We start from the raw sequence: 57,671 nt of genomic DNA on the forward strand, positions 1-57,671 counted from the left end.
CGCAGTACCTTGCCGGTCCCAATCCAAGTGCCGTTCAACGGCTTCAGAAATCCGCTCTCATCCGCGGAAGCAGGAGCCGCGACACAGAGTGCGGCGAGGATTGCAAGAAGGCATGCTTGGCGGCGCATCATCTCAATCTCCTGGGCGGAATTGATAGGGAACGCTGTTGCGGCCCCGGCGGTTCCGCGGCCGTCAAAGCCAGTGTATGCGCTTCATGATGTAGAGGGTAACGGCGGAGGTTACAGCGACAAGGGCGACTATGATGATGAAAGCCCAGGTGTCGTTGACGCCTGGAATGCCGCCGACATTCATGCCGAAAAGGCCGGCGACGACGCTTGGCGGCAGGAGGAGGGCGGCAAGTGCTGCAAGCCGGTTGGAATTGCGTGCGATCCGTTCGCTGATCACGGTCGAGAGGTCGTCGTGCAGAATGCTTGTCCGGTCGCGGATCGCATCCAGATATTCGATGCAGCGCATCAGCTTGTCGATGACCTCACGCATTCGCAGCTTGTCGCGTTCGGCAAGCCAGGGCGCATCGTCATGTTCGATACGATTGAGCGCATCGCGCTGCGGCGCGAGATAGCGGCGAAGCTGCACGGCTTGCCTGCGGAGCAGCTTCAGGCGCTCGCGAACTTCGGCTGCTTCGCCATGGAAGATCAGCTCATCCAGTTCGTCCACTTCCTCGTCCATCCCGTCAAGGACCGGTTCCAGGTCTCTCACGAGCTTGTCGCTGACAAGGGCGAGCAATTCGCCGGTGCGCTTCGGACCCTTGCCCTTTTCGAGCACGAGCCGGATGTCGCGAAGCGCTGTGATGTAATGCCCGCTGTCACGAAGTGTCACAACGCGGTTTTCGTCGACCCAGGCGTGAAGCGGCACGAGATCCAGTTCCGCCGCTGCTCCTTCCGCGTCCTCGGGAGGCGAAGCGCAGACCCCGCGCAGGATGATCAGCAAACCGTCGTCGACGGGCTCCACGCGCGGGCGGGATTCATCCTCCAGCAAGGCGTCAGCAACGAGAGGATCGAAACCGCCATTGTCGGCTACCCATGCCGCTGCCGCGTCATGATCGCGCTCGAGATGAACCCAAAGGATCCCGTCTGCAGGCTTCCACTTCCGCAAGCCTGTACTGCTGATTTCACGGCAGCCGCCATTGCCGTCAAGAAGCAGGGCAAAGCGAATTCCGGGTTCGACCCCATAACTCAACTGAACTTTCTGGCCTGCTGCCTCCATCTGCCCTCATCCCCCACGAGTGCAAAAAGCAATCGAAATGATAACGCTGCTTTCCAAAAACCTAACATTACGGTCAATCAGGCGAAACAGGGGTTTTCGACGAATGATTGATGGTGGCTCAAGACGTAGCTCTGGGGTGATTTATTCGGCGGCAGCGGCGAGACATCCATCGATGATCCCGCGGATCTCGGCGCGGCAGGAGCCGCAGTTGGTGCCGGCGTTCAGGGCCTTGCCGACTGCCTCGACGCTGTGGCAGCCACCGCGGATGGCGATGACGATCTGATTGACGCCGACGCTGAAGCAGGAGCAGACCGTTGCACCCGCATCGACGGTATCGGCACCGGGCCTGCCGGCGACGAGAGCGAAGCGTTTGCGCAGATTGCCATGCGACGCGGATAGCTGTGCAATCGCCCAGTTTCGGGCGACGGCGACAGGTTGGCTGGCGACAAACAGCGCTGCAAGCAGCCGCTCACCGTCGAAGAAGGCAAGGCGTAGGTCGCCGGAGGCCCGGTCAGCGTAGCCGAGCGGCTCCAGCCGGTCGGGTATGTCAAACGTTGTGCGACACCAGCCGACCCAATCATCCGGCGTCGCATTGAATGCAAGCTCGATGCGCCATCCGCCGTCGGTCTTGGCAAGCGCCCAGTAGGCGCTATCCAGATGACGCGGTTTTGCCGCCGAGACCGCAAAGCAATAATGTGCTGGCTTGAAGGGGCGGGCGCGGACGGCGACATTTTTCGAAGCCGGCTGGCCGGAAATGGGGTCGGTGACAGGCGCAACGACGCTATCGATGCGTGCTCTTGCGGCAAAATTGTCGTTCCAGTGCATCGGCACGAACAGGCTGCCGCGTGCCTGCCTCTCCGTCACCAGGGCTCGAACGATCACCTCACCATACGGGCTTTCGATCTCGACCAGGCCGGCATCGCCAACGCCGATCTCCATGGCGTCGCGGGGATGGATCTCGGCAAAGGGCTCGGCGATGTGCTGCGACAGGCGCGCGCTCTTGCCGGTGCGGGTCATCGTATGCCAGTGGTCGCGAATGCGGCCGGTATTCAGTGTCAACGGAAACTGGCTGTTGGTTCGATCACTCGCCGGCGCTTCGACGGCCACGAAGCGGGCCTTGCGATCGGCGTGGTAGAAGCCGCCCTTGGCGAAGAAGCGTGTCGTCTGGCGTATTGATCCTGCCGCCTGCGGCCACTGGAACGGCACCAAGGCGTCATACTCTTCTTCACCGATCGCCTCGTGCACGCCGATGTCGAAGTCGCGATTGCCATTGTTCTCAAAGCCGGAGAGCCCGGCATGTTCGGCGAAGATGTCTACGGCAGTCTGAAAGGAAAATGCTGCAGAAAAACCCATGCGGCGACCGACTTCGGCCATTTGCCACCAATCGGGTCTGGCTTCACCGGGTACGGAAAGAAATTGCCGCTGCCGGGAGATCCGTCGCTCGGAATTGGTGACGGTGCCGTCCTTCTCGCCCCAGCCAAGCGAGGGTAGCAACACATGCCCATGCCGTGTCGTATCGGTCTCTCTCAGTATGTCGGAGACGACGACGAAGGGGCAGGCCTCGATCGCGGCCTTGACTGCGTCGGCATCCGGCATCGAGACCACAGGATTGGTGGCCATGATCCATATTGCCTTGATGCGCCCGTCACCGACTGCGCGAAACATGTCGACAGCTTTCAGCCCCGGCCTGGCGGCAATCCCCGGCGCCTGCCAGAAGCGCTGCACGCGGTCGCGGTCTCCAGCACTCTCGATCGCCATGTGGGCGGCGAGCATGTTGGCGAGGCCGCCGACTTCGCGGCCGCCCATGGCATTCGGTTGTCCCGTCAACGAGAAGGGTCCCATGCCGGGCCGACCGACGCGGCCGGTGGCGAGGTGACAATTGATGATGGCGTTGACCTTGTCCGTGCCGGACGAGGATTGGTTGACGCCCTGGCTGTAGCAGGTGACGACTTTCTCGGTCGCGGCAAACAGCCGGTAGAATTCGCGAAGCTGCATCGCCGGCAGGCCAGTGAGGTCAAGCACCTCGTTGAACGACGCGGCGCATGCGGTGGCAAAAGCCTCGGCAAAGCCATTGGTATGTTCGGCCACATAATTCTGGTCGACGGCATTGCTTGCGATCAGATGCGCGAAGAGGCCGAGGAAGAGCGCGACGTCGCCGTCTGGCCGGATTGCCAGATGCAGGTCGGCTATGTCGCAGCTCATCGTCCGGCGCGGGTCGATGACGACGATCTTCATGGATGGTCGCGCCGCTTTGGCTGCGGCCAGCCGCTGGTAGATGACCGGGTGGCACCAGGCGAGATTGGAGCCGGTCAAGATCACCAGATCGGCAAGCTCGATATCTTCATAAGTGCCTGGCACGGTATCAGCGCCAAAGGCGCGGCGATGACCGGCAACGGAGGATGACATGCAGAGCCGGGAATTCGTGTCGATATTGGCCGAGCCGATGAAGCCCTTCATCAGCTTGTTGGCGACGTAATAATCTTCCGTCAGCAGTTGGCCGGACACATAGAAGGCAACGGAATCCGGGCCATGCTCGGCAATCGCCTCGCCGAAGCGTTTCGCGACGAGATCGAGTGCCTGGTTCCAACTCGCCCGCTCGCCTTCGATCTCCGGATGGAGGAGACGACCGTCGAGGTCGATGGTCTCGGCGAGCGCTGATCCCTTTGAACACAGCCGGCCGAAATTGGCCGGATGATCGGGATCGCCCTTGACGGAGACCTTGCCGTCACCGCCGACGCTGGCGACAACTCCGCAGCCAACGCCGCAATAAGGGCAGGTAGTTTTGGTCTCAACGGGCATGGTCGCGCCGCTCACTCCGCCGCCATCATCAGGCTGTCGAGCGCGATCGACAGCACGCCATTTTCGTTGCGCACCGGAATGGTCCTGACCGCGCCCTTGTCCGCACCAAGCGCTTCGCCGGTTTCGAGCGAAATCACCCAATTGTGCAGCGGACAGGTGACGGCCGCACCATGGACGATCCCCTGGCTCAGCGGGCCGCCCTTGTGCGGGCAGTGATCCTCGATGGCGAAGATCTGGTTTTCGGCGGTGCGGAAGACGGCGATCTTGCCCTGCGGGGTTTTCACGCACCGCGCGCCACGCAAGGGAATATCCGAGATGTTGCCGATTTCGATCCAGTTCATGTCCATCTCCTCACTCGGCCGCCTGATGGAAGCCGACCGTCGCCATCGGCCGGAATTCGTGCTTGTCCTTGCCTGAGACGCGCTCGGACCAGGGGTCGACCTGCGCAAATTTCTGGCTGAAGACGAAGCGCTGGTAATAGGCTTCGCGCTTTTCCTGGTCAGTCATGATCTGGCGACGGATCTCGTCAAGGCCGATGCGCTTGGCCCATTTATAGATGCGTTCGAGATAGCGGCCCTGTTCGCGGTACATCTGCGTCAACGCCACGATATGCTCCAGTGCCTCGTCTTCCGTCTTGACGAGGCCGAGCACTTCCGTGCCCTTGATGTCGAGGCCGGCGGCGCCGGCAAAATGGATCTCGAAGCCGCTGTCGACGCAGATGACGCCGATGTCCTTGCAGGTTGCCTCGGCGCAGTTTCTCGGACACCCTGATACCGCCAGCTTGAGCTTTGCCGGTGTCCAGGAGCCCCACATGAATTTCTCGATGCGGATGCCGAGGCCGGTGGAATCCTGCGTGCCGAAACGGCACCAGTCGGAACCGACGCAGGTCTTCACCGTACGCAGGCCCTTGGCATAGGCCTGGCCGGAGATGAAGCCGGCCTTGCCGAGGTCGGCCCAGACGGCCGGCAGGTCCTCCTTATGAATGCCGAGCAGATCGATGCGCTGGCCGCCGGTCACCTTCACCATCGGGATCTCGAACTTGTCGACGACATCGGCGATGGCGCGCAGCTCGCCGGAATTGGTGACGCCACCCCACATGCGCGGCACGACCGAATAGGTGCCGTCTTTCTGGATGTTGGCGTGGACGCGTTCGTTGATGAAGCGCGACTGGTAGTCGTCGGCATACTCGTCCGGCCAATCGCAGACGAGATAATAGTTCAGTGCCGGCCGGCACTTGGCGCAGCCGCAGGATGTCTTCCATTCCAGCTCCTGCATCACGGCCGGTATGGTCTTCAGCTTCTTGGCCTTGATCAGGCGGCGCACGTCGTCATGGCCAAGCTCGGTGCAGGTGCACATCGGCTGCACAGCCTTTGGATTATAGGCATCGCCAAGCGTAATCGACATCAGTTGCTCGACGAGACCGGTGCACGAGCCGCAGGATGCGGAGGCCTTGGTATGGGCTCTGACGTCATCGAGCGAGGTCAGGCCCTTGGCCGATATGGTCGAGGTGATCTTGCCCTTGCAGACGCCGTTGCAGCCGCAGATTTCCGCGTCATCCGGCAAGGCTGCAACGGCCGCCATAGGGTCCAGCGGCGACCCTCCCTGATAGGCCTGCCCGAAGATCAGCGTCTCGCGCATCTCGGAGATGTCGGTCGCCTTCTTCTTCAGGTCGTTGAACCAGGCGCCATCCGCCGTTTCTCCGTAGAGTACGGTGCCGATGATGCGGTTGTCCTTGAGTATCAGTCGCTTGTAGACGCCGGCTGCCGCATCGCGCAGGACGATCTCTTCGCGGTCGTCGCCATCGGCGAAGTCGCCGAGCGAAAACAGGTCGATGCCCGTGACCTTCAACTTGGTTGGCGTATCCGAATGCACGAAGCTGGCGGAGGTATCGGCGGCAAGCCGCGCGGCTGCAACGCGCGCCATCTCGTAAAGCGGCGCGACAAGGCCATAGACCTGCCCGCCGACTTCGGCGCATTCGCCCAGCGCAAGGATATCGCCGTCAGAAGTGCCCATACCGGCATCGACGACGATGCCTCGGTTGACAGCAAGGCCGGCTTCCTTCGCAAGCCCGGCGCTTGGGCGGATACCGACAGCCATGACCACCAGCGTTGCTGGTATGATCGTACCGTCGGAGAGTTCCAGACCCTCGACCTTGCCGTTCCCGACGATGGCTTTGGTATTGGCCTTGGTGATGACCTTGATGCCGCGCTCCTCGATCGCCTTCTGCAGGAGATAGCCGGCGGCGGGGTCGAGCTGACGCTCGAGAAGGGTCGCATTGACGTGCAGCACGGTGACATCCATGCCGCGCAGGTTGAGGCCCGCCGCCGCCTCGAGGCCGAGCAGGCCACCACCGATGACCACCGCCTTGGCGCGCGATTGCGCCGCAAGCAACATGGCATTGACATCATCCAGATCGCGATAACTCAGGACGCCAGGTAAGTTTGCTCCGGGAACGGGGATGATGAAGGGAACGGAGCCGGTGGCGATGACCAGCTTGTCGTAGCTCTCGGTGACGCCGTGATCCGAGGTTACGGTCTTGGCGGCGCGATCGATGGCGACGATCTTGTGGCCCTTGTAGAGGGTGATGTTGTTCTTGATGTACCAGCCGTCGCCATGAATGACGATTTCCTCATAGCTCTTTTCGCCCGACAGTACCGGCGAGAGCATGATGCGGTCGTAGTTGACGCGCGGCTCGGCATTGAAGATCGTGACCTGATAGAGGTCGGGCGCCTTTTCGAGAAGGTGCTCCAGCATGCGACCGGGCGCCATGCCATTGCCGATGATGACGAGTTTCTGGGTCATGGAGATCACTCCGCGGCTTCGACGAAGCGGTGGCGTTCGTAGAGGAACTTCAGCACGGCTTCGCGGCATTTGAGGTACGTTCGGTCGGAGGCGAGCTCGAGGCGACTTCGCGGCCGGGGCATCGGTACCTCAAGGACGTCGCCGATATGAGCGGCAGGACCGTTGGTCATCATCACGATGCGGTCGGAGAGCAGCACGGCCTCGTCGACATCATGGGTGATCATGACCATCGTGCTGCCGAGGCGGGCATGGATTTCCATGACGGCATCCTGCAGATGGGCGCGAGTGAGCGCGTCGAGCGCGCCGAAGGGCTCGTCGAGCAGCAGGATCTTCGGCTCCATGGCAAGCGCGCGAGCGATGCCGACGCGCTGCTTCATGCCGCCGGAGATTTCCGAGGGGCGCTTGTCCTTGGCATGGGCCATCTGCACGAGATCGAGATTGCGCATCACCCATTCATGTCGCTCGGCCTTCGTCTTCTTGCCACGAAACACTTTCGAGACGGCGAGATTGACGTTCTCGTAGACGGTGAGCCATGGCAGCAGGCTATGGTTCTGGAAGACCACGGCGCGCTCGGGGCCTGGCTCATTGACCTCGCGGTTTTCCAGAAGCACTGCACCGGCGGAGACCCGAGTGAGGCCGGCGATGAGATTGAGCAGGGTGGATTTGCCACAGCCGGAATGGCCGATGATCGAGACGAATTCGCCCTTGTCGATGGTGAGTTCGATGCCTTTCAGCACCTCGGCCCGCTGGCCGCCACGATCGAAATGCTTGTCGATATGATCGAGCTTCAGATAAGCGCTCATCCTGTTCTCCTCAATTGCTGGTCATGCCGCGAGTGACGATGGCGCCAAGCCCAGCGACCAGTCGGTCGAGGACAAAGCCGGTGACGCCGATATAGGCGAGAGCCACGATGATGTCGGGCAGGCGCGAGGAGTTCCACGCGTCCCAGATGAAGAAGCCGATACCGACACCGCCGGTCAGCATTTCGGCGGCGACGATGGCAAGCCACGACAGCCCAGCGCCGATGCGCAGGCCGGTGAAGATGTAAGGCGCGGCGGCAGGCACCATGATGCGGAAGAAGAATTCGATCTGGTTCAGCCGCAGTACTCTTGCGACATTGCGATAATCCTGCGGAATGTTACGTACGCCAACCGCCGTGTTGATGATCACGGGCCAGATCGAGGTGATGAAGATCACGAAGATCGCCGACGGGTTGGAATTCTGGAAGGCGGCAAGCGACAGCGGCAGCCAGGCGAGTGGCGGCACGGTGCGCAGCACCTGGAAGATCGGATCAAGCCCGCGCATCGCCCAGATGGATTGCCCAATGAGTGCGCCGATCAGCACGCCGGTGACAGCGGCAAGGCCGAAACCATAGGCGACGCGCTGCAGCGAGACGAGCACACGCCAGGCAAGCCCGATATCTTGCGGCCCGTTGTTGAAGAACGGATTGACGATGAGGTCGTAACTCTCCTGCCAGACCACTGAGGGCGGCGGCAGGCTGGCGCCCGGCTGCTCACAGAGCAATTGCCAGACGCCGAGCATGATCGTGAGAACCACCAGCGGCGGCACCACGGCCCGCAGGATCGCGAAAGCGATCTGACGGATGTCGATGCGGCGGGCAGGGCGGGCCGAGAGGGTGACAACCTGGCTCTTGGGCACAGTTGGTGCTGCCGGATTGGGTGTCTGTTTGCGAGCGAGTGCAGACATCACGACGCCACCTTGATCGAGAGGCTTTCGAGGTAGGCGGAAGGGTTTCCCGGGTCGAAGACCTTGCCGTCGAAGAATGTTTCCTTGCCGCGCGAAGTCGAGGCGGGAATGTCCGATGCGGCGACGCCGAGATCCTTGGCGGCATCGCGCCAGATATCCTGACGGTTTACCTGCCCGACCAGGGTCTTGACGTCCGTGTTGGGAGCGAATTTGCCCCAGCGCATGTTCTCGGTGATGAACCATGCGTCATGGCTCTGATAGGGATAGGAAACGCCGCCCTTCCAGAATTTCATGTAGAGATCGGTGCCCTTGGCGATATGGCCGCTGCCGTAATTGATATCGCCCTTCAGGCGGCCGAGCACATCCTTGGGCGGCACGTTAAACCATTGGCGCTTGCCGAGGATGGTCGCCATTTCCTCCTTGTTGTCCATGCTGTCGCACCATTGCTGGGCTTCCATGACGGCCATCAGCAGTGCCTTGGCGGCATTGGGGTTCTTCTCGATCCAGTCGGCACGCATGCCCAGCGCCTTTTCCGGATGGCCTTTCCAGATCTCACCGGTCGTACAGGCCGTAAAACCGATGCCCTGATTGACGAGCTGCTCGTTCCAGGGCTCGCCGACACAGAAGACATCCATGTTGCCGACCTTCATGTTCGCCACCATCTGCGGCGGCGGCACGACGATTGTGGATACGTCCTTGTCAGGGTCGATGCCGCCGGCGGCGAGCCAGTAGCGGATCCAGAGGTCGTGCGTGCCGCCCGGGAAGGTCATCGCTGCCTTGATTTCCTTGCCGGCCGCGCGCTTGGCGTCGAAGGCAGCCTTCAGCTTGGAGGCATCCAGCTCGACACCGGTGTCGGCATATTCCTTGGCAACCGAAATGCCCTGGCTGTCGTAGTTGAGGCGAGCCAGGATCGCCATCGGCACCGGCTGGTTGTTCTGGGTCACCTTGCCGGTATGCATCAGGTAGGGGAGAGGCGAGAGGATATGCGCGCCATCGATGCCATTGGCGGCGCCGCCGAGCACGAGATTGTCGCGAGTTGCGCCCCAGGATGCCTGCTTGGCGACATCGACGTCGGCAAGGCCATGCTTTTCGAACAGACCCTTTTCCTTGGCTATGACCAGCGGGGCTGCGTCCGTCAGAGCGATGTAGCCGAGCTTTACCCCCGATACTTCCGGGCCGGCGCTCGCTGCAAAGGCGCCGGAGGGGAAGGCCGCCCTCACAGCGCTGATCAGGGCTGCGGTAGCGGACGTCTTCAAAAGGTTTCGGCGGGTAACGCCACCGGACAGGATCTTCTTCACTTGCAGTTCCCCTTGTTTTGCTCGTGACGGGTGAAATTCGGACATAAAAAAACGCCGCTCGGTCGATGCGGCCCGGAACAGGAAGAGAGTCCCCGGGGCAAGAACCTTGCGACGTCAATGTCTTTGCGAGCGCGTTTTCCGCGCATTGCGTGCTTCGATCGCCATTGACCGAAGCGAATTTAACCAAGCAAACCGTGTGCCAGTTTTTTGATGTGGAGGCTACGGCATTGTAATGTCTTTGTTATTTTGCAGTTTCATGCGGCTGCGCATTGCGTGGGCAGTCAGCGCGGTTGCAAATATTTTGAGCGAATAGGCGACGCCGGGCTTTGCGGGTTGCGTCGATTTTGTGCAACGCAGCGTATTGAGGCGTCAGATTTCGTCGCTGGAAGCTGGCCCGGCGGTCTTCGCCTTGACTGCGAAGCCGGCAACATAACCTGCCATATCTGCTGGGTCGAAGACGTGGCCGTCCATGAATCGATCGCCGTCCTTGTCACCTTCGATGCGTATATCGGCATCATCAGGCGATGCCTCGTTTCCTAGCGCCAGCCGATAGAGATCGGAGCGGTAGGCGGAGGCTGCCATCTTCATATTCTGCTCGGAGAGAGCGGTCTGGCCCCAGCGCACCATCTGGCTGAGAATCCAAAGAGCCTGGCTCGGGCGCGGATAATTGGCAAAGCCGCCATGGAAGCTGAAATATCGATCGATCACGCGGCGGTGACCCTTGGCATCGAGGTTGAATTCCCCCGCCAGCACATGGCGGATGATCTCGACGGGGGCGGCGATATAGCGCTGATCGGCCAGCGCCTCGGCAAGGGCGGTATGGTTTTCCGCATGATCGCACCAGCGTGCGGCGGCATCCAGTGCCACGATCAGGCGTGACACGGTCTCGGGGTGGCTTTCGGCCCATTCTGGACGCATGCCGATCACCTTTTCCGGTCCGGAAGGCCAGATATCCTGCTTGGCGGCGACGATGCGGCCGACGCCACGCTCGGATGCGACCATGTTCCATGGTGCGCCGACGCAGAAGCCGTCGATGGCACCTGCCGCTAGCGCGTCTGACGTCAGTGGCGGCGGCACGACGACGAGCTTCACGTCCCGATCCGGATCGATGCCGCCAGCTGCCAGCCAATAGCGGAATTCGTAATTATGCGACGAGAACGGATAGGTCATGCCGAGCGTCGGCGGCTGCTCGCCACGCTCCTTCATCGCTCCCACGACCTTGGCCAAGGCGTTTGAATTCTCCAACGCACTTGCGTGGTCGGAAAGGCCGGCCTCGTTGCTCATGCGGTCGAACAACCGTGTCGACAGGGTGATGGCGCTACCGCCGCAGCCGAGCGAGAACGGTGTAATCGTCGGCGACGGGTTCGACCCCAGCCCCAACATCGCGGCGACCGGCATCGGCGAGAGCATATGGGCGATGTCGAATTGCCGGAAGGCGAGACGGTCACGGACATTCGCCCAGGACACATCCTTGACGAGATCGAGCGTGATGCCTTCCTTGCGCGCAAAGCCGAATTCCGCCGCGGCGATCAGTACGGATGCGTCGACCAGCGGAATAAAGCCGGCGCGCAGCGTGCGCGGGCCTTCGCCATTGGTACGCAAAGGTGCGGCCAGTTTGCTACCGCCTGCCACGCGATCCCCAGTGGAATTGCCTGCTTGCGCTCTCATGTTCACTCCGATGTCTCCCCTTTAGGGGTAGCGGACGAGATGGGGCGACGGTCGGTCACATCAGTAACCCCGCTGCGGTCACCACGCTTTGTGCGATGTCGGACATCTTCTTCTTTTCGTTCATGGCCGTTTGCCGCAGCAGGGCGAAGGCTTGTTCTTCCGACAGCCCGCGCATCTTCATCAAAATGCCCTTGGCACGCTCGACGACTTTGCGCTCCTCAAGGGCCGACTTGGCATCCGCGAGCTCGCGCTGCAGCCGGCTGAAGGCGTTGAAGCGGCTGACAGCCATGTCGAGGATCGGCTTCACTCGCTCTTTTCTGAGGCCATCAACGATATAGGCGGAGACACCGGCATCGACCGCCGCCTCGATCGAGGCCGTGTCGGAGCGGTCGACGAACATGGCGATCGGGCGCCCCACAGTCCGCGTCAGCTGGAAAAGATGCTCCATCATGTCGCGGTTGGGGTTTTCGAGATCGATGATGATGACGTCCGGTCGCAGCGTATCGATGGTGCGTGCCACGCCATGGACTTCATGGATGACGGTCACGCGCTCGTGCCCAGCCTCCCGCAGGCCCTCTTCGATGATCGAGGCGCGGATGGCGTTCTCATCGATCACAAGAATGGTCAGATCGAGACGGCTCATTGCGCCTTTATGACGCAATGCAGCAAAACGGGCAAGTCATGCGCTAAAATATTAGGCGGAAAAGAATTTGCCTAAATATTATGCGATATGACTGTTCGAGAGCATCCATCCTTCAGCGCTGCCAATAGGCGGCAATGCTGAAGGTGCCGGCATCTCTGGCCATCTCGCCTTTCATGAAGGAGCGGATGGTGCGGGCTTGCTGCTGCTCGCAGGCAGCCCAGACGAAGGTTTCGGGATCGGCTGATGGCACGCTGTCTTTCAGGATGCGCTCGAGCGTATCCGTCGTTCCCGCATCGGCACCGTTGCGGTGAAGCCAGGTGATGTTCATCGGCGCACTGGAGGTCAAAGGCTGCTCCTCAAGCCTGTCGGCGACCTCCAGGAAAATACGCAGATCGGTCTCGGCGGGCACAGCGGCTGCGATGCGGGCGATGGCGGGCAGGGCCGTTTCGTCGCCGGCCAGAATGAGCTTGCGCGCCGCAGGAACGCCGCCGCCGCCGGGGCCGATAAGAGCCGCGCGGTCGCCGGGCTGGGCCTTCAACGCCCATGTTGCGCCGGGGACGTCATCGCCTTCATGGACAACGAAATCGATGTTCATCTGGCCGCGAACAAGATCGATGCTGCGGATCGTATAGGCACGAATGGTCAGCGCGTCATCGCCCTTGGGCCAATGGATGCGGCCGTCCGGCTCCGTGTGCGGCCAGACCGGCTCGCGGCCCTTCGGCGGAATGAGAAGGCGGGCATGCATGCCACCCTCGGAGAAATGCTTGACGTCATCGGTCGCGACCACGACACGGCGCATATGCGGGGTAACGTTATAGGCGTTGACGACGGTAATCTCGCGAAGGTTCGGAATGACTGATGGTTGCGGCCCATCGGCCCAGGTGAGATCGAGCGTATTGCCGGCCGACAGCTCAAAAAGGTTCTCGGCCACCATGCTGCGCACGGTGAAAAGCATTGCAGCCGTCGGGCAACGCAATTTGATGTCGAGGCGGTTGTCGGAAATGGCGATGTCGGCGCTGCCGATGACGGTCTCCATGCGGGCGCCGGATGGGCTCCGTGTGACTTTGACGTGCTCGGCAAAACGCCCGCAGAACTGCTCCAGCAACTGCCCGGCATCCTGATGTAGTGTGGCGACGCCGGACGCTGTGAAGTCCCTTGCATGCATCATTGCTTTGTCTCCTTGCGGGTCAGGAACCAGATGAGATACGGGCCGCCGATCAGGGCCGCAAAAAGGCCAACCGGCACCTCGTAGGGAAAAATCACCATTCGCGACAACCAGTCGGCGATGGTCAGTAGCATCGCACCGAGCACTACGCTGGCGATCAGCTGATGGAGGGTGCTGCGAAACCCGATCAGACGGGCGAGATGCGGCGCGATCAGTCCCGTCAGGCTCAGGGGACCGACGAGATAAGAGGGAATGGCGGTCAAGAGGGCGGCCAGCACCGCCAGAACGAACCGGCTTATCGCAACCGATAGGCCGACCGAGCGGGAGACCCCGCCGCCCATCGGCAGAATGTCGAACCATCGCCGCAATAGTGGCAGCAGCAGAATGAGGATGGCGGCCGAAACGACCCCTGTCCAGGCTTCAAAAGACCCGGCGCGATTGGTGGAGCCCGACAGCCAGGTCAGCAACAGATAGCCGCGCAGGTCGCCAAGGGCGAGAACGACGGTAACGATTGCCATCGATAGCGCGCCGATCGCAATTCCCGACAGCAGCAGCCGTTCCGGCCCGAAGCCGCCACGCGCGCTGATCGTCAGCATCACCAGGAAGGCAACGAGTGCGCCGAGCGTCATGGCCGTGATCATGATCGCGGGCGAGGGGAAGGCGAACAGGAACAGGGCCACCGTCAGCCCCGCGCCGCCGCCGGCGCTGACGCCGAGCACTTCGGGGCTGGCGAGCGGATTGCCCGTAAGACGCTGCATGATGAAGCCGGCGGCCGCGAGCATCGCGCCGGCGGCACCGGCGACTACGGTCCTTGGCAGGCGGAACGGCAGAAGCTCCGAGAATTGGTTGCCAATTGCCACATGCCAGCCATCCATGCCGCGACCGACCGACAGCGCCCACAGGATCAGGGCAATGAAAGCGATGGCGAGGAGAGCCAGCGTTTGATGCGGCTTGGCTAGATTTTGCCTTACGCGTGGCGTGCTTTGGGCGTGAGGTGCGCTGACGGAACGCAGCCGTGGCAAAAGCAGCAACAGCAGCGGGCCGCCGAGGAGCGCCGTTGCCGCACCGGTCGGCGCAAGATCGGAAAAGCCGGGCGAGAGCAATTGCACTGCGCAATCCGTGAGGAACAGCAGGCCGGCCCCGGCAAGCGGTGCGGCGATCAGCAACTGCCCCGTGCGGCGTGCGCCGCAAAACCGGGCGAGATGTGGTGCGGCAAGCCCGAGAAAGCCGATGATCCCGACCTCAGCCGTCACCGAGGCCGAGAGCCAGACTGCAAGCGCCAGAATGGCGAAGCGCGTGCTGTGGAGGCCGAGCCCGAGGCTCTTCGCGCTGGTGTCGTCTAGGCTCATGATAGCAAGCGGACGGATCAGCACGGCAGCGGCGATGAAGCCTATGGCGAGGCGCGGGGCAAGTGTGATGATGCCATCCCAGCTTTGCTGGTTCAGGGCGCCGGCACCCCAGATGAAGATCGACATGGCATATTCGCCGCGCGCAAGAATGATGGTCACGCTGAGTGCCGAGGCGACCAATGTCACCATCATGCCGCAAAGCGCTACTGTCACCGGATCAAGACCACGGCGCCAGCTCAGCGCCAGCACGATCAGGACAGCCGCTAGTCCGCCGGCAAACGCCGCGATCTCGCGTGGCAAGCCGACCAGAAGCGGGAAAAAGCCGATGGTGATTGTCATCGCCAGTTGCGCGCCGGCGGCGATCCCGAGTGTCGATGCGTCGGCGATGGGGTTACGCAGAACCCTCTGCAGCAGTGCGCCGGAAAGGCCGAGAGCCGCGCCCGCGATGAGCGCGATGGCCGAGCGCGGCAACAGGCTGTCGACAAGCAGGATGCGATTGAGAACCGCGGCACCGGTCAAATCCGGAGTGAGCTGTGGACGCAGGGCGACCAGCAGAGTGAAGGCGAGGATGCAGGCAAGGCCAAGGACGAGGCTGTTTAGGCCCAGCGGTCTGCGTCTGACGATGCCTGGCCGCTCAACCGTTCCATGCATGGGAGAGCCCTCCTGCAAGGAGATCAGCAAAACGTCCGGCTGCCGACAGAGCGCCGTAAGGGTTGATCGAGCCGAGCAGAAGGACGCGACCGGCCTGGACCGATGGTAGCGCCTTCCAGAAGGCGCTTTGCTGCAACTCGGCAAAAGCATCCGCCGGATGCGGCGGGATCAGCACGATCCATGCTTCCGGCATGGCGGCCAGACGCTCGATCCCGACCGGGGCGGTGGCCGAATAGCTGGTGAGGTCAGGCCAGGCATTGGTGAGGCCGGTGCGGGTGAGAACTTCGCCGAACATGCTGTCGGAGCCGAAGACGCGGAAGTGCCTGGCATCACCGAGGTTGATCAGCAGGATCGGCCGACGGTCGCCTTTGCTGAACCGGTCGCGATAGGTTTCGAGCTTTGCTCGCATTGTATCGACCAGTGCAAGGCCGGCGGCCAGTCCAAGCCGGTCGCCCAGCCCAAGCGTCATCTGCTCGGAGAGCTGGTAGGGGCTGCTGCCCGGCTTATAGACGGCATAGCTTTCGACCGGCGCAATCAGGCGCATGCGATCATCGGCCCAGGCGTAAAAATTGGAGTTGAAGATCAGGTCGGGCTTGGTGGCGTAGAGGACTTCGAAATTCGGGGTGCCGCGCAGGCCAAGATCGGCGACGCCGGGAGGTACCTGAGGCGTGACCGCGACGTCCCTGAACTGCAGAAGCTCGGTCCCGGCGACGACGTTGGCATTAATGGCGAACAGGGTTTCGAGGATCGCCCAATCGAGCGTTGCGACGCGCGGGCTCGTTGCTGCCTGCGCCGGCGCAAAACCGGCAACCGCGCCGGCCGCAGCCGTAGCCAGGAATTGCCGGCGTGATAGGGTATGTTCGCGTCGCGCAGTCATGGAAGATAGCTGATGGTTTCGCAACGCGGCAGGCCGGAAAGCACGTCCATATCGACGGGGAAAATTCGCTGTAGCTGTCCAGCCGTCTTCATCACGACGCCTTCGGTTTCAAACGGGTAAGGGGATTGCCATTCGGCAATCCCAGGCTCTTTGCCATGATCGAGAACAAAAGTATACTTTTAATCTCAACTTACCACTTCTTGGTGAGCTTGAAGGTGACCGTGCGTGCTTCGCCATAGCCGCAGACATTCTCCCCCGCGCAGCCCGAGACATAGTCCTTGTCGAACAGGTTGGCGACGTTGAGCGAAGCGCCCCAGCCCTTCTTCTCGTAGCGGATGCCAGCGTCGAAGAGCGTTGCGGAAGGTACGCGCAGCGTGTTGGCCTGGTCCGCCCAGGATTTGCCCTGGTAGCGTACGCCGGCGCCAATGCTGAGACCATCAAGCGCTTCACTGGTGAAGGCGTAGTCGAGCCAGAGTGAGGCGGTGGAGTTCGGCACGAGGTAGGGTGAATTCCCGATGATGGCGGTATTCAGATCCTTGATGACTTCCAGATCCGTATAGGAATAGGAGCCCAGCACCTTCCAGTTGTCGTCGAGATTGACCTTGCCTTCGAATTCGACGCCGCGCGAACGGACCTCGCCGATCTGGCGCTGCAGGAAGGTCGTCGGATCGGTGAGCGCCATGTTCTTGCGGTCGATCTGGAAGATGGAGGCGGTGAACAGGCCGTCGATAAAGTCAGGCTGGTACTTGACGCCGGCTTCGTATTGCTCGCCCTTTTCAGGTGTCAGGCCGCCGCCGGTGACGCTGGTGCCGATCAGCGGATTGAAGAAGGTGCCGGCGCTGATATAGGGCGTGATGCCGTTGGAGAACTCGTAGGCAAGGCCTGCACGGCCGCTCGGCGCATTTTCGTTCGACTTGTAGCTTGTGCCGACCTTGGAGTCGGAATTGGTATCAACGAAGTCGTAACGGCCGTTGAGCGTTACCAGCCAGCCGTCGCCGAAGCGCATCTGGTCCTGGGTATAGATGCCGAGCTGCTGCTGCGTCATGACCTGATTGAGGTAGACGAAGTTGGTTCCCTGCGGCGTGCCATAGACCGGGTTGGTGGCACTGATCGGATTGGAGCCGCAGCAGGACTGGATCTGATCGAGGCGGTAGATCGAGTAATCGGTGCCGATCAGGAAGTCATGGCTGATCGGGCCGGTATCGAACTTGTTCTCCGCGCGGGTATCGACCGAGAAGGTGTCCACCTTTGAGCGCTCGAAGAAGCCGATGCGGTTCAGCATGTAATTCGGGTCGTTATAGCCTGGGCTGAGCGGATTGCCATCTACGTAGCCGTTCAGATACGGGCCTTCCTCGCGCTTGTAGAGGTGGCCGTAGCGCGCATTCTGCGACACGGTCCAGCCGCCGTCGAAGTCATGCGAGAACTCGTAGCCGAGCATCTGCTGGGCGTATTTCAGGTTGTCGATGCTGCGTTCGCCATAGAAGGCATCGCGCTTGATCTTGCCGAAAGGTGCGTCGACCACGGTGCCGACATAGGGGAAGAAGCCGTTGCCGCTGTGGATCTCATCGAGGCCGCTCAGCATGCCGAAAACGGTGAGCTTGGTGGATTCGTCGGGAGAGATTGTCACCTGCGGCATGATGAAGCCACGCAGGTCGTGCGTGCCGTCGCTATAGGTATCGCCGCCGGCGATCTTGCCGGTCAGGCGGTAGCGAAAGACGCCATCGGCCGAGAGCTTGTCGGAGAAATCGAAGCCGACGAAAGCGTTGCCGAGATTGTTGATGCCGATCTCGGTGGAATATTGCGGCGTGTCCGTCGGCTCCTTGCGGACCATGTTGACGAGGCCGCCCGGATTGGCACCACCATAAAGCACGGAGGCAGGCCCCTTCAGGACCTCGACGCGCTCGAGCATGTAAGGATCGATCTGGAAGCCGCCGAAGCCGTAGCTGTAGAGCGTCAGGCCATTCATGAAGACGCCGCTCTGCGTCGCGTCGAAGCCGCGAATATAGAACCAGTCGGTATCGCCGTCATTGCCGAAAGGCTGCGTAGTGACGCCCGGCGTATAGCGCAGTGCTTCATCGACCTTGTTGGTAATGCCGCGATCCTGCATTTCCTGCTGGCCGATGACGGAGACGGATTGCGGGACTTCGGTGATCGGCGTGTCGGATTTCGAACCGGAGGTCGTTTTCTTGGCGACGTAGCCCTTGACCGGAGCAGTGCCGCTATCTTCACCCTTCTGCTGCGAGCCGCCGCCGCCTTGAATGACCAGCGGCTGCAATTCCGTGGCCTTTTCCTGTGCCGCTACCTGCGAACCCGCCAGCAATGCGGTAATGGCTACGCCCGTCGCCAATATCCACGCCCGTGATACGTCTTGCTTCAATCCCAGCATTTCCGTCATCTGTCCCGATTTTACGCCTGCTCGACCAGGGCGGCCGATCCCTCAATAAGATGAGTAGTTAACTCATATTTAACGGCGGCGCTTGTCCGTTACTGGGAAAATTGTACGTTTTTGGGCAATTCTCCGCGGTGCATGCAATTGCTCGCGAACTGTGGTTTTCAGGCAAGCATGCTGCGTTTCCAGTTGGCCGGAGCCGCGCCGACATTCTTGCGGAAAACGCGGGTGAAATGCGCCTGATCGGCAAAGCCGGTTTCGACGGCAACCGTCGTCAGCGGCATCTCGCTCTTCAACAACAGGTGCTTGGCCCGCTCGATCCTCGCCTGCGTCTGCCATTGATGCGGCGGCAGGCCGGTCGACGCCTTGAAGGCGTGGCTGAAGTGCGATTGCGACAGGCCGGTGAGCGAGGCCAGTTCTTCGAGCCGAATGTTGCGAACGCAATTCTCCTCGATGTAATCGACGGCGCGGCGGAGCTGCCAGGCGGCGAGCGCGCTGCGCCGACGCGGCTGCGGCGCGTGCAATTGCAGCACATCGATCAGCAGCGAGAGCGTCAGGCCATCGCCATAGAGATCGTGGAGCGGCTCGGGGTTCTCGCATTCGGCGGCGATCAGCTCGGCGAGCGCGATCAGGCGCGGATCGGTGAAGTGCAGGCGCGGATGATCGATCCGTGCGGGATCGATGTCTTCCATCAGCCTTTGGCCGATGATCGCGGCGTCGAAATGGATGTCGAGATGGCGCACGAATTCGATGCCGGTGAGATCGGCCCAGAGCTCCATGCCGCCAGGGATGTAGGAGATCTTGCCGTGATCATAATCTTGCGGGCGGGCCTGTGCGCGTGGCGATAGCCGGACGTTTGTCGCTCCGGAGCCGCGTTGATCGAGCAGGATGAACAGCCGAGGGTCTTGCGCAACGTAGTACCCACCGGCCTGCGCCGCGCAATTGACGTTCCATATATCGGCGACGATGCCGTTCCATTGGCGGCGATGAACGCCACCAATGACGGAAAAGCCGCCGATCTTGTTTTGCATTCTGGGCTGAAACGTCATTTGCAGCTTCCGATGTTGCTCCGCGTGATAATCCTTCAGATTAAACTCAAGTTATTATAGCAGAGCTGTGCCGCTGGCAATCCGGCGATTGCGGGCTTTATAGTTCCCGACTTTGGATGGCAAGATGGCTTGTTTAAGGGTCGCAGGCTGTGCGGATGAACTGATGTCGCGGCTGAAAAACTGGACCTGATGCGACGGAAATCTCCCGCCATCATGCAATGAGGCAACAACGTCCGCTTGAAATTTGCCTCGTCTTCCGCCACCTGTTCGGCGCGACATTTGTTATTCCCAGGAGACTAGACGCATATGACAGCCACCACCGCAGAACATACCGCCGAGAGCCACGTCTTTGAGGCTGACGTTGCCCGCCTTCTGCACATGATGGTTCACTCGGTTTATTCGGATAAGGACGTCTTCCTGCGCGAGCTGATCTCGAATGCGGCCGATGCCTGCGAGAAGCTGCGCTATGAAGCGATCGCCGCACCGGCGCTGCTGGCCAAGGACCCCGAAAGCCGCATCCTGTTGACGCTCGACGCCGATGCCAACAAGCTCATCGTCGAGGATAACGGCATCGGGATGAGCCGCGAGGAAATGATCGAAGCGCTCGGTACGATCGCCCGCTCGGGCACGCGCGCCTTCATGGAACGCATCGAGGCCCAGAAGCAGGGCGAGGGCGCCCAGCTCATCGGCCAGTTCGGTGTCGGCTTCTATTCCTGCTTCATGGTTGCCGACCGGGTCGATGTCGTCTCCCGTCGCGCCGGCGCCGAGGAAGCCTGGATCTGGTCGTCGGACGGCAAGGGCGGCTACAGCGTCGCACCGATCGATGCGGCCGAGGCGCCCGCCCGTGGTACGCGCATCACGCTGCATTTGATGGATGACGCCAAGAACTATGCATCGCGCTGGAGCGTCGAGCGCATCGTCAAGGAGCAATCCGGCCATGTGCCGGTGCCGATCAAGATCGCCGAAAAGCCGGGTGACGAAGCCACGCAGCTGACCGACGGCACGGCACTCTGGACCAAGTCGAAGAATGACATCACCAGCGAAGAATATACCGATTTCTACCGCGGCATGTCCGGCCAATATGACGAGCCGGCCCTGACAGTACATTTCCGCGCCGAAGGCCGCCACGAATATTCGGCGCTTGCCTTCGTGCCCGGCTCGCAGCCGTTCGATCTCTTCGATCCGGATCGCAAGGGCCGCATGAAGCTTTATGTGAAGCGGGTCTTCATTACCGACGAGGCGGAATTGCTGCCGCGCTATCTGCGTTTCGTGCGCGGCCTTGTCGATACGAATGACCTGCCGCTCAACGTTTCGCGCGAGATGATCCAGGAAAGCGCGATCCTGTCGGCAATCCGCAAGGGCGTCACCAACCGCATCATCACGGCGATCGAGAAGCTGGCCGAAAGCGACCAGGATGCTTTCCTGAAGCTCTGGGAAAACTTTGGCAGCCTGATCAAGGAAGGCATCCACGAGGACTTCGAGCGGCGCTCGCAATTGCTGGCGCTGTCACGCTTCCGTACGACGGCCTCCGGCGAGGGCTATCGTTCGCTTGCCGATTACGTCAAGGATGGCAAGGAAGGTCAAGAGGCGGTCTATTATCTTGTTGGCGGCAGCCTGGAACAGCTGAAAGCTTCGCCGCAGCTCGAAGGGTTCCGCGCCCGTGGCATCGAAGTGCTGCTGCTGTCGGATTCCGTCGACAGCTTCTGGGTGATGAATGCGCCTGAATTTGAGGGCAAGAGCTTCAAGTCGATCACCCAGGGTTCCGCCGATCTCGCGCAGTTCAAGAAGCTGGAGGAGGACAAGGCGGAAAGCACGAGCGCTCCTGCCGAAGTGCAGGCCTTCATCGATTTCGCCAAGGAAAAGCTTGCCGACGAGGTGTCCGATGTGCGCGCATCCGATCGCCTGATCGAAAGCGCCGTCTGCCTCGTCGCTTCCGAGCAGGGTTACGACCGCCAGCTCGAAAAAATCCTGCAGGGCGCCGGCCGCTTGCAGTCTGGTGCCAAGCCGATCCTGGAAGTCAACATGGATCACCCTGTCGTCAAGGCGATCGCCGCCAAGATCGATGCACCGTCGCTGCGCGACGATGCGGCATTCCTGCTCCTCGACCAGGCGCGTGTGCTCGATGGCGACAAGCCGGCCGATCCGCGCGCTTTTGCCGAGCGTCTGGTACGGGTGATGGAAAAGGCTCTTCAGTAGTCAATGCGGTTGGCACGGTTCGAAAGAGCCGTGCCGGCCTGTCCATGAAATGATCAGGCCGTTAGATCAGCTCGCCGTAATAAAATCTTGTCTCAAATTATCATCTTTTGTTGCGAGATGAGAATTCTTCTTCTATAGAAGGCCCCAATTGGCCTGGTTATGTCCGGCCACGTAAGCGTTAACGTCACTCAACGCGTATGATCGGACGGCTTTGCGGCTTCGATCTGCGCGGCTGTGTCCTGCAGATCGAGGTTCGAGAGCCTCGAAAGGGTACAGATGGATAACCCCCAAACATCAAATCCGAATAGCTCGGCTCCGAAGATCGAGCGAGTGCGTCATGAGTTGAAGCGGCGCTCCCTGACCATTTCCAATATTGAGAACATCACGCCGGGCATGCTGCGCATCGAGCTTGCCGGCGAAGACCTTGCCGATTTTGTCAGCCTGGCGCCTGACGATCACATCAAGATCTTCGTCGCCGGCGCGGGCGAGGAGATGGAACGGCGCGACTACACGCCTCGGCGCTACGATAATAACGCTCGCACGCTCATCATCGATTTTGCCATTCATGAAGCCGGGCCGGTTACCCAATGGGCGCTCGACGCTCGTCTTGGCGACAAGCTCGAGATCGGCGGTCCCCGCGGGTCCGCAGTCATTTCCAGCGACATCAAGAACTGGCTGCTCATCGGCGACGAGACGGCTTTGCCGGCAATCGGCCGCCGCATCGAGGAGACGGGTGGCGATGCACACGTCACGGCGATCGTCGCGGTTGCGGATGGCGCCGAACATCAGGTCTTTCAGACCGATGCCCAACTGAAAACCCATTGGGCGCATCGGCCTTTGTCGCAAGCGACCGATGCCTCGGCGCTGCTGGCCGTTCTCCGGTCAATCGAGCTGGCGCCCGGCACCTTCGTCTGGATTGCCGCCGAGGCCTCGGTGACGCGCGCGCTGCGCGCCTATCTCGTCGAAGAGCGCGGCTATCCGCTGAGCTGGATCAAGGCATCCGGCTATTGGGTGAAGGGCAAGGCCGATACGACAGAGAAGTTCGAATAAGCGTCGATATGGCGGGCGGATATGAAAAACCGCCCGCCAATCGCAATGTGAAGACCGGCAGATCTTGCCGGCCAATCCTGCTGCTCCATCTCATGGCACAACTGTGCCGTAAATGGACGAGGGGCTCGATGCTAAGATTGGGTTCACCTCTACTGAAATCGGGGCAGATTTCGACTTCCTAAATTGCGTGGGATCGCCGAAGGTTAGGTGCAGGACGGAAACGGTGGAGAAAGCACCACCGATCGTCTTGCAGGTTCCAGGCGTCGAGCGGGAGGCGATGCTGACGAACGTCACGCAAACCCCTGCCGCATGCGACGGCCAATATTGAGGAACGAAGCGAGATGCTTGCCGTCCCGAAAGAACCGCCGCAGACATTCGTCTCGCTGATGCTGTCGTCGCTGCGCAAGGCCTTCTTCAGCATTGCGCTCGCAAGCGCCGCCATCAATGTGCTGGCACTGACCGGCTCCTTCTTCATGCTGCAGGTTTACGACCGGGTCATTCCGAGCCACAGCCTGCCGACGCTGTCGGGGCTCGTCATCATCGTGGCGACCCTCTTCCTTTTCCAGGGGGCACTGGAGCTGCTGCGCACCATGCTGCTTGCGCGCATCGGCATGTCTCTGGACGAGCGCTTGAACAGAAAGGTTTTCCGCTCGCTTCTGTTTCTGCCGACCCAGAAACAGACATCGGATGACGGGCTGCAGTCTGTCCGCGATCTCGAGCAGATCCGCACGTTTTTATCCGGCAGCGGCGCGACTGCGCTCTTCGATCTGCCCTGGGTGCCGTTCTATCTGATCCTCTGCTCGCTTTTCCATGTGTGGATCGGCGTCACCGCCCTGTCTGGCGCCGTTTTACTGGTCGGCATTACCCTGCTCGCGGAAATATTGTCGCGGCGGCCGGCGCTCGAGGCGGCCAAATCCTCAGCGCAGCGCCTTGGTTTTGCCCAGGCTGCTCGGCGAAACTGGGAGGCGGCGATCTCGATGGGTTTTGCCGGCCGGCTGACCGAGAAATGGGTCGCCATGAATGATGACTATCTGAAGCATCAGGCGGCCGCGGGCTCCATCGTCGGCGCGCTGACGATTACGGCAAAGATCGCGCGCATGATGCTTCAATCCGCAGTGCTGGCGGTCGGCGCAATCCTCGTCATCCGTCAGGAAGCGACGGGCGGCATCATCATCGCCAGCTCAATCCTGGTGACGCGGGCGCTGGCGCCCGTCGAGCTTGCAATCGGGCAATGGAAGGGTTTCATTGCGGCGCGTCAGGGCTGGGCGCGGCTTGCGAAACTCATCGATGTCGCACCCGTCGAGCAGCACGTGCTCACGCTGCCGGCACCAATGCAGGAGCTCAGCGTCGAGAACATCAGTGTGGCATCTCCCGGTGGCCGCGATCTCATCCTGCGCAATGTGTCGTTCAAGATATCGGCGGGAACGGTGCTGGGCGTCATCGGCCCGAGTGCATCGGGAAAATCGTCACTGGCACGCGCGATCACCGGCCTTTGGCCGGTTGCGATCGGCAGCGTCAGGCTCGACAAGGCAGCGCTGTCGCAATGGGATTCGGATGAACTCGGCCGGCATATCGGCTATCTGCCGCAGGATGTCGGTCTGCTCGAAGGGTCGATCGCGGATAATATTTCCCGCTTCGCCAGGGATATGGCGCCCGAACCAATCATAACGGCCGCCAGGGCTGCTGGCGTCTACGACATGATCGTCAAGCTCCCCGAAGGATTCGATACGGTGATCGGTGAAAGCGGCTCGCGGCTTTCGGCCGGCCAGAGGCAGCGCATCGCATTGGCGCGCGCACTTTATGGCGATCCGTTCCTGGTGGTGCTGGACGAGCCCAATTCCAACCTCGATGCGGAAGGAGAGGCGTGCCTGAGCGCGGCGCTGACTGGCGTGAGGGAGCGCGGCGGCATCGCCATCGTCATTGCCCACAGGCCGAGCGCACTTGCTGCTGCCGATACGGTGATGATCGTTGCCGGCGGCCAAGTGCAGGCATTCGGTCCGAAGAAGGAGATCCTTGGGTTGCCGCCCAAGCATGCGGGGTCAGCGGCACTCGCGATCGCCGGGGGAGAAGCACGATGAACGACAGGCCTTCGCCCTCAACCGAACGCGCCATACGCCGCCTGTCCCTTCTCATCGTGGCGGCAATATTGCTGCTGTTCGGCGTGATGGGCGGCCTTGCCGCCGCGACGAAGATTTCCGGTGCGGTGATTGCCTCCGGCAGCCTGGTTGTCGACAGCTATGTAAAGTCGGTGAAGCACCTCAAGGGCGGCATCGCAAAGACGATCTTCGTGAAGAATGGCGACCATGTCGACGCAGGTCAGGTGCTGGTGCGGCTCGACGACACGCAGACCAAGGCCAATCTTGCGATCATTCGCAAGCGCCTCAATGAACTCTCCGCCCGCACCGCGCGTCTGGTCGCCGAGCGTGACGGCAAGGATGACATCGCCTTTCCAGCCGATCTGCTTGGTGCCGCCAGTAACGAAGACGTCGAGGCCATTCTGGCCGGCGAGCGCCGCCTCTTTCAGGATCGGCAGACTTCACGCAACGGCCAGAAATCGCAGCTGCGCGAGCGAATTCAGCAACTGCAGCAGGAGATCGAGGGTCTTCTGGCACAGGAGCAGGGCAAGCGCAGCGAGATCGCGCTGATCGGCAAGGAGCTTGGCAGCCTTGAAGGGCTGCTCAGCCAGGGTATCATTTCGGCGACCAAGGTCTATTCGTTGCAAAGGGAGAGTGCTTCGCTGAACGGCGACCTCGGCAATGTCGTCTCGTCGATCGCCCAGACCCGTGGCAAGATCGCGGAAACCGAGCTGCAGATCCTCCAGATCGATGCCGATCAGAGTTCGCAGGTTTCCGATCAGCTGCGACAGGCGGAGAGTGATACGGGACAATATTCGGAACGTCTGGTTGCTGCGGAAGATGATTTGAAGCGGGTGGACATCAGGGCGCCGCAAGCGGGTGTCGTGGATCAATTAAGCATCCACGCCGAAGGAGCCGTGATTTCACCCGCCGAAGCGGTCATGCAGATCGTCCCCGACAAGGATGCGCTCGTGGCCGAGCTGAAACTTTCACCCCAGGATATCGATCAGATTTCTGTCGGGCAGCCGGTCTCGCTTCGATTTCCGGCCTTCAATCAGCGGATCACGCCAGAGCTGAACGGGCGTGTGGAAACAGTCTCTGCCGATCTGGCGACGGATCAGCGTTCAGGCCAGAGCTACTACATCGTGCGGGCGAGGATGCCGAAGCAGGAGTGGGATCGGTTGGGGGAACTGACGCCGCTGCCCGGCATGCCGGCAGAAGCCTTCATGCAAACAGGCCAGAGAAGCGTTCTGGCCTATCTGACGAAGCCGATGACCGATCAGATCCGGCGGGCATTCAAGGAGGATTAGGGTGCCTCTGCGAGGCACCCTAATTCTGGATCTGACGGCCGGACCTTAGATGTGCCAGTCCGATGTATGGGCTGTTTGAGCCGAGGAGGCGAGTTCTGACGCGTGGTCGTCCAGCGAATAGGCTTTGATGTAGTCGATCTTCATTTCCGACCCGTTTGGAAGCCCATTTGACGGCGTGCCTGCCACACCGCCGACGGCGAGATCGACAATCATGTACATTGGGCTGTGCATGTCGGCGGGCGTTGCGGCATGGGCGACGGCGACGTCGTCGAAATACCAGGTGATCTGATCTTTCTCCCAGAGCACGCCGTAATTGTGGAAGCCGTCCGTGCTTGGCACTTCGACTGGAATGGACGTCATCGTGTGTTCGCCGGTGGCGTTCGAATGGGCAGTCACGTTGACGGTGTTCGGATTCTGGCCGCGCATTTCCACGACATCGAGTTCCGGCGGCCAGGAGCCGTCCTCCGGCAGCAGCCAGAAGGCCGGCCAGACGCCCTGGTCATGCGGCATCTCCGCCCGCATTTCGAAATAGCCATAGGTCTGGGAGAAGGAGGAATAGGTCGTCAGAATGCCGGATGTATAGTCATGGCCCTCGACGATTGTCTTCAATGCGTCGGGCGTCGGTTTCGCCGTGATGGTCAGGATACCGTCGGAAGATATGGAAAACGGGTTTGCCGATGCGGTCGGCGCGTAGGACGGGTTAATGTACCATTGCAGCTCGTCGTTCAGGCTGCTGCCCTTGTCGGGCGCCCAGGAATACTTCGCATCCCAGGTGCCCTGTGTTCCCTCATGCAGGGAGAGCGAGTTGAAATCGTCCGAAAAGGTTTGCGTCAGCGAAGACCTGTCCAGCCCGAGCTGGAATTGATCCTCGTGCAGGTCGGCAACGGTCTTGTTGGCGAGAACCAGGCTTTCACCATTGCCGAGATCAAGACGGACATTCGCACCTTCCTGGCTGGAATGGCTGATGACTTGATCAAAGGACGTCAGGCCATACTGGTTGAGGCGCACCTTGTCATCATCGCTGAAGTCGGTGATGAGATCGCTGCCATTGCCCTTGGAGATGATGAAGGTATCGGCCCCGCCGCCGCCCGTCAACACATCGTTGCCGGCGCCGCCGTCGATGGTCTGGCTGCCGCTGCCGCCGGTGATGATGTTATCGGCATCGTTGCCATAGGCATGGCGGTTGTTGCCGGTCACTGTCAGGTTTTCGAAGTTTTCTGGGAGGGTATAGTCCATCCAGGTGTTGATGGTGTCGACACCTGCATTGGGGGCTTCGTAGGCGTGATTGAGGCTCGAATAGAGGTAGTAGATATCGTCGCCGGTGCCGCCCACCATGGTCACGTTGACGGAGCTGTCGCCCCACATGGAGTCATTGCCGCTGGTGCCGTAGAGCGTCGGGCCTGAACCGGTCGCGGAGAAGAACCCCGTCGAGGTGTCGCTATAGTAGAGTGGCTGGCCTAGGGCATTCAAAACTGAATTGGGCATCGCAAACCTCTTCCTTTGTGCCGGGCTGTCTCCTCCGCCGACTTAATATTTCTCTCCACTTATATGCGTTACATAGCGTGCTTTATTTTTCTGCCCACCCCCTGGAGCAAGTTTTTTCATCACACCATTCGAGAGGGGATTGGGGCGTGCGCAGGCACGGCGCGGGGGCTGACGACGCGATCGTTCATCGCGTCGCCAATGTTCGAGGTTTTTAAAGGGAAGCCTTTACCTTGGCGGCAATTTCTGGGCTCACCCATGTCGTCCAGATGTCTTCGTGGGTCTTCAGGAAATATTTGGCCGCGTCTTCGTTGGTGCCCTGGTTGTCCGTTTGCCAGGCAAGGAGGCTGTTCACCGTGTCGTTGGCCCATTTCCGCTTCTTCAGATAGTCCATCGCAACCCCGGCCTTTTCGGCGAATTTCTTGGTGACGACGGTGTAGACTTCCGAGACGGGATAGGAGTTGACCTTCGGATTGGCGCAGTCGATGACGGATGTGCAGGCATCCCATTCGGCCTTGTCGTGGGGTACGCCGAAGGAGAGGCGAACCATCGGGTACTTGCCGAGGATTGATGTCGGCGACCAATAGTAGCCAAGCCAGCCGGTCTTTCTCTCGAATGCGTTGGCGATCGTGCCGTCAAGGGCCGCGGCGGAGCCGGTCTCGACGATTTCGAAGCCCTTCTTCTCTCCATCGAGTGCCTTGAAGAGATTGCCGAGCGATGCCTGGCACTGCCAGCCGGGCGGGCAATTGTAGATGACGCCCTTTTTCGGGTCGTCCGACGCGGGGAAGAGTTCGGGATGTTCCAGGGCCTGTTGAACGGTCTTGATATCGGGATGTGCGTCGGCGAGGAATTTCGGAATCCACCAGCCGTCCTGGCCGCCTTCGGAGAGAATGCCGGCGGCGATGACCAAACGCCCTTCGGAGACGGCCTGATCCAGAGGCGTGCGGACTGCATTGATCCAAAGCTCGGGAGCGATGTCGGGCTGTCCCTTCTCGTTCATCGAGGTGAAGGTCGGCAAGGTATCGCCGGTGACGAGTTCTACCGAGCAGCCATAACCTTCCTGGAGGATGATCTTGTCGACATTTGCCGCGACGCCCGCCGACGCCCAGTTCATTTCGGCGATCGATACCGAGCCGCAATCGGCATGTGCGGCGCCGGCAAAGGTATAGAGTGCTGCGGCGAATAAGGCGGCAGCGATATGCTTCTTCATTTAAGACCTCCAGGTCCTGATGTTGCTGTTCTGGAAGGCTGCCACGGGCGAACCCAATGGACTGTCTCCATTCGCTTTTGCGATACCCGGATGCGTAAGGCTACGCCGGGTAAACCCGATCCACTATCGGGGTCGGGATGCGTGGGGACTACTGCCACATGTGCACCGGCATCATGTGTTGGACGGATGAAGTTTGCAGCTTTCCCACAGGAAATGACCTGTTGCGATTGGTTTCATCTGCATTTTGGGCCTGGTGAACGGAAGGGCGGCTGATTTCAAACGCCGCGACGCGGGAAAGAGATTTCTCGTTTTCGGTGCGTTCAGAGATCGCTATTTCTTTTAATCTACCATTTTTATGGACAATATTCGCATTATCGAAAACATGCCCGACGTTCTGAAAGGGATGAGAATGAGTGCGCCTAAACTGGTCGGCATTGCCGGCAGCTTCAACCGGCCATCGAAGACCTACGCACTGGTCCAGACCGTCGCCGATCTGGCGAGCGACCGATACGGGTTCTCAGCCAAGGTCCACGACCTGCACGATGTCGGCCCTTCGCTCGGCCTTGCGCTATCGCGCCAGGATCTTGACGATCGGGCGAAGCGCGTGATCGACGATATCGTCTCGTCGGACGCGCTGATCATCGGTTCGCCGACCTATAAGGGATCTTATCCGGGGCTCTTCAAGCATCTCATCGACCTTATCGATCCGCACGAGCTGCGCGCCAAGCCGATCATCATCACCGCTACCGGCGGCGGCGATCGCCACGCTTTGATGGTGGAACACCAGCTGCGGCCGCTCTTCGGTTTCTTCATGGCCCATACGCTGCCGACCGCGGTCTATGCCTCGGATCGCGATTTCACCAATTACAAAGTTTCCTCGGAGCCGCTCGCCAACCGGATCAACGAGGTTGTCGGCGAGCTCGCCGCCTTCTTTCCGCATCGGGCAGCGGCGCTGGTCGCTGCGGAATAGTGCCTGGAGAGATGCGGTCTGCGAGCATCGGGCCGGAATTCAACGTGATGGAGGGTTGCATGAGATCTAATATCATCAGTCGCCTGAAGACGATTTTCGGTTTCTTCCCGTTGGATGGAAAGAGGGACGTGTCCGTGCAAGCGGCGGTGCCGGTCTCTCACGACCGGGAGCCTTCAGCCCGCGATTATGAACTCTACTATTGGTGCTCCATGCCGGCGCCCTGGTATTGAAGGGGCTGCCTTTGGTTTCGTGTCGCGAGCTACGGTTCTCGCTTAAATCGGCGGCGGGGGTATCATGACCAGAGTGCTGATCGTGCCGGGATTGTTCGGGTCGGGCGAAGGCCATTGGCAGCGCCATTGGCTGCAGGACCAGCCTGACGCACGGCTTGTCGAGCAGGATGATTGGGATTTTCCCAATCTCGGCATTTGGAGGGAAAGGCTGGAAGCAGCGCTGGAAGAGGCAGGCGAAGCCTATATCGTCGCCCACAGCCTCGGTTGCCTGCTGACGGCCAGGTTGGCCGGTCGCCCGGCTGCGCGAAGGATCAAGGGTGCGCTTCTCGTCGCGCCTTGCGATATTCCCGCGACCGAGACGCTTCATCCGGGCCATCTTTCCTTCGGGACCATGCCGACGGAGACACTGCCTTTCCCGAGCATGACGATCGGCAGCCTGAACGACATCTATATGCGGCTGGATCGCCTCACAATGTTCGGGCGGCTGTGGAACTCCGATATCCGCAATATTGGCCTGGCCGGCCATATCAATGTCGCCAGCGGCTTTGGACGGTGGCCCAGCGGCTACGCTTTCCTCGAAATGGTGAAGGCGCGTGCCAGGCATCGCAGGCCGCACGGATTTTCGACAGCGATCGCCGCATCCGCCTGAAAGAGGGCTTTTCATGCGAGGCATTCGACGTCATTGTGCGGCCGACTTTTTTGACCGTGCTGTTTCTCGCCCAGCCTTCAAGGCATGCGGCGAGGCTCACATTTTGGAGGTACTATAATGAGTTTGCGTATCAACGATATTGCTCCTGATTTCACCGCTGAGACGACGCAGGGCGAGATCCAGTTCCATGACTGGATTGGCGGCGGCTGGGCCGTGCTGTTCTCTCACCCGAAGAACTTCACGCCCGTCTGCACCACCGAACTGGGGGCGATGGCAGGCCTGGAGCAGGAATTTGCCGGGCGCGGCGTCAAGGTTATCGGCATTTCCGTCGATCCGGTCGAAAGCCACAGCAAGTGGAAGAGCGACATCAAGACGGCAACCGGCTTCGAAGTCGAATATCCGCTGATCGGCGACAAGGATCTCAAGGTCGCCAAACTCTACGACATGCTGCCGGCAGGTGCCGGTGAAAGCTCGGAAGGGCGCACGCCCGCCGACAATGCCACCGTTCGCTCCGTCTTCGTCATCGGCCCGGACAAGAAGATCAAGTTGATCCTCACCTATCCGATGACGACAGGCCGCAACTTCGGCGAAATTCTCCGCGCCATCGACTCGATCCAACTGACGGCAAAGCACCAGGTGGCAACGCCGGCAAACTGGCAGCAGGGCGAAGACGTCATCATCACGGCTGCCGTTTCCAACGAGGATGCGATCACCCGCTTCGGCTCGTTCGACACGGTATTGCCCTATCTGCGCAAGACCCGTCAGCCGGCGGCTTGATCAGGAATAGATGGCTATTGCTTTCAAATTGAGCGATGCGGCTCCCAAGGGGCCGCATCGCGTTTTCATAGCCTGACATTGTCGCGCAGGAATTCCAGAAGCGCCCGCACCCGAGCCGGTAGCGGTCCGCCCTGGCCGATATAAACGGCGTAGAATTCTTCGACATCACCCGGATTGAACTCTTCCAGGATCGGAAGCAGCCGTCCAGCTTCGAGGTCGGCTTTGATGGTGAAGGTGGCAAGGCGCGCAATGCCGGCCCCCGCAAGCACGAGATGCCGCATGGCCTCGCCGTCACCCACCTGCAGGCCACGCAGGGCGGGAAGTCTCATCATTTCATTGCCGAGCCGCAGGGGCCAGCCTTCAATCGCCCGAGAATAAGAAAAGTCGATGCGGCTATGTTTTTTCAGCTCTTCCGGCGAGCGGGGGACGCCATGCCGCTGCAAATAGTCCGGTGATGCGACGATCATGCTGCGCGTCGTGCCGAGCTTGCGTGCGGTGAGGCTGGAACTCTTCAGCGGGCCGGCGCGGATTGCGACATCCGCCCGCTCTTCCATCAGATCCACGACACGATCGGTGTGAAAGACCTCAAGCGAGACATCCGGATAGAGCGCCATGAAGGCGGGAATGAGCGGGGCGAGCAAATGATTGCCGAAGGAACCGCTGGTGTTGATGCGGATATGCCCTGCTACTCGTTCACCTGTCGAAGCATGACGTTCCGCCTCGGCCATGTCGGCCAGAATTGCCACGCTGCGCTCATAGAAGCCGCACCCCTCGGGCGTCAGTTGCAGACGTCTCGTCGAGCGGTTGATGAGGCGCGTGCCGAGGCGTTTTTCCAGCCTTGCAACGAGTTTGCTGACGGCTGAGGGTGTCATGCGGCAGGCTGTGGCCGCGGCGGTGAAGCCACCGAGCTCCACGGCGCGGACGAAGACCTCCATCTCACCGGAGCGATTGATATCTTGACGGCTCATGATGAATTGAAATCACAAATCAGTTTCTTGTCGGCAATCTATATCAATGGCGCGGGAGCGTCTATCTATTGGGAAAGCAAAGGAGACAGACGATGGATTACAGAAATCTTGGTGCTTCCGGTTTGAGAGTGCCCGTGCTCAGCTTCGGAGCTGGAACGTTTGCCGGCAGCGGGCCGCTCTTTAGCGCCTGGGGCTCGACGGATGCGACGGAGGCGCGGCGCCTCGTCGATATCTGCCTCGAGGCCGGCGTCAATCTCTTCGATACGGCTGATGTCTATTCGGCCGGTGCCTCGGAAGAAGTCCTCGGCGAGGCGATCAAAGGCCGGCGCGATGCGGTGCTGATCTCGACCAAGACGGCTCTGCCGATGGGGGATGGACCGGCCGATTGGGGCACCTCGCGTTCCCGGTTGATCAAATCGGTCGATGCTGCCCTGCGCCGCCTCGGCACCGATTATATCGACCTGTTGCAGTTGCATGCTTTCGATGCCTCGACGCCGATCGAGGAGACGCTCTCGACGCTCGACAGCCTCGTGAAGGCGGGCAAGATCCGCTACATCGGCGCTTCGAACTTTGCTGGCTGGGAGCTGATGAAATCGCTCGCCATCTCCGACCAGCATTCCTATGCACGCCACGTCGCCCATCAGGTCTATTATTCGCTTGCTGGCCGGGATTATGAATGGGAATTGATGCCGCTTGGCGCTGATCAGAATGTCGGCGCCCTGGTCTGGAGCCCGCTTGCATGGGGCAGGCTAACGGGCAAGATCCGCCGTGGTCAGCCGCTGCCGGAGAAAAGCCGCCTGCACGAGACTGCTACCTTCGGTCCGCCGGTCGATGACGAAAAGCTGTTCGATATTGTCGAAGTGCTGGATGAGATTGCCGCCGAAACCGGCAAGAGCGTGCCGCAGATATCGATCAACTGGCTCTTGAGCCGCCCGACGGTATCGAGCGTCATCATCGGCGCGCGCAACGAGGAGCAGTTGCGGCAGAATCTCGGTGCAGTCGGCTGGATGCTTTCCAAGGAACAGATCGAAAAACTGGACCGGGTGAGCGCCGTGACCGCGCCCTATCCCTATTTTCCCTATCGGCGGCAGGAAGGGTTTGCCCGGCTCAATCCGCCGCTGGTCTGACCGGAGATTCTTGCGCCACTCCGATATCAGAGTGAAAAAACTGGCGGCGAAAAGCAATCTTCGCCGCCAAGTTCGTGTTACCGGCCACCCTCGATCTTGCGATGGCGTTGGTTCCTGCCGCCTTCGCCATAGGGGTAGGCCGCTGCCTGCGGTGCGCTGATGTCGTTCAGCCTGCCCATCTCCACTTCCGACAGTTTCAGTTCTGCCGAGCCGAGATTGTCGGCAAGCTGCTCGCGCGTACGGGCGCCGAGGATGACAGAGGTCACGGCTGGACGCGCCGCCGTCCAGGCAAGCGCCACCTGCGCCATGCTGACGTCACGTGCCCTAGCGATCTCTGCAACGGCATCGATGATCGCCCAGGTCCGCTCCTGTGCATTGCGGGCGGCATAGGATTCGTTGCCGCGATTTGGGTTCTCGCCGAGACGGGTGGCGCCGGTCGGCGTCTCGTCGCGCTTGTATTTGCCGGTCAGCCAGCCACCGCCGAGCGGCGACCACGGCAGAAGGCCCATGCCGGCATCCAGCACGCGTCGACGATCTCAAGTTCGATCTCGCGGGCGAGCAGATTATATTGCGGCTGCAGCGTCACCGGCCGCGTGTATCCGTGCGCCTTGGCGATCTCGGCGGCCTTGGCAATGTGCCAGCCGACATAGTTGGAGAAGCCGTAATAGCCGATCTTGCCGGCGCGTACGGCGTCGTCGAGAAAGCGCAGCGTCTCCTCGATCGGGGTCAGGGCATCCCAGGCATGCATCTGGTAGAGATCGATGTGATCGATGCCGAGTCGGCGCAGCGAGCCGTCCAGGGCTTGGCCCAGATGCCGGCGCGACAGACCGATATCGTTCGGGCCCTTGCCCATAGGAAAACGGCCCTTGGTGGCGACCACGGCTTGTCGAGCCTCGGTCGGACGTGCCTTCAGCCAGCGCCCGATGATCTCTTCCGATTTGCCGGCGCTATAGACGTCGGCGGTATCGATGAAATTGCCGCCCCAGACGAAATAATCGTCCAGCAGCTTGTGGGACGCGGCCTCGTCCGCTTCCGCGCCGAAGGTCATGGTGCCAAGGCAATAGGCGGTGACTACGGCCCCGCTTGGGCCGAGCTTGCGATAATCCATTTTTGTCTCCTCTGACGGAGCACCGATGCCCGATCGGCAACGCGGCCGGGAGAGCCGCAGGCTCCGTAATCCATAGCAATGTGATGCTTGAGACGGCCTCCACCGTCGATGGGGTTCGACGCTCGACATGTTACTGCCGAGGCCGCAGCGCCAACTTAACCAATCATCCCATGATAACCAAGGGCATTCATTGCCTGAACGGCATGGCTTGCGTAAAATTCTCCGTGATGATTCCTCTTTCGCCGAATGCCTTCTTTCATGGATGAAACACCGCCGACCAGCCGCATGCTCTCCTGGGCGCGCAACTCCACGATCTATCGTCTTGAACGCCGGATGATGACCGAGAAGCAGCTGTTCGATGCGATCGCCAAGAAAGCGAAGCAGAAGTTCGAGGATATCAGCGAAATCCAGATCAAGGCGCTAGCCGATTTTGCCATCAAGTTCGCCTATGAGCTGAAGGTGCTTGATGATGTCGCCTTTGCCGAGATCAGCACGCGTTCGGCGGTTCGCTCCGGCAAGTCGAAGAAAGCCATTGCCTTCAGGCTCGCCTCCAAAGGCATTGCCGGCGAGACGGTCGTCGCGGCAGTGGAGGAGGTCGATGATCTCCAATCCGCCGTCATCTTTGCCAGGAAGCGTGGTTTCGGGCCTTTTCGCCGTGGCGATCTCGACGAGAAGCGCAAGGCGAAGGAACTCTCCGCCTTTGCCCGCAACGGCTTCAGCTTCGCCATCGGCAAACGGGTTTTCGATATGGAGCGAGAGGACGCCGAAGAGTTGCTGTACTCTGCTTCGGCATTCTGACGCCTGACGCTCATTGAAATGGCGTGGGTCACCAGCTAGCTTGCCGCGCTTGAGCAGCGTGTACGGGGAAGTTTGTGAGATCAGCTATTCGATTGCCGGCGATGGCGCTATGCATCGCTTTTCTGCCGATGACTGCCTATGCCGATTGGCAGCCGATCGAGATTATCAAGACCTATGCGATTACCGGAACGTCCGGCGCCGAACTTTATGATTCGATCGGCGAGCGCGGTCCGCTGCTTGGTCCTAAGATAAGGGCGATCGCCCACACGGATTTCAAGCTCACCTGGACCCGCAAATACGAGCCGCAGCCGGATGGTGCCTGCACCATCACCACCAACATTCCCAAGGTGATCATCACCTACACCTTACCGAAACCCACCGGGCAGCTGCCTGCCTCGACCCGCAGAAGCTGGCAGAAATTCATCGCCGGCGTCGAGGCGCATGAGCGGGTGCATGGCGGATATATCAAGGACATGGTCAAGGAGATCGAGGCCATGAGCGTCGGTTTTTCCGTGCCCGACGATCCGAAATGCAGCAAGATCCGCGTGGAACTGACGAAGCGGCTCGGCGAGATTTCCAAAAAGGAGCGGCAGCGCAATGTCGACTTCGACAAGGTCGAATTCAGCGACGGCGGCAATCTCCAGCAGCTCGTTCTGAAACTGGTCAGGGAAGAATAGGCTGTGAGGAACGCAGCCGGCGGTGCGGCCGGCTGCGTTTGTTCGATGAGGGATTAGCGACCGTTCTTTTTCCGCCATTCGGCGAATTTCAGCTTCGGAGCGTCGCTGGTCGCCGGATAAAGGCCGATGATCGTGGCGCCGTTCAAGACCTCTTCGGTGACGAAGTCCTCATAGGCCGTCATCTCCACCGTCTCGTCGGCAATCTCGTCGGCGATATGGGCGGGAATGACGATAACGCCTTCATTGTCGCCGACCAGAACGTCGCCGGGGAAAACTGCGACATCGCCGCAGCCGATTGGGCCGTTGATCTCGATTGCCTGATGCAGCGTAAGGTTTGTCGGGGCGGACGGGCGGTGATGATAGGAGGGGATGTCGAGGGCGGCAATTTCCGGGCTGTCGCGGAAACCGCCATCGGTGACGACGCCTGCGACGCCACGCACCTGCAGCCTCGAGATCAGGATCGAGCCCGCCGAGGCTGCTCGCGCATCCTTGCGGCTATCCATGACCAGAATGAAACCGGGCGGGCATTGTTCGACGGCGGCGCGTTGCGGATGTTCCGGGTTGCGGAAGACTTCAAGCGTGTTCAGGTCCTCGCGCGCCGGAATATAGCGCAGCGTAAAGGCTTGGCCGACCATGTTCGCCTTCTTCGGCGAAAGCGGCCGGACATCCTGGATGAACTGGTTGCGCAGACCGCGCCTGAAGAGGGCGGTTGCGATCGTCGGCGTCGCGACACCCTTCAGCTTGTCGCGCGTCTCGTTGCTCAGCACGTAATTGCTCATGCGATGTATCCTCCGTGATCAGTAGATGTCGGGTTCGCCCGGCGTCGGGCCGAAGCTGGTTTCCAGAAAGTCGAAGTCGCAGCCGGTGTCGGCCTGCGCCACATGGCGCGAGAACATCCAGCCATAGCCGCGGCCGAATTTTTCCGCCGGCTTGACCCATGCGTCGCGGCGGCGCTGCAACTCGTCCTCATCGACAAGCATGTCGATGCGCCGCGCCTCCAGATCGAGACGAATGATATCGCCGTTGCGCAGAAGCGCCAGCGGGCCGCCGACGTAGGATTCAGGCGAGACATGCAGGATGCAGGCGCCGTAGCTGGTGCCGCTCATGCGGGCGTCGGAGAGGCGCAGCATGTCGCGATGACCCTGCTTCAGGAGCGCCTTGGGGATCGGCAGCATGCCCCATTCCGGCATGCCGGGGCCACCTTGCGGGCCGGCGCGCGCAGCACCATGACGTGATCGGGCGTGATGTCGAGATTTTCATCGTCCACTGCCGCCTTCATCTCTGGATAGGTGTCGAACACCAGCGCCGGTCCCTGATGCTTATGGAAGCGCGGATCGCAGGCGGCGGGTTTGATGACGGCGCCTGTCGGAGCGAGATTGCCCTTCAGCACCGCAAGCGAGCCCTCATGATAGACCGGATTGTCGAGCGAACGGATAACGTCGTCATTGTAGCATTTGGCACCCTCGAGCGTTTCGCCGAGGGTGAAGCCCGATACGGTGAGGGCCGACAGGTCGAGCTTGGAGGAAAGCTTCGACATCAGCGCGCGCAAGCCCCCGGCGTAATAGAAATCCTCCATCAGATAGGTCTTACCGGTCGGCCTGATATTGGCCAGTACCGGCGTGGTGCGGCCGGCCCTGTCGAGGTCGTCGAGCGAGAGATTGGTGCCGGCTCGCCGCGCCATGGCGATGAGGTGGACGACGGCATTGGTGGAACAGCCCGTCGCCATCGCGACAGCAACGGCATTGTTGACAGCGGCTTCCGTGACAATCTTGGAGGGAACGAGATCCTCCCACACCATCTCGACGATGCGGCGGCCGACGGCCGAGGACATTCGGATATGGTTGGCATCCGGTGCGGGGATAGAGCTGGCGCCGGGCAGGGTGAGGCCGAGTGCTTCGGCGATCGCCGTCATCGTGCTCGCCGTGCCCATGGTCATGCAGTGGCCGTAGGAGCGGGCGATGCCGGCCTCGACATCGACCCATTCCTTCTCCGAAATGGTGCCGGCGCGGCGTTCGTCCCAAAACTTCCAGGCGTCGGAGCCGGAGCCCAGATATTCGCCGCGATATTGCCGCGCAGCATCGGGCCGGCCGGCAGATAGATCATCGGCAGACCCATCGAAAGCGCGCCCATGACGAGGCCCGGCGTGGTCTTGTCGCAGCCGCCCATGAGCACGGCGCCGTCGACCGGATGCGAGCGCAGCAACTCCTCGGCCTCCATCGCCAGCATGTTGCGATAGAGCATGGTTGTCGGCTTCACATAGCTTTCCGATAGCGACAGGGCCGGCAGTTCCAGTGGGAAGCCGCCGGCCTGCAGGATGCCGCGCTTTACATCCTCGACGCGATGCTTGAAATGCGCGTGGCACGGATTGGCATCCGACCAGGTGTTGAGGATGGCGATAACGGGCTTGTCTGCCCATTCTTCGGGCGCATAGCCCATCTGCATGGTGCGCGAGCGATGGCCTGAGCTTCTGAGATCGTCCGGGGCGAACCATCTGGCGCTGCGCAGTTCCGAGGGCTTTTTCCTGCTGCTCATTATATTCCAGCCTTATATCCGAATGTTGGTGGAAGCGAGAAATCGATACGCCGCGTCATTCCTTCATGCCCCATTTTTGCAGGGTCCGACGCTCGATCGTCTGGAAGACCAGGTTTTCGACAATAAGCCCGATGACGATCACAGTCAGCAGGCCGGCGAAGACCGAGGGAATGTCGAGCAGATTGCGGTTTTCGAAGATAAACCAGCCAAGGCCGCCCTGGCCGGAGGAAACACCGAACACAAGCTCGGCGGCAATCAGCGTGCGCCAGGAAAAGGCCCAGCCGATTTTCAAGCCGGTGAGGATCGAGGGGAAGGCAGCGGGGATGAGAATACGGAAAACATAGGATAGTCCGGTCAGCCCATAATTGGCGCCGACCATGCGCAGGGTGCGAGAGACGCCGAGGAAGCCGGCATGGGTGTTGAGCGCGACAGCCCAAAGGACCGAATGTATGAGCACGAAGACGAGGCTTGCCGGACCGAGGCCGAACCAGATGAGGGCGAGCGGCAGCAGTGAAATCGCCGGCAGCGGATTGAACATCGCCGTCATGGTTTCCAGAAAATCGGTGCCTATGCGCGTGTTGATCGCGACGACCGTGAGGATAGCGGCAAGCACCGTTCCCGCCACGTAGCCCGTCACCAGCACCTTGAGTGTGGTCCAGATGCGTGCCGGCAGAACGCCGTCGGCGAAACGGTCATAGAGTGCCGTTAGGGTGTCGCTGAGTGTTGGGAACAGCAGTGGATTGTCGAGATGCCGGGCATAGGCCTCCCATATGATGGCGAGGGCGACGATCAGCAGGGATTTGCGGAACAGGCTCGATTGCCAGAGGAGTTCGAGCGTGCCGAGCTTCTGCTCGACAGCGGCGATATGGCCAGCGGTTTCGGCTGCCTGGGGAGCAAGGATGATCTGTGGTGCGCTCATGGTCTCACTCCCTGTGCCCCTGTTCGGCAAACAGCATGTGATGGATTTCCTGTTCCAGCTTTGCGGCGGCCGCGGCATCGTCACGGACCGATTCCACATCACGCACCTCGGCCTTGACGCGGCCAGGATGCGGCGACAGCAGCAGGATGCGGTTGGAGATCTTGATTGCCTCGGCGATCGAGTGGGTCACGAAGATGACGGTGAAACGGGTATCTTCCCAGAGCTGCAGCAATTCGTCCTGCATCTGGCGGCGGGTGAGCGCGTCGAGCGCGGCAAAGGGCTCGTCCATTAGGAGAATGTCGGGCTGCATCGCCATGCCTCGGGCAATAGCAACGCGCTGCTTCATGCCGCCGGAAAGCATATGCGGATAGGTGTCCACAGCGCGTGTCAGTTTCACCTTATCGATATAGTCGTGGGCAATGGCCTCCGCCTCTTTGCGCGGTAGGCGGCGCGCCGTCGTCAGCGGAAACATGACGTTTTCCAGCACAGTCTTCCATGGCAGCAGCTGGTCGAACTCCTGGAAGACCATCATGCGGTCGGCGCCGGGCTTCCTGATTGGCTGCCCCTTGATCTCGATGCGGCCTGTCGTAGGTGTCATGTAGCCGCCGATGGCCTTCAACAGCGTCGATTTCCCGCAGCCGGAAGGGCCGAGGAGGACGAAGCGGTCCGATTGGGCCACCGAAAAACTGACGTTTTCCGTCGCAGTGATGAGGAGGTTCGGCGTCTTGTAACGCAGCGTCACCTTCTCGACATTCAACAGCGGCTTGGCGATCGTCGTTTCTGTCATCGGCCTGTCGGCGGCAATATTTGCCTGAAGCATGAGGGCTCCTCCAAGAGATGGCTTGCAGGCGGCATTGATGCCGCCCGCGGGCGTCAGTTGCCGTTGAGATCGGCCGCTTCCGGCAGATAATAATCCGTCCAGGCCTTGGGCATCGTCTTCAACACGCCTGTCTTGTAGAGGTGGTCCGCGAACTTCATGGTGCCCTGCGGGTCCATGCGGAATTCCATCATGTGCGGCTCGTTGAGGATCGCCAGCAGGTCCTCGACGCTCGTTTTGTCGCCGCTGACGGTCTTGTAGGCCTCCACTGCCGATTTCGGATCCTTCTTGATGAAATCGATCGCTTCCGCCGTCGCCTCGCGCACTGCCTTGATGATCGTCGGATTTGCGCTCGCAAACTGTGTCGTGGTGAAGAAGGTGCCCTGGGTCAGCTCGCCACCGATGATGTCGCGGGAATCGATGACCTTGTGGACGCCGGCCTGCTTCAATTCCAGATACTGGAAAGGCGGAGCGGAAAAGTGGTTCTTGACCTCATGCGTCTGGTTGGCGAGCGCGGCCATGGCATCGGGATGGCCGAGCTGCACGGTATTGGGATCGAACTTGTGCACCTGGTCGTCGCCATACATCTGTGCGGCGGCCATTTGCAACAGGATCGCCTGCGTCGAAACGCCGACTGTCGGCACCGCGATCTTGTCGCCCGGCTGGATATCCTTCAGCGACTGAACCCGCGGATCGCGCGAGACCATGATGACCGGCTGGGCGGAATTGGTGACGATGCCCTTGACCTTGCCCCTGGTGCGATCCCAGAGCAGCAGCAGATTACCGGTGCCGGTGTTGACGATGTCGACATTGCCGGACAGTAGCGCATCGGTCTGCGCCCCGCCGCCGCTGAAGGTGCGCCATTCCACTGCAACACCGGGCAGACCATCGGCCGCCGCATGTTTCTCGATCAGCTTCTGCGTCTCCATGACGTGGCTGGCGAGATAAAGAATGCCCGGCTGGCGCGTGATCGAGATGTCGGTCTTCTCGGCGGCGCTGGCTGAAAAAGCACCGGCGACGATGATGCCAGCCGCGGTCAGACAGCGAAGAAATCCTCTCATTTATTCCTCCCCTTGGATCCAACCCTTGAGAAATGAAGTTGGGTTGGTAAGACTAAAGCACTAATGTATCAGTGCATCAAGTCCCAAACTGTGCTTAATGGATCGACGCTCTCGATCAGAAAGGCCGCCAGTGAAGCTCAACCCGAAAGAATTCGCCCTGGATCGTTCCCGTCAGGTCGCGCCGCAGATCCTCGAAATCCTGCGATCCCGTATTCTTTCCATGAGCTTGCCGCCGACGACTGTCCTGTCGCGCATCTCGCTGCAAAGCGAATTCAACGTCAGCCAGACGCCCGTGCGCGATGCCCTGATCCGGTTGGAGGAGGAAGGGCTGGTTGAGGTCTATCCGCAATATGCGACGGTTGTCTCAAGGATCGATGTCCGCAATGCGATCGAGGCGCATTTCCTGCGGCTGTCGATCGAGCTTGAGGCGGTCCGCCGGCTGACGCTGGAGTCGCCCGATGAGACGGCGGCAACTTTGGAAACGGTTCTGTCTCGCCAGAAGCATGTCGTTTCGCCGGAAACCTATGATCTCTTCGACACGCTCGACAAGGATTTTCATCGGGTGCTTTACGAGAGGGCGGACATTCTCGGCCTGTGGGCGACCGTCCGGCGCCAGGGCGTGCATATCGACCGGCTGCGCATGCTCAACCTGCCGATGCCGGGCAAGCTGGAGCAGATCATCGTCGATCATCAGGCCGTCGTCGATGCCGTTCGCCTGGGCGATCCTGAGGCGGCCGTGGCCGCGCTGCGCCAGCATCTATCCGGCACCTTGTCGATCATCGATCTGATCTGCGAGCAGTATCCCGACTATGTGAGCCGTTAAGCGCGATCCATTCTCGCCAGATGTGGAGTGCGCAAACGCCCGCATTGGCTTGAGCCTCGCTTCATGCGAGAACATCCATAGTGAAACGAATGATGGAGTTCGCTTGACCATAGGGCTTGCGCATGCCGAACTGATCGCGGTTCTGACGGCCGTTACGGGGAATGATCCCCGGGTGATGACGGTGCGTTCGGGCGAAGCCTTGCCGTCCGGTCCGTTCGAGCTTGGGCATCGAACGCTGCAAAGCGGGCTGCGCGAATGGATCAGGGAGCAAACGGCCCATCCGGTCGGCTATCTCGAACAGCTCTATACGTTCGCCGATCGCGACCGGAACAATGAAATCCTGGGCGGACGGACGATTTCGATCAGCTATCTCGGTCTCGTGCGGGAGCAGGCGGCGCCAGGCGGCCGCCTGCCGGGTTGGCATGGCTGGTACGAATATCTACCCTGGGAAGACCACCGCAAGGGCCGTCCGGCAATTCTCGATGATATCGCTGCCAGTCTGGCCGCATGGGTCGACGCGGATACAACAAGGAGCGGTCAGCGCCGCCGTCGCGTCGACTTCGATTTCGGGATGAATGGGGCTGGATGGAACGAAGATCTTGTTCTGCAGCGCTATGAGCTGCTTTACGAGGCGCGTCTCGTTGCAGAGGCGGGTTGCGACGGGTCACGGACGTTCGGCCGGACGATGTTTGCCGATCATCGCCGTATCCTTGCCACCGGCATGGCGCGGCTGCGGGCCAAGATCAAGTATCGCCCCGTTGTGTTCGAGCTCCTGCCCGAAAATTTCACGCTTCTGCAATTGCAGAAAACCGTCGAGGCATTGGCGGGCCTCACGCTGCACAAGCAGAATTTCCGTCGGCTGATCGAACAGCAGGAACTCGTGGAAGAGACCGGCGGCACTGAAAGCGAGACTGGCGGCCGTCCGGCCAAGCTCTTCCGCTTCCGCCGCGCCATCCTTGAAGAACGCGAATTCTCCGGAACGAAATTACCGCTCTCCCGCAATTGACATATGCTCATATCGAGAATATCTATTTGCGCAGGATATACTCAAAATGAGTATAATAAGGAGCCGGTCATGAATCTTCCCGTATCCGCATCTTCCCTGTACGAGCGCGTGAGCCGCGTTATCCCGAAAGCCGAATGGCTGACGTTTCAGGATGACGTTGACGCCATCCTTGAGCTGAAGCGACGGCACAATGCCGTCATTCTCGCGCACAACTACCAGACGCCGGAAATCTTCCACGGCGTTGCTGATATCGTGGGCGACAGTCTGGCTCTTGCCCGCAAGGCTGTGGAAGTGGACGCCGACGTCATCGTGCTTGCCGGCGTGCACTTCATGGCCGAGACGGCGAAACTCTTGAACCCGACCAAGACAGTTCTGATCCCGGATATGGAGGCTGGCTGCTCGCTGGCGGAATCGATTACGCCAGCGGATATCGCCCTACTGCGGCAGGCGCATCCGGGTGTTCCCGTCGTCACCTATGTGAATACGTCGGCGGCCGTGAAGGCGGCATCGGATATCTGCTGCACCTCGGGCAATGCCCGCCAAGTGGTGGAATCGCTTGGCGTGCCGAAGGTGCTGATGCTTCCAGATGAATATCTGGCACGCAACGTCGCGCGCGAAACCAATGTCGAGCTCATCGCCTGGCATGGGCATTGCGAGGTTCATGAGCTTTTCACTGCGGATGATATTCGCCAGCTTCGAGAGAACTATCCTGGCGTAACGGTGCTTGCGCATCCGGAATGCCCGCCGGATGTCGTCGAGGCGGCCGATTTTGCCGGCTCGACCGCCGTCATGTCCGACTACGTTGGCAACAAGCGTCCGGCACGCGTCGTGCTGCTGACGGAATGTTCGATGAGCGACAATGTCGCCGTGCATCATCCCGACGTCGAGTTCATCCGGCCCTGCAATCTCTGCCCGCACATGAAACGCATCACGCTCGGCAATATCCGCAAGGCACTGGAACAAGGCCAGCATGAAGTCACCATCGATCCGGCCATCGCGGCCGACGCGCGGCGCGCGGTAGAGAGGATGCTGGCGATATGAGCGAGATCCTTGAGGAATTAAGCGGTCGTATCGTCATCGTCGGCAGCGGCCTTGCCGGGCTGATGACGGCGCTGACATTGGCGCCTGAGCCGACCGTGATCGTAACGCGTGCTGCGCTCGGCGCGGAAACGTCGAGCGGTTGGGCACAGGGCGGCATCGCTGCCTGCGTCGGCCGGGATCACAGCGCAGCGCTGCATCTGGCGGATACGCTCGCCGCCGGCGATGGCCTCTGCGACGCGCAGGTCGCGGCGAGAATTCTCGCGGAGGGGCCTGCTGCCATTGCGGCTCTTGAGCGCGCCGGCGTCGAGTTTGATCGCGATAGTGCTGGCGAATTGTCCCTGGGTCTCGAAGCGGCTCATTCGTTACGCCGCATCGTACATGCCAAGGGTGACGGGTCGGGTGCGACCATCGTTCGCGCGCTGGTCGAAGCGGTCGCCCGCACCCCATCGATCACGGTGCTCGAAGGCTATGAAGCAAGACGCCTGTTGCTGGACGGCGATCATGTTGCCGGTCTCCTGTGCGCAACGGAGAAGGGCACGGTCATCCTGCCATCCTCCCGCATCGTGCTTGCGACGGGCGGCATAGGCGGCCTTTACGATGCCACGACCAATCCGGTCGGCAATTTCGGTCAAGGGATCGCGCTTGCCGCCCGCGCCGGAGCACTGCTGGCCGACATCGAGTTCGTGCAGTTCCACCCGACGGCGCTCGATAGCCGCCGGTGGCCGCTGGCACTTGTCAGCGAGGCGGTTCGCGGCGAGGGTGCCTTGCTCCTGAATGAAAAGAGCGAGCGCTTCATGGCCGAAGTCGACGGTGCGGAACTTGCACCCCGCGATGTCGTTGCGCGCGCCATCAGCGCGGAGATCGCGCGGGGCGGCCGGGTTTTCCTCGATGCCCGTCAGGCGCTTGGCAACAGCTTCGCCCAGCGCTTCCCCGTCATCGACGCGTTGTGCGGCGAGGCCGGTGTCGATCCGTCCCACGAGCTTATCCCCGTGCGTCCTGCCGTTCATTATCATATGGGCGGCGTCGCGACGGATGAGGCTGGTCGCAGTTCTGTGCCGGGCCTTTGGGTCGTCGGCGAGGCAGCTTCCACCGGTCTACATGGCGCCAATCGTCTTGCCAGCAACTCTTTGCTGGAAGCTGCCGTCATGGGCATACGGGCGGCGCGGGATATTGCCGAAGCCGATGCGAGCCAGGCGAAATTGCCGCGAGACAATCCGAGCATTGCGGCGCCAGATCTGTCGCTCGTTCGGCCAATCGTCTCGCGCCATCTCGGTGTGCTGCGCAATGCCGGCGCCATTCACGGCGCGATCGCGGCCCTCCTGCCGTTGTTCGATGCGGACGGGGCGTCGGCCGATCCGGCTCTCGTCGCGCTGTTGATCGCCGTCTTTGCCAGCCTTCGCACGGAATCGCGCGGAGCCCATGCCCGCACGGATTTCCCGCTGAAGCTGCCGCATGCGCAGCGCCGCACCATGCGCCTGTCCGATGCGCTTGATATCGCCAGATCCGTTCCCCCTTATTCTCTTGCCAGGAGTGCCTGACATGACCCTCGCCCCCCTTCCTCGCCTCATCGTCGAGCCGCTGGTGCGCAATGCGCTACTGGAAGATCTCGGCCTCGCCGGTGACGTCACATCGACAGCCGTGATCCCCGCAACACATCGGTCCCGCGTAGCGATGGTGACGCGACAGCCGGGCGTGATTGCTGGCCTCGATGCCTCTGAGCTTGCCTTCCAGCTCGTTGATCCGGCGATCGTCATGACCCGCCATGTGCCAGACGGGACTAAGGTCGACGTCGGTGACGTGATCGCAACGATCGAGGGGCCGTCGCGCGGCCTGCTGACGGCGGAGCGCACTGCGCTCAATTTCCTCGGTCATCTCTCCGGCATCGCGTCGGTGACGGGTGGCATCGTCGAGGCGATCGCCGGCATGAAGGCGTCGATCGTCTGCACCCGTAAGACAACGCCGGGTCTTCGAGCGCTGGAGAAATATGCAATCCGCGCCGGCGGCGGCATGAACCATCGCTTCGCGCTCTATGATGCGGTTCTGATCAAGGACAATCATGTCGCCATTGCCGGCGGTGTCGTCGAGGCGATCCGACGCGCCAAGGCGGGCGTCGGCCATATGGTCAAGATCCAAGTCGAGGTCGATACGCTGGAACAGCTTCGCGAAGCTATGGCCGAGGGTGTGGATGCCGTGCTGCTCGACAATATGAGGCCGGATCAGTTACGCGCCGCTGTCGATATCGTCGCCGGCCGTGCCATTACCGAAGCATCGGGCCGTATCACGCCGGCAACCGCTGCCGCCATTGCCGCCTCCGGCGTCGATCTCATTTCCGCGGGATGGCTGACGCATAGCGCGCCGACGCTCGATATCGGTCTGGACTGGAAGGCGGCGGCTTGAGCCGCCGCTTGGTCCTCTAGACCACGACTGGCACTTGCGCGCCGTCCATGCTGATGACGACGCCGGTGACGTAGCTTGCCTTGACCGAACTCAGGAAGGCAACAACATTGGCGATATCAGCTGGATCGGCCATACGGCCGATCGGGATGCGCTTCAAGGCATCCGCGAGTGCTTCCGTCTCGGTCGAGCCGGTCGCTTTAGCCGCGGCCTTCAGGCCTTCGGCGACTCGGTCCGTTTCCGTCAGGCCGGGATTGAGGCCGATGACCCGCACGCCCTTGCCGGCATAGGCATTGGCAAGCCCGACGCTTGCGAGCATCAGAGCGGCATTGGCCGAGCCGCCGGCCAGATGGAAGGGCGAGGCGACCTTGCCGCCATTGCCGATGATATTGATGACGGCGCCCGAGCCGCGCGCGCCCATCCGCTTGATGACGGGATCGATCACGTTGATATAGGAAAAGTATTTCGCATCCATCGCGGCGCGCCAGATGGCGGGGGTCAGTTCGTCTGCCGGCGTGCGTGCCGCGGCCCCTGCGCTGTTGACGAGAATATCGATGGGGCCGGTTTCGGCCTCGACCTTGTTAACGACCGCGAGTGCCTGCTCATCGGATATCAGGTCGGCGGCATAGCCATGTGCGCTCGAAAGCCTGGAGAGGGCGGCATCGATATTGGCTTGCGACCGAGAGCAGATGGCGACGCGTGCGCCTTCCGAGAGGAAGAGTTCGGCGCAGGCATAGCCGATGCCCTTCGAGCCGCCCGTGATCAGAACGACTTTATCCTTGAGGCCGAGGTCCATGAGATATCTCCGGGTGCATTGCGAAAGGGTCCGCAAGCTACGTCCGGAAATCCGCGCCGTATAGACTTGCAGCCGTCACAGCTTGTTTACCGGCCTCTACGAAAGGCGCTTGGCCTTCAGCACGGAGACGGCGGTTTCACTGTTGTGGACATAGTCGTGGGCATCGGGCTGGCGCTGTACCAACAGAATGAACAGCAAATCCGTCAGCATCAGCTGGGCATCGCGCGCCGTGATCGATGAAGAGCGAACGCGGTCCTCATCACCGACGGTGTGAAGGCGGATGTCGGCGACACGCGCGAGCGGATTGTCCTGAAGCCCGGTCACGGCGATGACGGTCGCCTTGCGTTGGCTTGCCAGCTCGGCGATCCGCAGTGTCTCGATGCTGGCGCCGGAATAGGAAAGGGCAAAGAGCAGATCGTCCGGCCCGAGCGTCGAAGCATTCGCCATCTGCACATGGCTGTCGCTATCGTGCAGGACATTGCGGCCGAGCTTCATAAGCTTGTAGGAAAAGTCTCTGGCGACCAGCGACGAGGCGCCGACACCGGCCAGGTGGATGCGCCTGGCATCGTGAAGAGCCTCCAGCGCCTTTTCGATATCGGCCTCGTTGTTGACCGCGATGGTCTGCTGCATGGCCTGCAATTTGCTGCCCAGCAGCTTCTGCAGGATGGTCAGATAGCCGTCATCCACTTCGATCGTGCCGTGGATCATGCCCGCGGGCGCCGGCCATTCCTGCGCCTTCGCCTCGCTGACCGCGAGCTTCAGTTCCTGATAGCCGGCATAGCCGAGTTTTTGGCTGAACTTGACGACGCTCGATTGGCTGCGGCCGGTTTCGACGGCAAGAGCCGCCGATGAGAGCCGCAGCATCTGGTCGGGTTTGTCGACGATGAATTGCCCGATCTGGCGGTCGGCCGGCGCCATGGTCTCGAGCTGCGCGCTGATTTTCTTCAGGATAGACATCTGTTCCTTCAGGCCGCCGAGGCCGATTCACGCGTCACCACGAACACAGTGAAAATAGCATTTGAGCGAAGCCGGGCAACCGTGCTTCGAGTAGTGGAGGTTATCACAGAGAATTGGAATAAAAAATTCCAATTTCCGTTGACAGTATGGAATGGACGAATAGTCTTCGGCAGGAAGCAGGTGGTGGAGTCTCTGGGACTTCGCGCTGCTCTTCAACGGGTTCTGATCATGGATAGACTTCGCATCTCCGGCGGCAAAAGGTTGCAGGGTGCCGTGACGATTTCAGGCGCCAAGAATGCCGCTTTGCCGCAGATCGCGGCGGCGCTTTTGAGCCCGTATCCGCTGGAGCTCACCAACCTGCCGTTGGTGAGCGATGTCGAGAACATGCTTGGCGTCATCGCCCTTCACGGTGCGAAGGTCACCCGCGCGGGGCACGTCACCACGATCGATTCGAGTGCCATCGTCTCGAAGGAAACCTCCTACGACACGGTCCGGCGCATGCGGGCAACGGTTCTGGTGCTGGCGCCGCTGCTCGCCCGTTTCGGCCAGGCGCGTGTCTCCCTTCCCGGCGGCTGCGCCATCGGTGCCCGGCCAGTCGATATGCACATCAAGGCGCTCGCAACCCTCGGCGCCGATATTGCGATCGAAGGCGGCGTGATCGTCGCCTCTGCCACGAATGGGCTGAAAGGCGCCCGCATCGTGCTGAGCTCGCCATCGGTCGGCGCGACGGAGACCGCCATGATGGCCGCTTGCGCCGCCAAGGGCGAGACGGAAATTCTGAATGCCGCGCGCGAGCCGGAGGTTGCGGATCTCGCCGCCTGCCTCAGCGCCATGGGCGCGCGGATCGAGGGGGCGGGCACGCATCGCATCCTGATTGACGGCGATACCAGCTGGCGTGCTGCCAAACACCACGGCATCCCGGATCGTATCGAGGCCGGCACCTATGCCGTGGCTGCGGCCATTACCGGCGGACAGCTGGAGCTTATCCATGCCCGCCTTGAAAACCTGGCCTCGGTCGTGCAGGCGCTGGAAGCCATGGGCGTCAGCGTTTGGCCGAGCGACCGCGGCCTTGTTGTCTCAAGCGACCGGCCGCTCAAGGGCACTGACCTCACCACCGAACCCTATCCGGGTTTCCCGACGGATGTGCAGGCGCAATTCATGGCTCTTGCCTGTTGCGCAGAGGGTGCGTCGCTGATCCGCGAGACCGTGTTCGAAAACCGCTTCATGCATGTGCCGGAGCTGATGCGGCTCGGCGCGAATATCACGCTGCAGGGCACGACGGCTCTCGTGCGGGGCGGTCCACCGCTCAAGGGCGCGCAGGTGATGGCGACGGACCTCCGCGCCTCGGTCTCGCTGGTGCTGGCGGCGCTCGTCTCTGAGGGCGAGACCATCGTCAATCGCGTTTATCATCTCGATCGCGGCTACGAACAGCTCGATCGCAAGCTTCGCCTTTGCGGCGCCGATATCGAGCGATTGACGTCATGAGCGATGTAGCCAAAAGCGCCCATTATTTCCTTGGCGTCGATGGCGGCGGCACCGGTTGCCGCGCCCGCATCGAGGATGCTGACGGCACGGTATTGGGGCAGGGATTGTCCGGCCCCGCGACGACCCGTCTCGGCATTGAGCAGGCGTGGGCTTCGATCACGAGGGCTTTCGATGCGGCAATCGAGGAGGCAGGTCTGAGTGCAGCGGATATCAGGCATATCCATGCAGGCGTCGGCCTGGCTGGGATCAGCCGCAAAGGTGCTCTGGCTGCCCTTCGAGCCATAGAACATCCCTTCGCCAGCATCGATTTTGTCAGCGATGGCGAGGGGGCTTGCCTCGGCGCTCATTCCGGCCGCGATGGGGCGATCGTCATTGCCGGCACGGGGTCCATCGGGCTCGGTCTTGTCGAAGGGCGGCAATTGCGCGTTGGCGGCTACGGCTTTCCGATCTCGGACGAAGGCAGTGGCGCTTATCTCGGGCTGAAGGCAGTGCAGCTTGCGCTCCGCGCTCATGACGGTCGCGAGCAGAAGACGGCGTTGCTGGCCGAGATCATGCAGCGGTTCCAGAATGATCCGGCGGAGGCGGTCGCCTGGATGGATCGTGCTTCCGCCACCGATTACGCCGCACTCGCACCCATGGTTCTGCGTCATGCAGACCAGGGAGATTCCGTGGCGCGGCGCATCGTGCAGAATGCGGCTGGGCATATCGACACATTGGTGCGCACCCTGTTCGAGAAGGGGGCGCCGCGCGTCTGCCTGCTTGGCGGGCTTGCAAGCCCACTGGAGCCTTGGCTTGCGCCGGATGTGCGCCGCAGTCTCAAGCCGATCGACGGCGATGCCGTATCGGGTGCCATCATCCTCGCCAGAAGGGCGATTTGCCAACATTGAACGATACGATCGGGGCGGGAATTTTCGCACGACCGATATGGAATATTTTATTCCTCTCTGGATTGACGAAAGGAATAAACGGTCATAATGTTAACGAAGGTAAACAGGGATTGGGCGCGGAACAAAGCCGAAAAGGGCTGCTGCGCCTGGCTGATGTCAGCCTTCCGATGTGTTGAGAACCGAATTTTGCCGCGGCAGGCCCGACACCCCATTGGTCGAGCTCGCCATCCCTGACCTATTGGTATCGAAGCGTCATTTCGAGAGCAGTCCCATGACAGAGCAGAAGTTGATATCCGAACTGGAGCAGTTGGTTTCCGAAGGCCGCAATCCGAATACGATGCATATCGATCTGCTGCCGACCTTCGATATCCTGCGCGAGATGAATTACGAGGACCAGACGGTGCCGATTGCCGTCGAAAAGGTCATTCCGGCAATCGCCGCTGCCGTCAACCAGATCGTCACCGCCTTTCAGAAGGGTGGTCGGCTGATCTACATGGGAGCGGGAACCAGCGGCCGGCTTGGCGTGCTCGATGCCTCCGAATGCCCGCCGACCTTTAGCGTGCCGCCAGATATGGTTGTCGGTCTGATCGCCGGCGGTCCCGATGCGCTGCGGCGCTCGATCGAAGGGGCCGAGGACGATCCGGAGCAGGGCCGCCAGGCGCTGGAGGAGATCAAGCTGACGAAGGCTGATGTCGTCGTCGGCATCGCCGTCAGCGGCCGCACCCCCTATGTCATCGGCGGCTTGAATTATGCGAAAAGCATCGGCGCCTTTACTGTTGCCCTGTCCTGCAATCCCAATTCCATCATTGCCGGCATTGCCGATCTGGCCATTTCCCCGGTTGTCGGACCAGAAATCCTGACGGGTTCGACGCGCCTGAAGTCCGGCACGGCACAGAAGCTCATTCTCAATATGCTGACGACGGCCAGCATGATCCGCATCGGCAAAAGCTACCAGAATCTGATGGTTGATGTCAGCGCCAGCAACAAGAAGCTGGTGGCCCGCGCCGCGCGCATCGTCATGCAGGCGACCGGTTCTTCTCAGCAGGAGGCGCGTCGCGTCCTCGACCTGACGGGAAATGACGTCAAGCTTGCCATTCTCATGGAAATAACCGGAATGGGCATTGAAGAAGCCCGCGCGGCATTGCAAAACGCTGATGGATTCCTGCGCAAGGCCATCAATGCGAAAACTGCTTGAACGAACGTCGCGGCAAGCCGCGATGGCAATCAATGGGCCAAAATCGGCCGGGGACATTTAAAAAAATTTGGAGGAATTGGAATGAAGGGGAATTTTGGAAAGACGCTGATTTCGGGAATGGCGCTGGCCGTGGGGATTGGCCTGGCGACGGTCGCGATGCCAGTCGAAGCAGCGACGCTGCGCATGGCATGGTCGCAGGATGCGACCGGGCTCGACCCGCACAAGCAGACGGCCTTCTCCTCCATCCGCCTGCTGGAACTGATCTACGAACCGCTCGTTCGCCTCGACGGCAATCTGCAGATCGTGCCCGGCATCGCCGACAGCTGGCAGTTTTCGGCCGACGGCAAGCAGCTGACCTTCAAGCTCAACGCCAAGGCAAAGTTCCAGAACGGCGCCCCAGTCACGTCGGCTGATGTAAAAGCTTCCTTCCAGCGCGTTCTCGATCAGGCGACCGGCGCCGTTGCCCGTGCCAACTTCCTGTCGATCGCGAGCATCGATACGCCCGATGCCAATACCGTGGTTTTCAACCTGTCCCAGCCCGACGTTCCGCTGCTGACGGCGATGACGAGCCTCAACGCCGCCATTGTTCCGGCAAGCGAAATTACCGCCGGCACCATCGGTACCAAGGCGATCGGCTCCGGCCCCTTCAAGCTGGACAGCTGGGTTCCGAACTCCAAGGAAGTGCTGAGCGCCAACAAGGATTGGGCAGGCGGCGCTGTCGGCGTCGATGGCATCAACATCAGCGTATTGCCGGACGAGACCGCAATCCTCGCCTCGCTGCGCACCGGCCAGATCGATTTTGCGCTTCTGAATGATCCGCTCGTGGCAACATTGGTTCCCAAGGAGCCAAAGCTGCAGCTTACCCGCACGCCGGTCCTGTCCTATAACGTCCTGCAGCTCAACCCCTCGCGCAAGCCGATGGATCAGCTGGCAGTACGCCAGGCGATCTCCTGCGCCATCGACCGCAAGGACGTGATGGATACCGCAGCACTCGGCGAAGGCAAAGTGACCGGCCCGCTGACTATGCCGCTCTATGCGACCGACCCAAGCCAACTGTTCTGCTATACGCGCGATGTGGCCAAGGCCAAGAAGCTGTTGGCCGATGCCGGCCTTGCCAATGGTTTCTCGGCGACCGTGATCGCCGCTACCGGCGAACCGCCGACCGCCACCGCCGAAGCGCAGGTCATCCAATCGCAGCTCGCCGAAATCGGCATCAAGCTCGATATCAAGGTGATGGAGCTCAACGTCTACGTCGATACCTGGCTGAAGGGCAATTTCGACATGGCGGTCGCGCTGAACGGCGGCAGTGCCGATCCCTATTCGATGTATAACCGTTATTGGACGAAAACCGGCAATCTGCAGAAGGTCGCCAACTATATCGACGATACGCTCGATAGCCTGATGCAGAAGGGCCGCGTCGAAACCGACCCGGCCAAGCGCAAGGCGATCTTTGCCGAATTCGAGAAGCATATCGCCGAAGTCTCGCCCTGGATCTGGCTCTACACGGCCTATGGCTACACGGCGGAGCAGAAAAACGTCGAAGGCTTCGTGCCAACGCCGACGGGCTCGCTGTTCGGCCTCGCCAAAGTCTCGATCAAGTGACGGCAGTCGAGATTTAAGGGAAGTTCCATGGCATACCTGACGCGCCGGCTGATGATATTCCCGCTGATCATGCTGGGCGTATCCATCTTCGTCTTCGTCGCCATCCGGCTGGTGCCGGGCGATGCGATCACGGCGATGCTCGGAACCAATGCGGGCCTGCTGACGCCGGAGCAGCGGCAGGCCCTGGCCGCCTATTTCGGCATCGATCAGTCCTGGCCTGTTCAGTACTGGCATTGGCTGCTGGGTCTGTTCCAGGGCAATCTCGGCATCTCCGTCACTTACGGCAAGCCGGTGCTCGATATCATCCTCGAGCGTTTTCCGCTGACGCTCGAGCTTGCCTTGCTCTCCATGGTGATAGCGCTTGCCATCGGCCTGCCGGCGGGCGTCTTTGCCGCGACACGAAACGAAAAGCTGTCCGATCTTCTTGTGCGTATCGTCGCCATGATCGGGCAGTCCACGCCGAATTTCGTTCTCGGGCTCCTGCTGATCTATGCCTTGTCGGCCGGCTTCGGCGTCCTGCCGACCATGGGTGAGTTTACGCCCATCTGGCAGGATCCGCTCGGTAATCTCGGCCAGATGATCCTGCCGGCGCTGACACTCGGCTTTGCCTTCGCAGCTTCGGTCACGCGCGTCGTACGTTCGGCCATGCTCGATGTTCTGAGCGATGATTATGTCCGCACGGCGCGCAGTCGCGGCGTGCCGGCGCGTGGTGTCATCTGGCGGCATGCCTTGCCGAATGCTTTGATCCCGGTGGTGACGCTGAGCGGTGTCGAATTCGGCTACCTGCTCGGCGGCGCGGTGCTGGTGGAGCAGATCTATGCTCTGCCCGGCCTCGGGCGCATGGTGCTCGACGCCATCCTGCAGCGCGACTATGCGCTGGTACAGGGCAGTGTGCTGTTCATCGCCTTCAACTTCATGATCGTCAATCTGCTCGTCGATCTTGCCTATATCGCACTCGATCCGCGCGTGCGGCTGGGAGAAGGCTGATGCGGATCGTCAAAGCGATTTTCGGACACATGAGCGGCCGTATCGGCGGCGTTATCGTGCTCATCTACATCGTGCTTGCTATTCTCGGTACGCTGGGCGTGACGCCGCACGATCCCTTGATGCAGAACCGCATCGACCGCCTGCATGCCCCGAGCTTTACCTATTGGATGGGCACCGATCTCTTCGGCCGCGACGTGGCGAGCCGTCTGATGCGCGGCATCGGCGAATCTTTCACCGTAGCCTTCCTTTCGGTGGCCACCGCGACCCTGATCGGCACCGTACTCGGCCTGACCGCCGCCTGGTCGGGCAAGCGGTGGGACGGTGTGATCATGCGCATGATGGATGTGCTTCTGGCCTTCCCCGCCATCCTTCTCGCGCTTCTGATCATCTCCATCGTCGGGCAGGGACCTGGACCAGCGTTGCGGCGATCGCCATCGTCTATACGCCGATCTTCACCCGCGTCGTGCGCGGTCCGGCGCTGTCGTTGAAGGGGCGCGATTTTGTCGACGCCGCCCGCACCTTCGGCAGCAGCCGCTCCTATATCCTAACGCGGCATCTGCTGCTCAATCTCGTCGCACCGTTGACCGTGCAGGTGACGCTGGCGCTTGCCTGGTCGCTCTTGACGGAAGCCGGCTTGAGCTTTCTCGGGCTTGGAACCCAGCCGCCTGCCTCCTCATTGGGCTTGATGCTGAGCGACAGCCGCAACCTCATGGAGACGGCGCCCTGGCTGCTGATCTTCCCCGGCGTGACCATCATGATCTCCATTCTCGGCTTCAACCTGCTGGGCGATGCCCTGCGCGATATTCTCGATCCGAAAATGCGGAGGGCGACGGCATGAACCCTTTGCTATCGGTCTCTGATCTTCGCGTCGGTTTCGGGCGCAATCCGCAGGCCAATCCTATCGTTCGCGGTGTCAGTTTCGATGTCGAAGCCGGCGAGACGCTGGCAATCGTTGGTGAGAGCGGTTCAGGCAAATCCGTCACTGCGCTCTCCATCAACCGCCTCGTCGATTTCGGCGGCGGCCGCATCGTCGGCGGATCGATCCGACTGAAGCGTGCAGACAACAGCATCCTCGACCTCACGGAGGCCAGCGAAGCTCAGTTGACGAAGATCCGCGGCGGCGAGATCGGCATGATCTTCCAGGAGCCGATGACCTCGCTCAATCCGGTGCTGACGATCGGCACGCAGATCGAGGAATCCTTCCGGCTGCATCGCGGCTTGACCGGCAGTCAGGCAAAGGCCGCCGCCAAGGATGCGCTCGATCGCGTACGCATTCCCGATGCGGCGCGACGGCTGACCTATTGCCCTAACCAGCTTTCCGGCGGCATGCTGCAGCGGGTGATGATCGCGACGGCGCTTGCCTGCAATCCGCGCCTGCTGATCGCCGATGAGCCGACAACGGCGCTCGACGTCACCGTGCAGGCGCAGATCATGGCGCTGCTCGCCGAGTTGAAACGCGAGACCGGCATGTCGATGATCTTCATCACCCACGATATCGGCCTTGTCGCCGGCATCGCCGACAAGGTGATGGTGATGCAGGCCGGAGAGGCCGTGGAGCAGGGCGAACTCAACCAGATCCTCGACAATCCCGCTCATCCCTATACGCAGCACCTGCTGCATTCCGTTCCGCATTTCGCAGCCGGGAGTGCCGCGCGCACGGATTTCCAGCGCGATGAATCGCAGGCCAAACCGGCGCTGAAAGTGGATGCCTTGACCGTCCGTTTCGCGGTGTCGAACAGCTTCTTCCGCCGCACGACAGGCGCCGTCCATGCCGTCGAGGGGGTCGGCTTCGATCTGATGTCGGGCGAGACGCTGGCGATCGTCGGCGAGAGCGGCTCGGGCAAGTCCACGACCGCACGGGCGATCCTAGGACTGGTCAAATCAACACGCGGCACGTTCACGACCAGTGGTGGCAAGGCTGCCGATCGCACCAGCGCAGTGCAGATGGTCTTTCAGAACCCCTACGCCTCGCTCAATCCGCGGCTGCGGGTCGACAGCATTCTTGCCGAACCGGTGATCGCGGCCGGCGGTCGCGTCTCGGCCGAGACACGCGAGCGGATGGCCATGCTGCTGAAGCGGGTGGGATTGCCGGAAAACGCCCTTGAGCGCTATCCGCATGAGTTTTCGGGCGGCCAGCGCCAGAGGCTGTGCATCGCCCGCGCCCTGATGTTGAACCCGTCCGTGCTGGTGCTGGACGAGGCGGTTTCCGCACTCGATGTCTCCGTTCAGGCGCAGGTTCTGAACCTTCTGATCGAGCTTCAGCGCGAATACGGGCTCGCCTACCTGTTCATCTCGCATGACATGGCCGTAGTGGAGCGGATCGCCCACCGCATCGCCGTGCTCTATGCCGGGCAGATCGTCGAGATCGGCGACGCAGCCTCGATCTTGTCGCAGCCGAAGCATTCCTATACCAGGCGGCTGATCTCGGCGGTGCCGACGGTCGCGCGGCGAAAGGAAAATTTCACGCTCGATACGCGGCAGGTGCCGTCGCTGGTGCGTCCGCTCGGTTTCGAGCCTGCCGCCCCTGAATGGCGCCGGTTCGCGCCGGATCACATCGCTCTGGCGGAAGCCTGAAGCAAGGGCGTGGAGAGGCAAGCATGGCATCTGGGGGGAGCATGCAGTTTGAAGAGCGTTTCGACCGGGCCTTTGCGCCGCTTGAAGAGGCTGTAAGGTCCGCGCGCATTCCAGGCGGTGTGCTTGGCATGGTCGATCTCGATGGCAATCGGCTGGTGCGCGCGGTCGGTTCGGCACAGAAGATCCCGAGCGTCAGGCCGATGCTGACGGACACATGGTTTGATCTTGCCTCGCTCACCAAGGTCATTTTCACGACGCCGCGCATCCTGGCGCTGGCGGAGGCTGGCACCATCGATCTCGATGCGCCGCTGACGACACTTCTGCCGGATCTGCGCCAGTACAGTGCC

At 61.1% G+C, this 57,671-nt stretch carries 47 protein-coding genes and 3 pseudogenes (2 of these 50 only partly in view); 24 read left to right on the plus strand and 26 right to left on the minus strand.

Going from position 1 to position 57,671, the window contains the following annotated elements; translation table 11 throughout:
- The 15 genes from BSK43_RS26395 to BSK43_RS26465 form a co-directional block, all read right to left on the minus strand.
- On the minus strand, positions 1-128 hold the 5' end (the start) of the coding sequence (locus BSK43_RS26395) for a hypothetical protein (RefSeq protein WP_077468254.1). Its footprint begins 379 nt before the window's first position; 128 of the gene's 507 nt are visible here — the first part of the coding sequence; its start codon is at positions 126-128; the stop codon falls past the left edge of the window.
- Between the two features lie 64 nt (positions 129-192).
- On the minus strand, positions 193-1,224 hold the full coding sequence (locus tag BSK43_RS26400) for a zinc transporter ZntB (RefSeq protein WP_077467750.1): 1,032 nt from the start codon (positions 1,222-1,224) through the stop codon (positions 193-195).
- Positions 1,225-1,365: 141 nt separating this feature from the next.
- Positions 1,366-4,023, minus strand: coding sequence for a nitrate reductase (locus BSK43_RS26405; RefSeq protein ID WP_077468255.1), 2,658 nt, complete (start codon positions 4,021-4,023; stop codon positions 1,366-1,368).
- 11 nt (positions 4,024-4,034) lie between these two features.
- Positions 4,035-4,370, minus strand: a complete 336-nt coding sequence (gene nirD, locus BSK43_RS26410) for a nitrite reductase small subunit NirD (RefSeq protein ID WP_077467751.1) — start codon at positions 4,368-4,370, stop codon at positions 4,035-4,037.
- A gap of 4 nt (positions 4,371-4,374) precedes the next feature.
- Entirely contained in the window at positions 4,375-6,825 is a 2,451-nt protein-coding gene (gene nirB, locus BSK43_RS26415) for a nitrite reductase large subunit NirB (protein ID WP_077467752.1), read from the minus strand.
- Between the two features lie 5 nt (positions 6,826-6,830).
- Positions 6,831-7,628 (minus strand): ABC transporter ATP-binding protein, encoded by a 798-nt coding sequence (locus BSK43_RS26420; RefSeq protein ID WP_077467753.1) that lies wholly within the window; start codon positions 7,626-7,628, stop codon positions 6,831-6,833.
- 10 nt (positions 7,629-7,638) lie between these two features.
- Complete coding sequence (ntrB, locus tag BSK43_RS26425) at positions 7,639-8,532, minus strand: nitrate ABC transporter permease (RefSeq protein WP_077467754.1); 894 nt, start codon at positions 8,530-8,532, stop codon at positions 7,639-7,641.
- Entirely contained in the window at positions 8,532-9,830 is a 1,299-nt protein-coding gene (locus BSK43_RS26430; RefSeq protein WP_077467755.1) for a CmpA/NrtA family ABC transporter substrate-binding protein, read from the minus strand. Before BSK43_RS26430 ends, ntrB begins: the two co-directional genes overlap by 1 nt.
- Positions 9,831-10,199: 369 nt before the next feature.
- A complete protein-coding gene (locus tag BSK43_RS26435; protein ID WP_077467756.1) occupies positions 10,200-11,498 on the minus strand; it encodes a CmpA/NrtA family ABC transporter substrate-binding protein in 1,299 nt (432 codons plus the stop codon).
- Positions 11,499-11,553: 55 nt separating this feature from the next.
- Complete coding sequence (locus BSK43_RS26440; protein WP_077467757.1) at positions 11,554-12,141, minus strand: ANTAR domain-containing response regulator; 588 nt, start codon at positions 12,139-12,141, stop codon at positions 11,554-11,556.
- Between the two features lie 112 nt (positions 12,142-12,253).
- On the minus strand, positions 12,254-13,309 hold the full coding sequence (locus BSK43_RS26445) for a siderophore-interacting protein (RefSeq protein WP_077467758.1): 1,056 nt from the start codon (positions 13,307-13,309) through the stop codon (positions 12,254-12,256).
- Positions 13,306-15,306 (minus strand): Fe(3+)-hydroxamate ABC transporter permease FhuB, encoded by a 2,001-nt coding sequence (gene fhuB / locus BSK43_RS26450; protein WP_077467759.1) that lies wholly within the window; start codon positions 15,304-15,306, stop codon positions 13,306-13,308. Before fhuB ends, BSK43_RS26445 begins: the two co-directional genes overlap by 4 nt.
- Positions 15,290-16,183, minus strand: coding sequence for an ABC transporter substrate-binding protein (locus BSK43_RS26455; protein WP_077467760.1), 894 nt, complete (start codon positions 16,181-16,183; stop codon positions 15,290-15,292). Before BSK43_RS26455 ends, fhuB begins: the two co-directional genes overlap by 17 nt.
- A 190-nt stretch (positions 16,184-16,373) precedes the next feature.
- A complete protein-coding gene (locus tag BSK43_RS26460) occupies positions 16,374-18,569 on the minus strand; it encodes a TonB-dependent siderophore receptor (protein WP_077468256.1) in 2,196 nt (731 codons plus the stop codon).
- Positions 18,570-18,736: 167 nt separating this feature from the next.
- A complete protein-coding gene (locus BSK43_RS26465) occupies positions 18,737-19,621 on the minus strand; it encodes an AraC family transcriptional regulator (RefSeq protein ID WP_077467761.1) in 885 nt (294 codons plus the stop codon).
- Positions 19,622-19,927: 306 nt separating this feature from the next.
- Here BSK43_RS26465 and htpG point away from each other — a divergent pair, with 306 nt between their 5' ends.
- The 4 genes from htpG (at position 19,928) to BSK43_RS26485 (ending at position 26,252) form a co-directional block, all read left to right on the plus strand.
- Positions 19,928-21,817, plus strand: coding sequence for a molecular chaperone HtpG (gene htpG, locus BSK43_RS26470; RefSeq protein WP_077467762.1), 1,890 nt, complete (start codon positions 19,928-19,930; stop codon positions 21,815-21,817).
- 276 nt (positions 21,818-22,093) lie between these two features.
- Positions 22,094-22,867: a siderophore-interacting protein gene (locus tag BSK43_RS26475; RefSeq protein ID WP_077467763.1), complete on the plus strand. Its 774-nt coding sequence runs from the start codon at positions 22,094-22,096 to the stop codon at positions 22,865-22,867.
- 341 nt (positions 22,868-23,208) lie between these two features.
- Positions 23,209-24,945: a type I secretion system permease/ATPase gene (locus BSK43_RS26480; RefSeq protein ID WP_077467765.1), complete on the plus strand. Its 1,737-nt coding sequence runs from the start codon at positions 23,209-23,211 to the stop codon at positions 24,943-24,945.
- Entirely contained in the window at positions 24,942-26,252 is a 1,311-nt protein-coding gene (locus BSK43_RS26485; protein WP_077467766.1) for an HlyD family type I secretion periplasmic adaptor subunit, read from the plus strand. Before BSK43_RS26480 ends, BSK43_RS26485 begins: the two co-directional genes overlap by 4 nt.
- A gap of 45 nt (positions 26,253-26,297) precedes the next feature.
- Here the strand turns inward: BSK43_RS26485 and BSK43_RS26490 are convergent, their stop codons facing one another.
- The gene (locus BSK43_RS26490; RefSeq protein ID WP_077467767.1) at positions 26,298-27,737 is read right to left on the minus strand and encodes a family 16 glycosylhydrolase; all 1,440 of its coding nucleotides are present in this window, start codon (positions 27,735-27,737) and stop codon (positions 26,298-26,300) included.
- A gap of 211 nt (positions 27,738-27,948) precedes the next feature.
- The gene (locus BSK43_RS26495; RefSeq protein ID WP_077467768.1) at positions 27,949-28,944 is read right to left on the minus strand and encodes an ABC transporter substrate-binding protein; all 996 of its coding nucleotides are present in this window, start codon (positions 28,942-28,944) and stop codon (positions 27,949-27,951) included.
- A gap of 409 nt (positions 28,945-29,353) precedes the next feature.
- Between BSK43_RS26495 and msuE the strand changes: the two genes are divergently transcribed.
- From msuE to BSK43_RS26510, 4 genes are all read left to right on the plus strand, one after another.
- A complete protein-coding gene (gene msuE, locus BSK43_RS26500; protein WP_077468257.1) occupies positions 29,354-29,914 on the plus strand; it encodes an FMN reductase in 561 nt (186 codons plus the stop codon).
- A gap of 59 nt (positions 29,915-29,973) precedes the next feature.
- Positions 29,974-30,144: a hypothetical protein gene (locus BSK43_RS35225; protein ID WP_169055466.1), complete on the plus strand. Its 171-nt coding sequence runs from the start codon at positions 29,974-29,976 to the stop codon at positions 30,142-30,144.
- Between the two features lie 64 nt (positions 30,145-30,208).
- On the plus strand, positions 30,209-30,793 hold the full coding sequence (locus BSK43_RS26505; protein ID WP_077467770.1) for an alpha/beta hydrolase: 585 nt from the start codon (positions 30,209-30,211) through the stop codon (positions 30,791-30,793).
- A gap of 117 nt (positions 30,794-30,910) precedes the next feature.
- Positions 30,911-31,570, plus strand: coding sequence for a peroxiredoxin (locus BSK43_RS26510; protein WP_068393793.1), 660 nt, complete (start codon positions 30,911-30,913; stop codon positions 31,568-31,570).
- Positions 31,571-31,635: 65 nt separating this feature from the next.
- Here BSK43_RS26510 and BSK43_RS26515 read toward each other — a convergent pair whose 3' ends face one another.
- Positions 31,636-32,538 (minus strand): LysR family transcriptional regulator, encoded by a 903-nt coding sequence (locus tag BSK43_RS26515; RefSeq protein WP_077467771.1) that lies wholly within the window; start codon positions 32,536-32,538, stop codon positions 31,636-31,638.
- 92 nt (positions 32,539-32,630) lie between these two features.
- Here BSK43_RS26515 and BSK43_RS26520 point away from each other — a divergent pair, with 92 nt between their 5' ends.
- Positions 32,631-33,665 (plus strand): aldo/keto reductase, encoded by a 1,035-nt coding sequence (locus BSK43_RS26520; protein ID WP_077467772.1) that lies wholly within the window; start codon positions 32,631-32,633, stop codon positions 33,663-33,665.
- 77 nt (positions 33,666-33,742) lie between these two features.
- Here the strand turns inward: BSK43_RS26520 and BSK43_RS26525 are convergent.
- Positions 33,743-34,773 (minus strand): annotated as a pseudogene (locus BSK43_RS26525) (aldo/keto reductase).
- A 258-nt stretch (positions 34,774-35,031) separates the two neighbouring features.
- Here BSK43_RS26525 and recX point away from each other — a divergent pair.
- Together recX and BSK43_RS26535 are read left to right on the plus strand one after the other, a co-directional pair.
- Positions 35,032-35,571: a recombination regulator RecX gene (recX, locus tag BSK43_RS26530; protein WP_077467774.1), complete on the plus strand. Its 540-nt coding sequence runs from the start codon at positions 35,032-35,034 to the stop codon at positions 35,569-35,571.
- Between the two features lie 101 nt (positions 35,572-35,672).
- Complete coding sequence (locus BSK43_RS26535) at positions 35,673-36,248, plus strand: DUF922 domain-containing protein (protein ID WP_077467775.1); 576 nt, start codon at positions 35,673-35,675, stop codon at positions 36,246-36,248.
- Positions 36,249-36,301: 53 nt separating this feature from the next.
- Here the strand turns inward: BSK43_RS26535 and BSK43_RS26540 are convergent, their stop codons facing one another.
- The 5 genes and pseudogenes from BSK43_RS26540 to BSK43_RS26560 form a co-directional block, all read right to left on the minus strand.
- Positions 36,302-37,027, minus strand: a complete 726-nt coding sequence (locus tag BSK43_RS26540; RefSeq protein ID WP_077467776.1) for a ribonuclease activity regulator RraA — start codon at positions 37,025-37,027, stop codon at positions 36,302-36,304.
- Between the two features lie 18 nt (positions 37,028-37,045).
- A pseudogene (araD, locus tag BSK43_RS26545) lies at positions 37,046-38,780 on the minus strand (L-arabinonate dehydratase).
- A gap of 55 nt (positions 38,781-38,835) precedes the next feature.
- A complete protein-coding gene (locus tag BSK43_RS26550; RefSeq protein ID WP_077467778.1) occupies positions 38,836-39,699 on the minus strand; it encodes an ABC transporter permease in 864 nt (287 codons plus the stop codon).
- A 4-nt stretch (positions 39,700-39,703) separates the two neighbouring features.
- Positions 39,704-40,519 (minus strand): ABC transporter ATP-binding protein, encoded by an 816-nt coding sequence (locus tag BSK43_RS26555; protein ID WP_077467779.1) that lies wholly within the window; start codon positions 40,517-40,519, stop codon positions 39,704-39,706.
- A gap of 53 nt (positions 40,520-40,572) precedes the next feature.
- On the minus strand, positions 40,573-41,577 hold the full coding sequence (locus BSK43_RS26560; protein WP_077467780.1) for an ABC transporter substrate-binding protein: 1,005 nt from the start codon (positions 41,575-41,577) through the stop codon (positions 40,573-40,575).
- 130 nt (positions 41,578-41,707) lie between these two features.
- Between BSK43_RS26560 and BSK43_RS26565 the strand changes: the two genes are divergently transcribed.
- From BSK43_RS26565 to nadC, 5 genes are all read left to right on the plus strand, one after another.
- Positions 41,708-42,400: a GntR family transcriptional regulator gene (locus tag BSK43_RS26565; RefSeq protein WP_077467781.1), complete on the plus strand. Its 693-nt coding sequence runs from the start codon at positions 41,708-41,710 to the stop codon at positions 42,398-42,400.
- A gap of 103 nt (positions 42,401-42,503) precedes the next feature.
- Positions 42,504-43,406, plus strand: coding sequence for a hypothetical protein (locus BSK43_RS26570; RefSeq protein WP_077467782.1), 903 nt, complete (start codon positions 42,504-42,506; stop codon positions 43,404-43,406).
- 69 nt (positions 43,407-43,475) lie between these two features.
- On the plus strand, positions 43,476-44,447 hold the full coding sequence (nadA, locus tag BSK43_RS26575; protein WP_077467783.1) for a quinolinate synthase NadA: 972 nt from the start codon (positions 43,476-43,478) through the stop codon (positions 44,445-44,447).
- Entirely contained in the window at positions 44,444-45,985 is a 1,542-nt protein-coding gene (locus BSK43_RS26580) for an L-aspartate oxidase (protein ID WP_136687290.1), read from the plus strand. The genes nadA and BSK43_RS26580 overlap by 4 nt, the downstream gene beginning before the upstream one ends.
- Position 45,986: 1 nt before the next feature.
- The gene (gene nadC, locus BSK43_RS26585) at positions 45,987-46,844 is read left to right on the plus strand and encodes a carboxylating nicotinate-nucleotide diphosphorylase (protein ID WP_205910667.1); all 858 of its coding nucleotides are present in this window, start codon (positions 45,987-45,989) and stop codon (positions 46,842-46,844) included.
- Positions 46,845-46,860: 16 nt separating this feature from the next.
- Here nadC and BSK43_RS26590 read toward each other — a convergent pair whose 3' ends face one another.
- The gene (locus BSK43_RS26590) at positions 46,861-47,637 is read right to left on the minus strand and encodes an SDR family NAD(P)-dependent oxidoreductase (protein ID WP_077467785.1); all 777 of its coding nucleotides are present in this window, start codon (positions 47,635-47,637) and stop codon (positions 46,861-46,863) included.
- Between the two features lie 96 nt (positions 47,638-47,733).
- Positions 47,734-48,594 carry a MurR/RpiR family transcriptional regulator gene (locus BSK43_RS26595; RefSeq protein ID WP_077467786.1) on the minus strand — a complete coding sequence of 287 codons (861 nt, stop codon included), beginning with the start codon at positions 48,592-48,594 and terminating at the stop codon, positions 47,734-47,736.
- Positions 48,595-48,822: 228 nt separating this feature from the next.
- On the opposite strand from BSK43_RS26595, the gene murA reads away from it, so the two are divergent.
- The 8 genes and pseudogenes from murA to BSK43_RS26635 form a co-directional block, all read left to right on the plus strand.
- Positions 48,823-50,079, plus strand: coding sequence for a UDP-N-acetylglucosamine 1-carboxyvinyltransferase (gene murA / locus BSK43_RS26600; protein WP_077468259.1), 1,257 nt, complete (start codon positions 48,823-48,825; stop codon positions 50,077-50,079).
- The gene (locus tag BSK43_RS26605) at positions 50,076-50,966 is read left to right on the plus strand and encodes an N-acetylglucosamine kinase (RefSeq protein ID WP_077467787.1); all 891 of its coding nucleotides are present in this window, start codon (positions 50,076-50,078) and stop codon (positions 50,964-50,966) included. Before murA ends, BSK43_RS26605 begins: the two co-directional genes overlap by 4 nt.
- A 271-nt stretch (positions 50,967-51,237) precedes the next feature.
- Positions 51,238-52,161 carry an N-acetylmuramic acid 6-phosphate etherase gene (gene murQ / locus BSK43_RS26610; RefSeq protein WP_077467788.1) on the plus strand — a complete coding sequence of 308 codons (924 nt, stop codon included), beginning with the start codon at positions 51,238-51,240 and terminating at the stop codon, positions 52,159-52,161.
- Between the two features lie 81 nt (positions 52,162-52,242).
- A complete protein-coding gene (locus tag BSK43_RS26615; protein WP_077467789.1) occupies positions 52,243-53,763 on the plus strand; it encodes an ABC transporter substrate-binding protein in 1,521 nt (506 codons plus the stop codon).
- A gap of 27 nt (positions 53,764-53,790) precedes the next feature.
- A complete protein-coding gene (locus BSK43_RS26620; RefSeq protein WP_077467790.1) occupies positions 53,791-54,750 on the plus strand; it encodes an ABC transporter permease in 960 nt (319 codons plus the stop codon).
- Positions 54,750-55,588, plus strand: a pseudogene (locus tag BSK43_RS26625) (ABC transporter permease). The gene BSK43_RS26620 and the pseudogene BSK43_RS26625 overlap by 1 nt, the downstream one beginning before the upstream one ends.
- Positions 55,585-57,324 carry an ABC transporter ATP-binding protein gene (locus BSK43_RS26630; RefSeq protein WP_077467791.1) on the plus strand — a complete coding sequence of 580 codons (1,740 nt, stop codon included), beginning with the start codon at positions 55,585-55,587 and terminating at the stop codon, positions 57,322-57,324. Before BSK43_RS26625 ends, BSK43_RS26630 begins: the two are co-directional and overlap by 4 nt.
- A 23-nt stretch (positions 57,325-57,347) precedes the next feature.
- Positions 57,348-57,671, plus strand: partial view of a serine hydrolase gene (locus BSK43_RS26635; RefSeq protein ID WP_077467792.1) — the beginning only. It continues 696 nt past the right edge of the window; 324 of the gene's 1,020 nt are visible here — the first part of the coding sequence; the start codon lies at positions 57,348-57,350; its stop codon lies beyond the right edge, outside the window.

This window comes from Rhizobium sp. P44RR-XXIV, from assembly GCF_001999485.2.
GTDB lineage: Bacteria > Pseudomonadota > Alphaproteobacteria > Rhizobiales > Rhizobiaceae > Rhizobium.

What these genes read in the sequence shown, in the direction of transcription:
- BSK43_RS26400 (WP_077467750.1), bottom strand. Translation starts at nt 1,224, where the DNA reads ATGGAGGCAGCAGGCCAGAAAGTTCAGTTGAGTTATGGGGTCGAACCC.
- BSK43_RS26405 (WP_077468255.1), bottom strand. Translation starts at nt 4,023, where the DNA reads ATGCCCGTTGAGACCAAAACTACCTGCCCTTATTGCGGCGTTGGCTGC.
- nirD (WP_077467751.1), bottom strand. Translation starts at nt 4,370, where the DNA reads ATGGACATGAACTGGATCGAAATCGGCAACATCTCGGATATTCCCTTG.
- nirB (WP_077467752.1), bottom strand. Translation starts at nt 6,825, where the DNA reads ATGACCCAGAAACTCGTCATCATCGGCAATGGCATGGCGCCCGGTCGC.
- BSK43_RS26420 (WP_077467753.1), bottom strand. Translation starts at nt 7,628, where the DNA reads ATGAGCGCTTATCTGAAGCTCGATCATATCGACAAGCATTTCGATCGT.
- ntrB (WP_077467754.1), bottom strand. Translation starts at nt 8,532, where the DNA reads ATGTCTGCACTCGCTCGCAAACAGACACCCAATCCGGCAGCACCAACT.
- BSK43_RS26435 (WP_077467756.1), bottom strand. Translation starts at nt 11,498, where the DNA reads ATGAGAGCGCAAGCAGGCAATTCCACTGGGGATCGCGTGGCAGGCGGT.
- BSK43_RS26440 (WP_077467757.1), bottom strand. Translation starts at nt 12,141, where the DNA reads ATGAGCCGTCTCGATCTGACCATTCTTGTGATCGATGAGAACGCCATC.
- BSK43_RS26445 (WP_077467758.1), bottom strand. Translation starts at nt 13,309, where the DNA reads ATGATGCATGCAAGGGACTTCACAGCGTCCGGCGTCGCCACACTACAT.
- fhuB (WP_077467759.1), bottom strand. Translation starts at nt 15,306, where the DNA reads ATGCATGGAACGGTTGAGCGGCCAGGCATCGTCAGACGCAGACCGCTG.
- BSK43_RS26455 (WP_077467760.1), bottom strand. Translation starts at nt 16,183, where the DNA reads ATGACTGCGCGACGCGAACATACCCTATCACGCCGGCAATTCCTGGCT.
- BSK43_RS26460 (WP_077468256.1), bottom strand. Translation starts at nt 18,569, where the DNA reads ATGCTGGGATTGAAGCAAGACGTATCACGGGCGTGGATATTGGCGACG.
- BSK43_RS26465 (WP_077467761.1), bottom strand. Translation starts at nt 19,621, where the DNA reads ATGACGTTTCAGCCCAGAATGCAAAACAAGATCGGCGGCTTTTCCGTC.
- htpG (WP_077467762.1), top strand. Translation starts at nt 19,928, where the DNA reads ATGACAGCCACCACCGCAGAACATACCGCCGAGAGCCACGTCTTTGAG.
- BSK43_RS26475 (WP_077467763.1), top strand. Translation starts at nt 22,094, where the DNA reads ATGGATAACCCCCAAACATCAAATCCGAATAGCTCGGCTCCGAAGATC.
- BSK43_RS26480 (WP_077467765.1), top strand. Translation starts at nt 23,209, where the DNA reads ATGCTTGCCGTCCCGAAAGAACCGCCGCAGACATTCGTCTCGCTGATG.
- BSK43_RS26485 (WP_077467766.1), top strand. Translation starts at nt 24,942, where the DNA reads ATGAACGACAGGCCTTCGCCCTCAACCGAACGCGCCATACGCCGCCTG.
- BSK43_RS26490 (WP_077467767.1), bottom strand. Translation starts at nt 27,737, where the DNA reads ATGCCCAATTCAGTTTTGAATGCCCTAGGCCAGCCACTCTACTATAGC.
- BSK43_RS26495 (WP_077467768.1), bottom strand. Translation starts at nt 28,944, where the DNA reads ATGAAGAAGCATATCGCTGCCGCCTTATTCGCCGCAGCACTCTATACC.
- msuE (WP_077468257.1), top strand. Translation starts at nt 29,354, where the DNA reads ATGAGTGCGCCTAAACTGGTCGGCATTGCCGGCAGCTTCAACCGGCCA.
- BSK43_RS35225 (WP_169055466.1), top strand. Translation starts at nt 29,974, where the DNA reads ATGAGATCTAATATCATCAGTCGCCTGAAGACGATTTTCGGTTTCTTC.
- BSK43_RS26505 (WP_077467770.1), top strand. Translation starts at nt 30,209, where the DNA reads ATGACCAGAGTGCTGATCGTGCCGGGATTGTTCGGGTCGGGCGAAGGC.
- BSK43_RS26510 (WP_068393793.1), top strand. Translation starts at nt 30,911, where the DNA reads ATGAGTTTGCGTATCAACGATATTGCTCCTGATTTCACCGCTGAGACG.
- BSK43_RS26515 (WP_077467771.1), bottom strand. Translation starts at nt 32,538, where the DNA reads ATGAGCCGTCAAGATATCAATCGCTCCGGTGAGATGGAGGTCTTCGTC.
- BSK43_RS26520 (WP_077467772.1), top strand. Translation starts at nt 32,631, where the DNA reads ATGGATTACAGAAATCTTGGTGCTTCCGGTTTGAGAGTGCCCGTGCTC.
- recX (WP_077467774.1), top strand. Translation starts at nt 35,032, where the DNA reads ATGGATGAAACACCGCCGACCAGCCGCATGCTCTCCTGGGCGCGCAAC.
- BSK43_RS26535 (WP_077467775.1), top strand. Translation starts at nt 35,673, where the DNA reads ATGGCGCTATGCATCGCTTTTCTGCCGATGACTGCCTATGCCGATTGG.
- BSK43_RS26540 (WP_077467776.1), bottom strand. Translation starts at nt 37,027, where the DNA reads ATGAGCAATTACGTGCTGAGCAACGAGACGCGCGACAAGCTGAAGGGT.
- BSK43_RS26550 (WP_077467778.1), bottom strand. Translation starts at nt 39,699, where the DNA reads ATGAGCGCACCACAGATCATCCTTGCTCCCCAGGCAGCCGAAACCGCT.
- BSK43_RS26555 (WP_077467779.1), bottom strand. Translation starts at nt 40,519, where the DNA reads ATGCTTCAGGCAAATATTGCCGCCGACAGGCCGATGACAGAAACGACG.
- BSK43_RS26560 (WP_077467780.1), bottom strand. Translation starts at nt 41,577, where the DNA reads ATGAGAGGATTTCTTCGCTGTCTGACCGCGGCTGGCATCATCGTCGCC.
- nadA (WP_077467783.1), top strand. Translation starts at nt 43,476, where the DNA reads ATGAATCTTCCCGTATCCGCATCTTCCCTGTACGAGCGCGTGAGCCGC.
- BSK43_RS26580 (WP_136687290.1), top strand. Translation starts at nt 44,444, where the DNA reads ATGAGCGAGATCCTTGAGGAATTAAGCGGTCGTATCGTCATCGTCGGC.
- nadC (WP_205910667.1), top strand. Translation starts at nt 45,987, where the DNA reads ATGACCCTCGCCCCCCTTCCTCGCCTCATCGTCGAGCCGCTGGTGCGC.
- BSK43_RS26590 (WP_077467785.1), bottom strand. Translation starts at nt 47,637, where the DNA reads ATGGACCTCGGCCTCAAGGATAAAGTCGTTCTGATCACGGGCGGCTCG.
- BSK43_RS26595 (WP_077467786.1), bottom strand. Translation starts at nt 48,594, where the DNA reads ATGTCTATCCTGAAGAAAATCAGCGCGCAGCTCGAGACCATGGCGCCG.
- murA (WP_077468259.1), top strand. Translation starts at nt 48,823, where the DNA reads ATGGATAGACTTCGCATCTCCGGCGGCAAAAGGTTGCAGGGTGCCGTG.
- BSK43_RS26605 (WP_077467787.1), top strand. Translation starts at nt 50,076, where the DNA reads ATGAGCGATGTAGCCAAAAGCGCCCATTATTTCCTTGGCGTCGATGGC.
- murQ (WP_077467788.1), top strand. Translation starts at nt 51,238, where the DNA reads ATGACAGAGCAGAAGTTGATATCCGAACTGGAGCAGTTGGTTTCCGAA.
- BSK43_RS26615 (WP_077467789.1), top strand. Translation starts at nt 52,243, where the DNA reads ATGAAGGGGAATTTTGGAAAGACGCTGATTTCGGGAATGGCGCTGGCC.
- BSK43_RS26620 (WP_077467790.1), top strand. Translation starts at nt 53,791, where the DNA reads ATGGCATACCTGACGCGCCGGCTGATGATATTCCCGCTGATCATGCTG.
- BSK43_RS26630 (WP_077467791.1), top strand. Translation starts at nt 55,585, where the DNA reads ATGAACCCTTTGCTATCGGTCTCTGATCTTCGCGTCGGTTTCGGGCGC.